Origin of the sequence: Sphingomonas sp. (genome assembly GCF_036731925.1) — a bacterium.
In the GTDB taxonomy this organism is placed as follows: domain Bacteria; phylum Pseudomonadota; class Alphaproteobacteria; order Sphingomonadales; family Sphingomonadaceae; genus Sphingomonas.
In genome coordinates this window covers 1-57,671 of record NZ_DAINDJ010000006.1, presented here as the reverse complement: position 1 = coordinate 57,671, position 57,671 = coordinate 1, and the positions used below count along the sequence as shown (strand labels likewise).

Below are 57,671 nucleotides of genomic sequence, written 5' to 3'. Positions count from 1 at the left end.
CGGCGCTGGTCGGCATCCAGCACCTTTCCGTCATCGCCACGCCCCCCGCCCGCCGCCAGCCGATCCGCACCGCCGTGGGCAGCTTCGACGAGCGGATGGTCCGTGCCGCGCTGCTGCGCGAGCGGAGCCGCGGCGGGCAGAGCTTCGTCGTCGTGCCGCGCATCGAGGACATGGCGCCCCTCGCTGAGAAGATCGCCAGGCTGGTGCCGGAACTCGCGCTGCTCCAGGCGCACGGCAAGATGCCGGCTGCGGAGATCGACGAGGCGATGGTACGCTTCGGCCGCGGCGACGGCGACGTGCTGCTGGCCACCAATATCATCGAGGCGGGATTGGACGTGCCGCGTGCCAACACCATGGTGCTCTACCGCGCCGATCGCTTTGGCCTGAGTCAGCTGCACCAGCTGCGCGGACGGGTGGGGCGCGGCAGCCGGCGGGGCCAGGTGCTGCTGCTCACCGAGCCGGACAAGCCCATCAGCCCCCGCACGCTGAAACGCCTCCGCACGCTGGAGGCGTTCGATCGACTTGGCGCGGGCTTCGCGATCAGCGCGCAGGACCTCGACATGCGCGGCGCCGGCGACCTGCTCGGCGAGGCGCAGGCCGGCCACATGAAGCTGATCGGCGTGGACCTCTACCAGCACCTACTGGAGGCAGCGCTGCGCACCGCGCGCGGCGAGACCGTGGAGCGCTGGGCGCCAGAACTCCATCTGGGGCTGCAGGGCGGCCTTCCTGAGACCTGGATCCCCGATGAGGAACTGCGCGTCGGCTTCTATGTCCGCCTGGCCCGCGCCGGCGACGGCGGGGCGATCGACGCGCTCGAGGCGGAGCTCGAGGATCGCTTCGGCGCGTTGCCTGAAGCGGCGGCGACGCTGCTCGCCGTCGCGCGGGTCCGTGCCCAGGCGCTGGCGCTGGGGATTGCCCGGATCGATGCCGGGCCGGCGGCGATCGCCTTCACCCCCCGCGCCGATTTCGCAGGCGATGGCGCGCGCGCGGGGCTCACCGCCAAGGGCGATCGCCTGCTGCTCGCGGAGCGGATCGAAGACCCGGCTGCCCGGCTGGCCCGGATCGAGGCTATATTGGAGGCGATGGCGAACGATTGACGGCGTTGTGCCGCGTGCCGATCCAGCATAGGCTGCTCCCCAGAAAACATGATGGAGAGGAATGGCGCGATGATTCTGCCGATCCTGCTGCTGATGCTCCAGACGACCCCGGCCTTTACTGCCGAGGAGGAGATCATCGTCGTTTCCCGCCAGTTGCGGATGATCAAGGTCGACCTGAAAACCGACAAGCGCAGCGACGGCATGGCCTTGCGCAACTGCCGGATCCTGCGCGGCTCGGGGCAGACGGATCTCGATGCGATCCCCTGCGGCGTCGCGCAGCAATGTGTCGAGGCCGGCGTGCCGACGCGGCGCGAGCTCAAGGCCTGCGTCGAGGACAGGTCGACCGACCGGATCAATGCGGTTCTCGCCGCGCGCCGTGCCGCCCGCGACGGCTGAGCGCCGTCAGCGCTGCTCGCCGAGCCCCGTCGCGGCCCAGGTGATGCCGCCCAGCAGGTGCTGGAGATAGCGGTCGTCGCGGTACATCTCCGCCTCATGGCCGAGCAGCGTGACGAACACCCTGCCCTTCTCATAGGTGTGGAACCATGCTTCGGGATGGTCCCTGCCCATCCGGTGCCCCACCTGCCCCGGCCAGATGCGGGTGGGATCGTAGCTCGATTCGTCGACGCCCAGCACGCGGTGGATGGCGATGTCGAACGGGTTGCTGGTGACGTAGAACTCGTCGCTCCACAACCAGCGATCGGGCAGGCCGAACGCCGCCGGAAAGCCCTTGTCGAGCACCGTGACGACACCGGTCTGGATCATCGGGTGGTTGACGAAGCTGCGTCCGACCAGCTTCTCATACCAGGGCCAGGCGCCGGCAGGCACGATCGCGGCGCGGTGCACCACCACCGCATTGCCGCCACCCTGCATGTAGCGCTCCAGCCCGGCACGCTGGCCGGGACTGAATTCGTCGGCAGGCGTGTTGAGGAGCAGGATGGCGGCGTAGCGCTTGAGGTCGCCGTCCAGCCGCGCGCCGTCCTTCTGCCAGTCGATCGCGAAGGCATGGAGCCGGCCAAGCCGCTCAAGACTGTCGCGCGCGACCGGGATGTACTCGTAATGATATTTGCTCGGCGCTGCGATCACCAGCACCGTGAACTGTGGATCGGCCCGGGCAAGCGCCGGGAGGAACAGCGCGGCCAGCGCCAGCAACACGCCGAGACCGCGTTTCACCGGACGCTCCGCTCGGCGCTCAGCCGCGACATCAGGATCGCCGCACGCTTGGCCTGGCGACGGATGCTGGGGAGGTCCACCGTCTCGCCCGGGGCATGATCGCCCGTGCTGTAGGGGCCCAGCCCGGCCAGGCTGTCGACATCGGCCGCCACAAAGGAGACGTCCCCTGCCCCGCGCTTCAGCGGATCGAGCGCCGGCATTTCCGCCAGCCCCAGGTCGCGGTTCACCCCATTGAGGGCCGCAAGCAGTGCGCGGTTGCCGTCGGTCGGCGCCATTGCCGGGTAGCCTTCCCCGAATTCGATTCTCGCGTTGGTCTCCGGCGCGTGCGCGGCGACGATCGCTTCCATCTTGGCCCGCACCCGTATGGTCTGCTCGGGGCTCAGCGTCCGGAAATCGCCGATCGCGATCGCCGTCTGGGGAATGATGTTGGTCTTGCCCGCAGCGACCGCATCCCCGCTCTCGGTGAGCGTCGCCCGTGCCCCGCCGGCGATGACGCCGGTATTGAAGGTGAGGTTGGGCTCGGGCAGTTCCTTACGGAACGCGGCGAGGATCCGCGCGAGCTCGTTGATGGCGCCGTCCCCCACACCGGGGCCAAAAATGCCCGAGCTGTGCCCGGTCTTGCCGGTGGCGGTGATCCGCCAGTCGATCGCCGAGCGCCGCGCGATCGAGCCCATGTCGCGCCCGCCATCGATCACCAGCCCCTCGAAGTCGAGCGCGACGTCGGCGCGTTTGCCGGCTGCAATCAAGTCGGCGCGGGCGATGCTGTGCGGGCTGCCCGACTTTTCCTCGTCGCCGGTGAGCACGATTTCGATATTGGCGTTCTTGAGCGTGCCCGCCGCTTGCATCGCCCGCAGCGCAGCGATGATGACGACCATGCCGCCCTTGTCGTCCCCCGCCCCCGGCCCTTCCGCAAGGTCGCTCTTGCGGACGAATTTCTGGAACGGCGAATTGGGCTCGAACACCGTGTCGAGATGACCGATCAGCAACAGCCGCTTCGTGCCCGGCCGGCCCTTGTGGACCGCAATCAGATGGCCGGCGCGCTGCACCGCGTCCATCGGCTTCCAGGTGACGATGAAGCCCAGCGGCTCCAGCTCGGTGCGCATCCTCGCGCCGACCCTGGTCACACCGGCAAGGTTCAGCGTCCCGCTGTTCTGGTTGACCAGCGTCTCCAGCAGCGCGACCGATCGATCATAGTCGGCATCGACGGTGCGCGTCATGGTCGTCTCGGCAGGCGTCAGGCGCTGCGCCAGCGCCGGCTCGGCCAGGGGTAAGGCGGCGGCCAGCAGCAGCGCGGCGGTGCGGCCAAGGCGAAGCGGATCGATCATCGGAGCCCCCGGAACGGAACGGATCGTGCCGGTTGACCACAGCGACGGCGGCCCGGCAAGCCGCTCATGCGGGCTGATGGCACACGGCTTCCACGTTCACTCCATCCGGCCCCAGCACGAACGCGCCATAGTAATGGGGATGATAGTGCGGGCGCAGGCCCGGCGCGCCATTGTCCGTGCCGCCGATGGCCAGCGCCGCGGCGTGAAAGGCGTCCACCTCCGCACGGCTTGCGGCGGTGAAGGCGATGTGCATCGGGCCGGCCGCCGCGCCCCCGGAACCCACCCAGAAAAACGGCTTGCCGTCGTGCCCGAAGCCGAGCCCTTGATAGCCGCCGGTCTGCTCCGCCGTGACTTCCGCCTCCAGCCCGATCCCGAGCGGCGCCAGCGCGGCCGCGTAAAAGCGCCGCGCGGCGTCCAGATCCGCGGTGGTGATGCCGATGTGATCAATCATGTCTCCCTCCCCTCTCCCCGACCATGCCGCGGCAAAGCCGGGGAGACAAGCAGGCCGCGCGCGTCAGGAAAGCTGCCGGGCAAGATCCGCGAGCAGGATCCGGGCGACCGGCTGGTCGCGTTCGTCCTCGATGTCGAGGCTGCCGCGCAGCGGCGCACGATCGGCACGGCGGCGCAGCAGGGCGCGGGCCAGGCCATGGCCGGCGATCAGCGCGGCGCGCAGGTCCGGCAGGTCGCGGCGCTCCATGCCATGGGGATGGTGATCCGGTGTGCAGAGGCGGAAGCGATACGCGGGCATGCAAGCATAATGCCCGTTGGATCAACTGGTTGCCGGAACTTGATGTAGTTTATCGTTGCTGCGGCGCGACCCTCGCCACTTCGACCGCATAGAGGTGCGCGGCGCCTTCGAAATTACCGCGGAACAGGATCCATTTGCCGTCCGGCGTGAAGATCATGTTGGGCTCGAGCCGGTAATCCTGCCGGCGCATGTCGACCAGCTTTTCCGCCGCCAGCGTGCCGGGCGCGATCAGCGTGTCGGCATTGTCGGCATGGATGCCCGCCACGTCGGCGATGGCGCTGGGGGTGAAGAGATAGAGATATTTCCCGTCCGGTGCATGGGCGACCATCTCGGGGTCGCCGCCGTCGCCCGAGAAGCGGGCGCCGTCCGGCGCGATGTTATAGTGCACCGACCAGAGGTTACGCTCGACATGCAGCCAGCGGCGCTTGCCGGTCGCAAGCTCGACTCCCGCGAGCCAGAACACCTGCCCGCGCGGCGTCTGCAGATCATACCAGACCCATTTCCCGTCGGGCGAGAAGAACTCGTGCCCGGCGATCTCCATGTTCATCGTGCGGGTGTGCAGCCGGTGCTTCCCCGTGCCGTCGGCCCGGATTGTCCATAGCCGGTCGACGCGGTGCCAGGGCCCTTCATGGCAATAGAGGATCTGCTGCGGATCAGTGGGCGAGAACTGGACATGGTTCAGCCAGTCGGTGGAGGCCGTCACCACCCGCCGGGCACCTGTGCGCAGGTCGAGGGTGAAGATCTCCATCGGCACCTGCGCGTCGAGGCGCCGGTTCATGTGCACCTCCTTCGCCTCGGCATAGGGCAGCGGTTTCCCGTCCGGCCCGTTGGCGCGATAGTCGTTCATGCCCGGCGTGTTCACCTCGCCCTCGGCCCGCGCGAGCGTCCCGTCGGGCCGCAGCGGCACGATCGGTTTGGCAACCTGCCCCAGCAGCAGCGTCTCGTCGGCATTGATCGATCCGATCCAGCCGCCCGGCACGGTCGCCACCCGCCGGACCTCCCCGCTATCGGCATCGACGGCAAACACGCCGAACGGACCGCCCGCATCATCGCGTCCGCGCTCGGCGAAATAGACGTTGCGGCTCCTGCGCCCGGTGAACAGCAGCACTGCGCCGGGCCGGGTGACGAGCGGCCGCACTTCCCACGTCTTGAGGTCGACGAGGGCGATGCCCTGCGGCGTCGTCACCGCCATCTTGTCCCCCTGCGGCAAGAAGCCGTTCTGGGTGAAATAATGGCTCACCGTGCCGGGCTCGCGGCTGATCCGGACGACGCGGTGACCGGTCGTCGAGTCGATCCAGCTCGCCGCGGGATCAGCGGCGGCAGCGCCCGCCAGCAACAGCGCGGCCAGAGCCGCTCCCAGCACTCGCACGCAGGTGCCCAGCCGTGCCATGATCGCTCTCCCAAGCCGCTTGATGTTGTTTCACATAGTATGATAGCAGTTCATATTATGGAGTAAAGTAGCCGGTGCCGCCATGGCGGACGCCGGAGTCCAGGAGAGAGCATGGCCCCCAGCGCGCCCACCCGCCCCGTCCGGTGGTACAACTATGCCGCTTATGGCTCGAACGACGTGCTCGGCGCGGGTTCGATGGCGGTGATCTCCGGCTGGGTGCTGATCTTCTACACCCAGTTCTGCGGGCTGGAGGCGTGGCAGGCGGCGCTGATCTTCACGGTTGCCCGCGTGCTGGACGCGATCGCCTCGCCGGTGATCGGGCACCTTTCGGATGCCATGGGGGACACGCCGCTTGGCCGCCGATTCGGCCGTCGCCGTTTCTTCATCCTGGCAGCAATTCCCCTCCTCCCCTCCTTCGCGATCATGTGGGTCGCGGGACAGGGCTTCTGGTATTATCTGGCCACCTACGTGCTGTTCGAGCTCGTCTATGCGATGGAGATCATCCCGTACGAGACGCTCGCGGCGGAGATGGCGCGCGACTATCGCACCAAGGCGAAGTTCGCGGGCGTGCGGATCCTCTTTGCCCAGGCGAGCGCGATCCTGGCGGGCTTCCTGCCGGGCATGCTGATCCAGGCGCTCGGCAAGGACAGCCCGCAGACTTTCCTCTACATGGGCATACTGTTCTCGGCGCTGTTCATGGTGACGGCCGGGCTGCTCTACCGCTTCAGCTGGGAGCGGCCGGCCGCGGAAGTGGCAGCACTTCGCCCGGAAGGCGCGCCGCGGCCGAGCGTGGGCGCCGCGATCCGCGGGCTCTACTCCAACCTCTTCTCCACCTTTCGCATCCGCGCTTTCCGGCTGCACCTCGGCATGTATCTGGGGGGCTATATCAGCCAGGACGTGTTCAATGCGGCCTTCACCTTCTTCGTCGTCTTCGCGCTGTTCGGCTCGATCGAGGCTGCGTCGACGCTGCTCGGCACGATGTACATCGTCCAGTTTGTCGCGGTGCTGCTGGCGATCAACCTGGCGCTGCGCAGTTCCCCTGCCCGCGCCTATCAGCTGGCGGCACTGAGCTTCGCCGCGGGCGTGCTGGTGCTGCTGACGCAATGGGGTGCAGGCGTGCGCGTGGGCAGCGCCTGGCTCTGGTTGCCGATCGCGCTGGCGGGCCTTGGCCGCGGCGCGCTCAACTATATCCCCTGGGCGACCTACAACTACATGGCCGATGTCGACGAGATCGTCACGGGCAGGCGCCGCGAGGGGGCGTTCGCCGGCGTCATGACCTTCGTGCGGAAGCTGACCCAGGCAGCGGCGGTGGCCGGCGTGGGCGCGATCATGAGCGCGGGCGGCTTTGCCAAGGGCGCGGCCGTGCAGAGCCCGCAGGCGATCCACACCATTGCGCTGGTGCTGGGCATCGGCACGGTGGGCGTGCTGATCGCCGGCATGCTGGTCTCCACCCGCTTCCGGCTCAACGCCGCGACGCACGACGTGCTGATGGCCGAGATCGACCGCTTCAAGCGCGGCGGGACCGCGCCCGGGTCGCCGCAGGCGCAGGCGGTGGTGGAGGATCTGTCGGGCTGGCGCTACGAACAGCTCTGGGGCCGGAACCCGGTCGCGAGGGGACGGGGCTAACGGGGGTGTGGATCCGCTGTCCTGCGCCAAGACCGCGGCAATTGGCTACCCGCAGCCACCTTTCACTCCCCACCCCCACCTTTTGGCGGCCGGATGGTGCCCCGATCCAGCGCGTCCGGGATTAGCGCAAGGTTCTGGATCGCCGCCAGCCCCCATTGCGATGCCGCGTTGGTGGAGATACCCGGCCATTCCACGCCGCCGCCCCGCAAGGGCCGGCGCGGATCGCTGCGATAGAGCCCTAGCCCCGCATCGCCGGACAGGAACTCCTGCGCCGCGCGCGCTGCCAGCGCCGGATCGCTGGTGGTATGCGCGGCAAAGGCAGTCAGGCGCGAGTGGGATTCGCGCAGGTTGCGCGGGCCGAAGGGCTCGCCCCATTTCGCCAGCCAGTCCGCCTTGGGTGCATTGTACCAGCGGCAATAGTCCAGCCATGCCGCCCGGTAGCGCGGCACGTCGAGCAGGCGCAGCAGCTCGGCGTTGATTTCGACTGCGCCGAACACGGCATTGAGATGCGAAAGCTGGATCTTGGCGCCGCGATCGAGGAACCGCCCGCTCGCCAGGTCGTAGGGTGCGCTGCCAGTCAGCCAGCCGCGCGGCAGGCGACCAATGCTGTCCATCCCGGCGACGATCCGGTCGCGCCATTTGCGATTGCCGGTGCGTTCCCATTCGGCGAGCCATGCCCCCGCCAGCACCGCCCAGGTGGTGCCGAAGGTCATCTCGATCACCCCGTCCGGCAAGGGCGTCCGCGCTGCCCCGGGCACCTTGCGGCCGATCTCTACCGTGCGCAGCGCCTCGTGCGAGGTGACGAGGTCGCGCATCAGGTCGCCGGTGCGTTCGTCTGCGGTCAGATAATGGAAGATCCGGCGATAATTGGCGTTGCTGACGCGCGGCTGCTTCGAACTGTCGCTCCAGTGCTGCACGCCGTGGCGCGTGCCCAGCCCGGCGAAGCGGCCGAGATGATAGACATCGACCTCGCTGGTATGCCGCGTCATCGCCTCCGCAAGGCGAAATGCCTTGGGATCGCGGCTGCGCAGCGCGGCGGTCCATAGCCAGAGGTCCGGGGACAACTCGCTGTTTGCCCAGGCAAAGCCGCCGATGTCGTAGCGCCACTGGTGCCGGTCGGCGTCGTAGCTGTGCATCACGTCGCCGTGATTCCAGAAGCCGTACCAGCTACGGCGATCGACTTCGCCTGCGTAGAAGTCGATCAGCCGGTCCAGCTGGTCTTCGATGGCGGTACGCATGGGTGTGGAGCGATCCGGCAATCCCCAGTCGCCGAATATCCCGACAGCGTGGAGCTGGGCAGGATCGGCCATCAGTCGCGGCGGTTCGGCCACGGTTCGGGCAAGCGATTGCAGGTGATCGGTCGTCGGTGTGGCGGGGAACGCCCAAAGCATCAGTTCGCTCGTACGTGCGATCCCGGTTGGCGAGTCCCAGCCCGGCTCATAATCCTCATAGGTGATATCGAGGCCCTGATTCTGCGCCGCATAGCCTTCCATGCCCATCACGCCGTGATAGCGGCGGAGGTCCATCGGCTGCGCGCGGGGCGACCACAGCCAGGCGCAAAGCCGTGCTGCTTTGCCGGCAGCGCCCTCTATCTCCAGCTCGGTCGGATGCCGCTGCCAGAACCAGCGCGCCGCGATGGCCGCCCCGCCCCATGGCGAACCGACATAGGCGAGGCCAGGCGCACGCTGCCCCTCCCCCGCGTCGATCCACGCCATGTCCGGCCCTGTACGCTTGGCGAGGGTGAAGCCGTTGGCAGACGCCTGGAGCAGGCGGAAGGCGTCCCAAGCCGGAATCCGCTCGAGCAGGTCGGCCACGGGGGCGCGCATCTGCTCGAGCGGCGGAACCGGCTGCCCCGCAACCTGTGCGCCGCGGAACGCGGCTCCCGGATCGCGACGGAGCCCGGTGAGTGGGCGCACGGCCTCCGCGAACATGGCATCGGACGCTGTGGCAAGGCGCACGTGGCGATCATGCAGCGCACCGCGCATCGGGACCGTCGCGGCGATGCCAATGCCGGAGACGAGGAGTTTCGCGGGATCGACGTCGTGTACGAAGCTGTGGACGATGCGCAGGCCCTGCGATCCGGCAAAACATTCGATGCGGACGGTGAACGGCAGGAGCAGGCGCTCCCCGTCGCTGTGGTGCCCCTGAACCCGGATGACCGCCCGAATGGGGCCGCTTTGCTCGATATCTGCACGCTCGATGACACCGGCAAGCGGTACGCGGCGTCCCTCCGGCGTCTCGACGCGGAGCTCTCCGGTGAGCTGGACGGCTTCTAGCAGCGGTGTGCCGTTCCCGGCGAGCGCGCGCAACAGTGTTGGTCCGCTCTTCGAGATCTGCCAGCAAAGGTCGCCGGTCCGCAGCAGGATGGCGTCTTGGGTTGTTTGCACCTGCACCGCTGCCGCCGGCGCGCGGGGTTTCCCAGGGGAAACTCGAAGGCGCGCTGGTGCTGGGTCTAGTGCCGGCAGCGCGTGGCCGGTCCATTTGCACGAGCCATCTGGCCAGTAGGCCAGCGGCCAGCTCTGGAGCGGAAGCGGGCTTCCGTCGACGTTGGTTGCTGTCAGAGGTGTTTCGCGGCGCAATCGTCCCTTCGGCCATGCGAGCCCCCAGCATGTTCCTTCGAGGTGGTTTGGCGGGGGCGTGCCGTCGATCCACGCTGCATCGGCGGATGGCGGACTTGCGGCTTCGGCTTTGGCGGTGAGCACCACGGGAAATGCTGCGCCTGCTTGTAGGAGGCGGCGTCGGCCTATCGGGTGATGCATAGTCTTGTTCTCCAGCGATGTCCGTCACGCAATCTGCTGCATGTGGGACGCGCCGTCACAATGTGGTTGATTGTGGCCGCTGAAGCAATTGTTTGTACGTAGTGTCTAAGGCCATCGCGTCGGTCGGGCGGCCGGCGCTTGGCTTACAGGTGCCGTGCGCGCACCAAAGCTGTGGTGTTTGCATGCGCCTCTCTCTCACTCTGAGAAAATGAAAAAATCTCGGAACGGTTAGAGGGTTTTTGAATCGTTAGAGAGTTAGCTGTTCGCGCCAGCCCAAGCGAATCGTGGAATGCCCGCGATTCGGGCCAATACTGCTGTTCCCGATGTGTCGAGGTGGTGTTCCTGAAGGATCGGTACTGGCGTTCCTGAAGGATCGACAGTGTGTTCCCTGAGGATCGAAAGCGGTTCCGGAAGTGTCGATGCACGCCGTAAGCGCGCCAGATTACGACACCGGCGCAGGCCAACGTCGACGCGTTTGAATCACTTGGCATGGAAACCCTAAGGAAGAGGTTCAAAGTGGCATTCTCTGCGGGCGCATTAGACAGGGTGCTGTGAGGGTGCCCGACACTTCGGGAACGGGACGTGTCAGCGCAGCTGATGCTTGTTGCGGGCGTGCCATTGCCGAACAAAGCCGAGAAAGGCGTTCTGGTAGTTTGCCGGCGTGCGCGCAGGATCCGCTTCCACCCAATCGCGGAACTGCCGGTGCAGCTCCTGATAGTCCCAGCCGGGGCATTCCTGGCGTAGCTGGTGGAGCGTTGCGTCGGTGATCATTCCGCTTGTTCCACGCGAGGCGAGGCTCGTCAGCGAACGGCGGATCAGGGCGCGTGCGCCGGGGACGATCGTGGCTTCGTCCTCGCGCTGCGGGGCCGGCAAAGCCTCGGCGGGGGGCTTTGCGGACTTGCGGGCGGCCGGTGGCGTCGTGACCGGATCAACCGGTCGTGCGCTCTCCCCTTCGGCCCTGCGGCGCATGCGCAGGTTGGGCTCTCGCTTGCCGGCAGGCGTTTCCAGCGAAAGCGTATAGCCAGGCAGCTCGTCGCGTTCGACGATCTTGGCGATTTCGAACTTGAAGCGCCGGTACTGGCCCTCGGCACCCGATTTCTCGAACAGGGTGGGCATCGAAATGGCGAACCCCGCCTCCCCTGCCCCGCCGGCGTGCTTGCGTGCGACCTTGTACAGCCAGCGCTCGCGGCCACCGGTCAGATTGAAATAGGCGCGGTCGATCGACAGCACGCCCCCGGTCATCAGCACGCCTTCATAGAACCAGCTCGATAGTTCGATCGTCATGCCGCGCGACCGTTCGGTCCGCTCGTCGACCAGCTGGGTCCAGCCATCGAGCCAGCTGAACGTCGCCTCGCGGCGGTTCTCGGCGCGGATGTTGGTCTTGATGGTGGTGGCGACCAGGCGGTCGAGCGACTGGCCGAGCAGTTCATAGGCGCGCCCAGTCGTCGGGCGGCCGATCGCCCGCAGCAGGTCGTACGGCATCAGGTGAAGCTTGCGCGGGATGTCGTTGCGGCCGCGCCTGGCCATGTCGGCCAGCACGCTGGCGCAGTAGATCAGGATGTCGGCGTCCCAGATCGTCGCCATCCCGTAGTCGGGGTTGGCTGAGACGTGCACCCACAGCTTGCCGTCGGGGCTGCGATAATCGATCGGCTTCACCCGCTTGGTCTTGGCGAGGCTGAAGAACGGCCGCTCCATCATCTCGCGCTGGTCGCGCAGCGGCATGTCCGCAAGATAAGGCAGGAACAGGTCAAACTGCTCCGGGATCGACTGGCGGTCGGCCTGGGTCATGGAACCTCGGAATGGGGAAGGGGGAAGGGGTGTTTCCCTGGGGAAACGAGGCGCGTGGCGCAATAGCGGGCGACGCGCCGCATGCAGTGCCGGGGACCGGGCAGCCCGGGTTTCCCGGGGAAGCGGGCGGCGCTGTCGCGGCGCGCGTTTCCCCGGGGAAACAGGGTCACCGCTGAAGCCCGCGGCCTTCGCGCTCGAGCTGGGCGAGCGCTTCGCGGAACGCGGTTACCAGATGCTCGTGCTCGGCACCGGAGCCGGCATGAAGCCGCACTGTCACCCCCTGGCGGTTGACCGACAGGATGCTGAGCGCGGTCCGTCCGCCCGGCATCGCCCAGGAGAATAGTTCCTCCGCCTCCTGCGGTCCGGCAGGCGAGGCAAGGAGGCGACGCAGCACGTCGGTAGCGGGGATTGCCGCCTGCCCCTTGACGCGACGGTCGCTCTGCTCGCGCCCCAGCACCCGCGCCTCTGCCAGAATTGCCTTGGCCGCGTTCTTGTCATCCAGCGCCTGCGCGAGCGGGTAGGCGGGTTTGAGCTGGACATCGGCGGGCGAGGCGAACGCGGCGATCACCGCGTCCGGAATGCCTGCCACCTTGATCATCTTGGACAACCAGCCCTTGGACAGCTTCAGGCGCTCCGCCATGCGGGTGAGGTGGTTGCCATAATGGCTGCGGAGCGCATCGGCATAGTTGCGGGCCCGCTCGAGATCCGACACGTCCTTGCGGGCGCGGTTCTCGAGGTCGGCGAGGCGGAAGGCTGCCTCGTCATCCAGCTGCGCGACCTGAGCCACGAACTGCATGTCGGGATAGCTGTTGGCGCGCAGCCACGAAATCGCGAAATGCCGGCGGGTGCCGGCGATCACTTCATAGTCGTGGTTCGGATCGCCCTCGATCCGGCGCACCACGGCAGGCACCTTCTGGCCATTCTCCGCGACGATCGAGTCGATCAGTTCCCGGACATTCTCCTCCGACAGGTCGGCATAGACGCGGGCGTTGCCCGGCCAGATGCGCACCCGCGCGGGATCGAGGAGCAGCTGGGTGACCTGGCGCACCTCGCCCGAAGCCACGCGGGCCAGCGCCGACTCGCGGCCGAGCAACGTGGTGCCGCGGGTGCGGGCCAGCCGCGCCGGCGTTTCCGGCTCGGCTGCGAGGGCCGAAGCAGGTGCAGCCGGAATGGCCGCTTCGTTGACCGCTTCGGCCGCGGCTTCCTCGGCGAGCAGGTCCGCAAGATAGTCTTTCTGGGTACGTGCCACGGTTCAGCCCTTCTGCCCGGGGGCGGCGCTCTCAGGCCGCTTCATTGACGACATCCTCTTCGCTGGCCGGTGCCACCCGGCCCCAGTTACGGCGCACCAGCGCCTCGACCTGGCCCAGCGCCTCGTCGAGATTGGCCTTGCAGCGCTTGTGGGTACGGGCGGTGCCGATCGGGCGATCGAGTTCGTAGATCGTCATCATCCGCATTGCCGCGTGGCTGATCTCGGCCGACTCCAGGATCGGCACCGGCAGCAGTGCCGGCCCGAACGCCTGCTCCATGATTTGGCGGACCATCGCGTGGCTGGGATCGTTGCCGTCGAACTTGGAGCAGATCAGCCGGACAAAGTCATATTGCACCTCGATGCCGGCCTCGGTCAGCTGATGGAGCACCTGGTCCATCATCGAGAGGAACTGGACGGTCGAGCAGAAATCCGGGGTCGTCGCGGCCAGCGGCACCAGCAGCGCGTTCGCGGCCTGCATCACCGCCAGGCTGATCGTGCCCAGTGCGGGCGGGGGATCGAGGATCACCACGTCATAGTCACGGGCAAGGTCGCTCAGTCCTGCCTTGAGCTTGCGGAAGCGCGTGGCGAGGATCGATCCGCCATCCGCACCCGCTGCCGCCAGTTCATATTCCACGTCGAACAGCTCGAGGTTGGACGGGATCAGGTCGACGTTCGGCCACGGCGTCTTTTTGACGGCATAGAGTAGATCGGCCTGGGTCGGATCGATCGAGAGATAGGGGTAGAGCGTCTCTTCGCGGGTGATGTTGAAATGCGGATTGAAGCCGAACAGCGTCGTGGTCGTCGCCTGGCTGTCACAATCCACCACCAGCACGCGGTACCCCTGCACGGCGAAATAGTGGGCGAGGTGGGTAGTAACGGTCGACTTGCCGACGCCGCCCTTGAAGTTCTGAACGGCAATGATGGCAGGCACGTCGAGCGGGGCGCGGGCAGGGGAGGCGCCCAGCACCTGCCGCATGTTGAGCAGCTCCTCGACGGTATAGCCAGGGCGCCGGCCATTTTCGCTCGGCGGCGGCGGCGGGAGCCGGCCATCATCCTCGGCCATGCGGATGCGGTTGGTGGAGCAACCCAGCAGCTGTGCCGCCTCGGCAATGCCGAAACGCACATGGAGCCCCTTGCGGCTTTCCGGTAGGAACGCCTTGCGGCGCAGTCGTTCGATCATGCGCTCGCCTGCGTCGGCTAGATCGCCGATCCGCTCAATGTCTGAATGCATTCGTGCCTCGCCCCGCGCGGTTGAATGAGTGTTGCGCAGCATATGCACGATTTCGTTCAAATCGACAAGCTTGCCCACTCACATGCGTAGCTGTGTTTGTGCCCTGTTGCTCAGACCTGCTATGAAGACTATATTCGGTCCGTTATCGGTCTGAGGTGATCATGCGCTATTCGGAACAGGTGAAGCCGGTGAGCTATCTGAAAGCCAATGCTGCGGACGTCTTGCGCAACCTGGCGGATGGCGGCGCGCCGCTTGTGATTACCCAGAACGGCGAGGCGCGCGCCGTGCTGCAGGATGTGGCGAGCTACCAGGCGACTCAGGAAACGCTGGCGCTGCTGAAGCTGCTTGCGCTCGGCGCCCGCGACATCGACGCCGGAAAGGTCAGCCCTGCGCGTGATGCGATTGCCCGCCTGCGGAAGGGCAGGGGCGACGCTGCCGCATGAGCAGCCGCCACATAGTCTATCTTACAGCCGGAGCGGAGGGGGATCTTGCCGACATCCACGGCTGGATCGCGGCGCAGCGTTCTCCCGAACAGGCCGATGCGTTTCTTGATCTGATGCTTTCGAAGGTGGATAGCCTGGAAGCGTTTCCGGAGCGCGGAAGCGTGCCCGGCGAACTGGATGCGATCGGCATTCGCGAATTCCGCCAGCTGGTCGCGCCGCCCTATCGGCTGATCTACCGCGTGGTCGTCGATCATGTGTTTGTGCTGCTGATCGCCGACGGCCGGCGCGATTTCCAGGCGCTGTTGGAGCGCCGTCTGCTTTCCGCTTGACCTTCCCTCAGCCGTGCGACCAGCCCCACTGGCCCGCAACGATGGCGGCCTGGGTGCGATTGCGGACATTGAGCTTGCGCATCACTGCGGTCATGTGGACCTTCACCGTGGCTTCCGCCATGCCGAGTTCATAGGCGATCTGCTTGTTGAGCAGGCCCGAATGGACGCAGCGCAGGACCTGCATCTGCGTGGGCGTGAGCCTGGGCGGCGTCACCGCCTCCACGCCGGTGCATTCGTCCTGCTGTGCTTGCGTTACCGCCTGCATGACCATCCTCCCTCACCGATCCGTTTTCCGAGGAGCTGCCTCCAGATTCGTTAACGTTAACTTAAACCCACTTGTAGGACAGGTTCAACCCCAATTCTGTAAATCCCCGCCGCGGAATTCGTTCCAGGTGGCAATTTGATGGATGCTCGGGTGAAACCTGTCTAATAGGTTGCCGCACTATACGGCCGAGACAAGGGGAGGGGGCATGGCAAATCCGGGTGCCCGGAGAGCGGGACAGTGAACCAGCCGCGGCTTTCTGACCATGCCTATGCGGCGATCGTCGAACTCATCAAGACGGAGGATCTGGAGGTAGGCGCGCGCCTGCCGTCCGAGGCGCGTCTTGCAGAGATGTGCGGGGTGTCACGCGCGATTGTGCGTGAGGCGCTGGTACGGCTGGGTTCGGATGGCATCACGGAAGTGCGCCGCGGTGCCGGTTCGTTCGTACGGGGGCGGCCTTCGGAACGACTCGTCGCTTTCATGCCGCTGGCGGAGCTGCCGACCACGCTGGGCAGCTATGAGGTGCGATTCGTCTTGGAGACCGAAGCCGCGCGGCTGGCGGCGGTGCGACGCACGCCCGAGCAGATGGCGGTGCTGGAGGCGGCGCTGGAGGACCTGCGCGCGGCATTGCTGTCCAGCGCACCCGCGCATGTCGAGGATCGCGAGCTGCATCGCGCGGTAGCGGACGCCACCGGCAATCTTGCGTTCCAGCAGGCGTTCGACGCGCTTTGGCCGGATGTCGAAAAAGTCATGCAGGCCGGCGTCGACATCTCGCGTTCGCGCTCGGCGGAGGTCGTAGCGGTGATGCTCCACGAACATGAACTTATTGTCGAATCGATCCGGGCGCAGGACCCCGAGCGTGCCGCCCTCGCCATGCGGTGGCATCTGGGGGAGGGGCGCCGCAGGCTCATGCCCTGAGCCCAGACGGCTCCAGATGCGCGAGCGCCCGGTCGCGCAGCACCTCCGGCGGGGCCTGGGCGGGGAGGGCGAGCACGCCCTCGGCCGGGAAGGGGCGTTCCAGAGTTGCCAACTGGCTGTCGAGCAGGCTCGGCGGCATGAAGTGCCCCGCGCGTGCAGACATGCGGGCAACGAGCTGGGCACGGTCCGCGTCGAGGAAGACGAACTGCACCTGTCCGGGAATGCCGGCGCGCAGCCGATCGCGATAGACCAGCCGAAGTGCCGAGCAGGCGGCGACGGCGACGCCGCAGGTATCAATTGAAGCGGTGGCCGCGGCGGCCATCCGGTCGAGCCAGGGCCAGCGATCCGCATCGGTCAGCGGCGTGCCGTTCCGCATCTTCATCACCGCTTCGGCCGAGTGGAAGGCGTCGCCCTCGAGGAACACGCAGCCGAGCGCCTCGGCGAGCAGCGACCCGAGCGTCGACTTGCCGCAACCGCTGACGCCCATCACGATCACGGCCTTGAGGGCGGCCGATCGTTCGGCAAGGCTGGGCATGGCAACGAGCTCCGATGGCGAGGACATCGTCGCTTCTGGAAGGCTGCAGCTACGCTGAAAACTACGACCTTGGTCGCAGATGCTCCCGTGCCATCAGCAGGTTAGCCCCTCCAATCAAGAACTAAGCTCAGCATGGGGATGGATATGCGCTGCACCTTGGCCGCTTTGCTTGCCGCGAGCTCGCTCGCAACGCCCGCGGCTGCGCAGCAGGCGTCGATCTTCCCCACGGCGCCGGACGAGCCGCGCGCGGTGACGGTGAAGGCCAGGGGAGACGGCAAGGCGGACGATACCGCGGCGCTGCAGAAAGCGCTGGATGATGCGCGCGACGCAACCCGGCACGGCATCGTCTTCCTGCCCTCCGGTCGCTACCGGATCAGCCGAACCCTGGTGGTGCCCGCGGGCGTGCGGGTCTACGGTGTGGGGAGCACTCGACCGGTAATCCTGCTCGGTGCGAACACGCCGGGGTTCCAGCAGGGCGTCTCCACGATAATCGTGTTCGGCGGGGACGATCAATATGCGGTCGGCAAGGTGCCCGTTCCGGTTCCGACCGTGGTGCCCCGCGACAAGGTGGTCCGCGATGCCAATTCGGGCACCTTCTATTCCTCGATGAGCAATGTCGACATCGAGATCGCGAACGGCAACCCGGCTGCGGCAGGTGTGCGCTTCCGCATGGCGCAGCATGCTTTCCTCAGCCACATGGAATTCCGCATCGGGGGCGGCTTCGCCGGCGTGTACCAGGCCGGCAACCTGATCGAGAAGGTGGCGTTCAAGGGCGGACGATATGGCATCGTCACCGAGAAGACGTCGCCAGCCTGGCAGTTCACGCTGATAGATTCCACCTTCGACGGGCAGCGCGAGGCGGCGATCCGCGAGCATGAGGTCGACCTGACCCTGGTGAATGTCGCCATTCGCGACACGCCGGTGGGTATCGAGATCGATCGCGGCTATTCCGATTCCCTGTACGGCAAGAACGTTCGGTTCGAGCGGGTCTCCAAGGCGGGCGTTGTGATCTCCAACGAGAACAACGTCTTCACCCAGGTCGGCTTCGACAATGCGGTGGCGGTGGACAGCCCGGTCTTCGCCCGTTTCCGCGAGAGCGGCAAGACGGTGTCGGGCAAGGGGAGGGCGTACCGCGTCGGCGCCTTTTCCTACGGCCTCAAGGTTCCCGAGAGCGGCGCGACCGGGGCCTATGACCTGCAGGCGGAGGTTCAGCCGCTTGCCGCCCTGCCGGCGCTTCTCCCTGCCGCGGTGCGGGCGCTGCCGCCGATGTCCGAATGGATCAACGTCCGCAAACTGGGCGTGAAGGGCGACGGCACCAGCGATGATACTGCCGCGCTTCAGAAGGCGATCGACGCCAACCGCGTGCTGTACCTGCCGATCGGCTTCTACAAGGTGACCGACAGGTTGAAGCTGCGGCCGGACAGTGTGCTGATCGGCCTGCACCCGGCGATCACGCAGCTGACCCTGCCGGACAACAACCCGGCGCATGCCGGGCTGGGCAGCGTACTGCCGATTCTGGAGACCCCGCAGGGCGGCGACAACATCCTGTCGGGTCTGGGCCTGTTCACCGGGCGCGTGAATCCCCGCGCCTCGGCGGTGTTGTGGCGATCGGGCGCGAACAGCCTAATGCACGACGTGAAGATCATGGGCGGCGGCGGCACGCCCACCGCCGACGGCAAGCCGCTGGGTACCCAGCAGGCGCGCAGCGGCGATCCGGTGGCCGATGGCCGCTGGGATGCGCAATATCCCAGCATCTGGGTGACCGACAATGGCGGTGGCACCTTCACCGACGTGTGGAGCCCGAACACCTTCGCGCAGGCCGGGTTCTATGTCACCAACACCAGCACGCCCGGCCATGTGTACGAGATGTCGGTGGAGCATCATGTCCGCAACGAGTTCGTGCTGGACAATGTGCAGAACTGGGAGTTCCTCGCGCCGCAGACCGAGCAGGAGGTGGGCGACGGCCCCGACGCGGTTTCGCTGGAGATCCGCAATTCGCGCAACCTGCTCTTCGCGAATTATCACGGGTACCGGGTCACCCGCAGCTACCACCCGGCGCTGAGTGCCGTTCGGCTGTTCAACGCCGCGGACATCCGCTTCCGCAACGTGCATGTGAATGCCGAGAGCGGCTATGCGGCGTGCGATGAGGAAGGCTGCGGGACCTTCCTTCGCGCCAGCAAATATCCCTTCGACAATGCGATCCAGGACGTGACCGGCAAGCGGCTGGTACGCGAGCGCGAATTTGCCCGGCTCGATATCGGCGCGGCTGAGCGGCAGGTTGCGGAGAAGCCGCCCGTGTCCAAGGTGCAGAAGCTGGAAGACGGCTTCTACTCGATCTCCGGGGCGACCGTGGACGCCAAGGGGCGGCTATATTTCATCGACCGCCGCTTCCAGCGGATCCAGCGCTGGACCGCGGAGAAGGGGCTCGAGATCATCCGCGATCATGCGCTCGATCCGGTCAATCTCGCCGTCGACGCTTCCGGCCATCTGCTGGTGCTATCCTCGCTTGGAGCCAAGGGCGCGGTCTATTCGATCGATCCCGATGGCCCGCGCGACCAGCTCACCCGCATCGAGCCGACGCCGATCGGTGCGGGCACCGCGGCACGCACGTTACTGCCGGTCAACTGGTGGGCGAACGGGGAATTCCGCGACCAGCTCGACCAGCAGACCTATCAGTTCACCACCATGGCGGAGCTTTTCGCGAAGGAAGCGGGCGAACCCAAGACGCAGGCCTATGTCTCGCCCGACGGCAGCGTTGCGCTGCCCGCTTTCCGCGTATGGCAGCAGGGGCCGACCGATCATGTCGGCTGGCGATGGTCGCACGCGCTCAACGCAAACGGCTTGATCGGCGGCAAGCAGGGCGAACGGCTGTTCGTCACCAACGGGTCGGAGAATGTCACCTACACCGGTACGGTAGGGGACGCCGGCACGCTCACCAACCTCAAGCCCTTCGCCAACCGCGGCGGCGAGAGCGTCGCCGTCGCACCCGACGGGCGGGTCTATGTCGCGAACGGCCAGGTGTTCGTCTACGACGCCGACGGCAGGGAGGCAGGCAGGATCGACATGCCCGAACGCCCGCTCCAGATCCTGTTCGGCGGCGCCGACAAGCGTACCCTGTTCCTCCTGACCCACCACGCGCTCTACGCCGTGCGGCCCTGAGCGCGGCGTCTACCACCTATGTCTTAGGTGTCGGGTGCCCCCCGCGGGATTAGCGTCCAGCAGCATCGCCATGGTTCGGACAACGGCCGGCAAATATTGGAGGGGTTGGAGGCATGAAGGCCATTTTCACATCGCAGCTGCGCCTGTGCGGGGCGAGCCTGATCGCGCTGGCGAGCATCGGCGCAGCCGGTGCGGCCCAGGCCCAGTCGACTGCGGATCCTGCGCCCGCCGCCGTGCCGCAGGCCAATACCAGCGTGCAGACGGAGCAAGCCGATCAGATCATCGTTACCGGCTCGCGCATCGTCGCCAGCGGCTTCACCGCCCCCACGCCCACCACGGTGATCGGCGCGGAGCAGATCGCCGCCAATGCGCAGCCCAACCTGTTCAACACCATCGCCCAGTTGCCGTCGCTTCAGGGATCGACCGGCGCTGCGACCGGGACCTTCAGCACCTCCAGCGGGCAGCAGGGGCTGAGCTCCTTCTCGCTGCGCGGCCTGCAGCCGATCCGCACGCTGACCCTGCTTGACGGCCAGCGCGTTGCCGCCGCCAACGTGACCGGCGTGCCCGACATCAGCCTGTTCCCGCAGCTGCTGGTGAAGCGCGTCGACGTGGTGAATGGGGGCGCTTCCGCCTCCTATGGGTCGGACGCGGTCGGCGGCGTGGTGAACTTCATCACCGACAGCCGCTTTACCGGCTTCAAGGCCAATATTCAGGGCGGCATCACCACCTATGGCGACAACAAGCAGATCCTGGCGCAGGGCGCCTGGGGCAAGTCGCTGTTCGACGACAAGCTGCACCTGATCGTCAGCGGCGAATATGCCCATGACGGCGGCGTCGGCCCGGGCGACTTCGGCACCGATCTCGCCCGCAGCCGCAGCTGGTACAAGGCGACCACGCTGCTCAACACCGGCGTGACGGCCGGCGGATCGCCGCAGTTCGTCTACAGCGACTATGCGCAGCCCTATCAATATGCCCGCTATGGCCTGATCAACAACGGCCCGCTCCAGGGCATCGCGTTCGACGCAAGCGGCAATCCGTACAATTTCCAGTACGGCTCAAACGGGCAGCCGCTGGGCAACGGCCGAGTGAGCAATTGCTACCCCGGCAACAGCTTCTGCGTCGGCGGCGACCTGACCGGTGCGCCAGGTTCGGGCGCATCGCTCGTCTCGAAGCTGCAGCGTGTAGTGGGATATACCCGCATCGGCTACGACTTCGCGCCCAACAACGAATTCTACGGCACGCTCAACATCGGCCAGGTCAAGACCAACAACCAGCCGAGCCCTGGCTATGGTCGCCCGAACCTGACCGTCCAATGCACCAACCCCTATCTGCCGCAGCTGGTACGCGATCGGTGCGCGACCGCTGGAATCACGTCGTTCAACTTCGGCACCAGCAACGGCGCCTTCCCGGATCCGCAGGTCTATACCGATCGCCGCCAGTATCGCGGCGTGCTGGGCGCCAAGGGCCGGCTCGATGTGGTCGGCGGCCAGTGGAATTACGACGCCTATTATGAGCACGGCGTGACCATCTCGGACATCAACGTCCGAGATATCGTGCTGCAGAACCGCTATGTCGCGGCGACCAACGCAATCGCCCTGAACGGCGCGATCGTCTGCGCCGATCCCGTGGCGCGGGCGGCAGGCTGCCAGCCGATCAACGTCTTCGGCGGCTTCGCGCCCTCGGCCTCGGCACTGGCCTATGTCACGCCCGCCAACGGACCGTTCCAGCATACCAAGCTGACCCAGGATGTCGCCAGCCTCAACATCTCGGGCAATGTCGTTGATCTATGGGCCGGGCCGCTGACCCTCGCCTTCGGCGGCGAGTATCGCCGGGAGTTCTACCGCGTGAACGCCGATCCCTATGGCGCCGGCGTGACATCGGTGAGCCCGAACAGCAGCGCCTATCCGGCGGACCCGCTGCTCAATGCGGCGCTGGGCAGCAACTGGGCGGCCGGCAATTACAAGAATGGCGGCGGCAAATATCATGTGTGGGAAGGCTATGTTGAGCTGAACCTGCCGGTGTTCGACAATGAGGGGCTGGGCAAGGCCAATCTGAACGGCGCTGCGCGCGTGACCAACTACAGCACCTCTGGCACCGTCTGGACCTGGAAGATCGGCGGTACCTGGGCAACGCCGCTCGACGGGGTGCGCCTGCGCGGCGTCGTCTCGCGCGACGTGCGTGCGCCGAACCTTTCCGAGCTGTTCGCCGCCCCCACCGTCACCACGCTGCCCAACTTCAACGATCCGTTCCGCAACGTCGCGGTGCAGGCGTTCCAGAACACGATCGGCAACGCCAACCTCAAGCCGGAGGCCGCGCGCAACGTCGAAGTCGGCATCGCGCTGGCCAATCCCAGCTGGCTGCCGGGGCTCAGCCTCTCGGTCGATTATTACAACATCAAGCTGAAGGGCGTCGTCTCCACCCTGTCTGCGGACCAGATCGTCCGCTTCTGCTTCGAAGGCAATCAGGCGTTCTGTGGCGGCTTCGTGCTTAACAGCCCCACCCAGGGCGGCAATTTCATCAACGTGCAGCCGTTCAATCTGGCAAGCTGGAAGACGAGCGGCTTCGATATCGAGGCGAGCTACCGCTGGCAGCGTCCTTTGGGCCTGCCGGGCAACTTCACGGTACGGGCGCTGGGCACGCATGTGAAGGAGTTCCTGGTTGCCGCCGGCATTGCCGGCGTCGCAACGGTGGACAATGCCGGCGCTAATACGGGGGCGACGCCTGATTGGAAGTGGCTGGCCACCCAGACGTACGACACCGACAAGTTCAGCCTGCTGGTACAGGAACGCTGGTTCTCCGACGGCGTGTTCGGCAATCAGTATGTCGTGTGCAGCACGGGCTGCCCCGTCTCGACCGGCAACAATCCGACGATCGACCGCAACTTCATGCCCGGCGCCTTCTATGTGGACGTCGGCGGCTCTTACAAGGTCACGCGCGGGCTGGAGGGCTATTTCAAGGTCGACAACCTGTTCAATGTCGACCCTGCACCGTCGCCCCAGACCAATACCGGTCTGGACGTGAATCCGGCGCTCTATGACACGATCGGCCGCACCTATCGCATCGGAGTCCGTCTCAACTTCTGAACCGTTCGTCCCCCGACGACTCCTGGTCCCGGCCGCAAGGTCGGGCCCTTTGTTTTCCTGGGGAAACCCGAAAGCCCGCAGGCGTTGAGGGCGGGTGCGCGACTGCCGCGCCCCGACCAACGGAGACGAGCATGACCGAAGCCACCCAGCAAGCGACCAAGACCGTGTCGAACGGAAAGACCGCGCTTACCGACGATATCCGCGCCCATTTCTCCGGCGACGCTCCGATCACCGAAAAGGCCAAGAGCTTCGCCAAGGCGCGGCCTTGGACCAGCGCCGCCTTTCTCGGCATCGCCGCGCTGGCGGTGCTGAACGGCGTCCGCGGCGTCCGCCCGTGATGCTGCGGCGGTGGGGGCACCCGGCACGAACCGGGCGCCTCCACCGTCCCTTCCTGCGGTGCGGATAACCGCGTACTGGCAATCCATCACCGCCGGGGTTATATACCGCTCGTTATGAAAACCGCTGCCTGTACCGTAGCCAAGGGTCGCCCCCGCGAGTTCGACGTCGAAGAGGCGTTGGCGGCGGCGCTCCGCATCTTCTGGACCAAAGGGTATGAAGGCGCGTCGCTGACCGATCTTACCGAGGCCATGGGGATTACCAGGCCCAGCCTCTATGCGGCGTTCGGCAACAAGGAAGCCTTGTTCTGCAAGGCGCTGGAACTCTACGAGCGCGAGAAGCTCTGCTATATCGGTCGGGCGCTGGAAGCCCCCACCGCGCGTGGCGTTGCGGAGGCATTGCTGCGTGGCGCACTGGAGCGGCAACGCGACTCCACCGACCCCAGGGGCTGCATGGGCGTGATCAATTCGGTGGCGTGCGGCGCCGAGGCCGAGTCGATTCGCGAGGAGGTGCTGAAGCGCGGCGAATCCGCCAAGCGCGCGATCGTCGCTCGCTTCGAGCGGGCAAAGGCCGAAGGCGACCTTCCCGACCATGCCGATCCGGAGGGCCTTACCGGCTATCTGATTGCGCTGCTCCAAGGCATTGCGCTGCAAGGTGGCGCAGGTGCGACCTGCGCCGACCTCGAGCGGCTGGTGCAGACCAGCCTGGCGATGTGGCCGGCGCGCTAGGCTGGTTCCATCACCGGAACGGCAGCGTCAGTCGTTGGGGACGGTGAGCACCACGCCTGTCTTGTCTTCCTGCCGCGAAATTGCGAGCGACACCTGCTTGCCGTCCTTCTCGCCGGAAATCAGCGCGCCCTCCGCCATCAGGAACGACTGGGGCACCTTCCAGCCCTCCTTCGCCAGCGCGGCCTTGTAGAAATCGGCAACCTTGGCGACCGGATCTGCGGTAGCCAGCGTCACCATCTTGGACTTGCGGCCTTCGGAGTCGGTTTCCATCACGCCGTCAACGGCGGCACCGGGATAGAGCGGCGCGTAGGCAGGCAGGACAACGGCGGCTGCCGCCTTGCCGGTTGCAGTCTTGATGCTGCCTTTTGCGTTGGAGATGGTTGCCGTGCCGGCGCTCTCATCGGACGTGTAGGTCGTGCCGCCGACGGTCGCAGACTTTTCGTTCGATCCGCAGGCGGTGAGCAGGGCTGCGGCAACAAGGACGGCACAACGCATCGGCAGATCTCCGGAAGCTACAAACTAGGGTGCGAACAGCGGGAACGCGCACACCACGATCGTCTAGCCGCGGGACCAGGGGTTGGCAAACGGCTGAACGGCGAGCCTTGCCCGATGAAAGAAATCGTTTCATGTCCGCGAAACGGCCTTGCGAAGAAAAATACCGGCCGGTATAAAAAGCCTGTTGACGCACCGCAGCGTGACTTATATACCAGTTGGTATAGAAAGTGGCCCGCCGCCTCGATGAGGTCGCGGGGGCAGACGGAGACGCGGACATGCGCCAGCTTGCACGCAAGAAACGGGGTGAGCCCTAGGCTCTAGCCTTCCATAAGAATTCCACCACGGCGTTCGCGAGTCTGCGGCCGCTGCGGCAATAAGCGCGCGACCTCGCTTGCGGGGGCGGTGCCACGTGGCGAGCGGACTCGTCGCGAGGCACTTCGCGCATCCACCACATACATGCCGGCGCCCGCGAACAAAGGGGTTTCGCGGGGAGGCGGAGCCTTGCTCGCTGCCGGTGCAACCGAGGGAGACGCATCATGGCATATCTCGATCTCACCGACATGGCCGGCAACGCAGTTGCGCTGCCAGCCTTCCTGGCCGGCCCGCGCGAGGAGACCAAGCTCAGCGCCCTTGAATGGCAGGTCGTCGCGATTGCCCAGCGCGATCGCATGTCCTCGCTGGAGGCGCCGAGCCGGCTGTCGATCGCGCTCGGCATGATCTTCGGTGGCGAGCGCGGCAATCCGCGGCTGGCCGATCCGAAACTCGAGGCGCTGCGCCGCATCGCCGTCATTTCCTGGCACCGCGGCTTCCGCGTGCCCCAGTCCGAAATCCAGCGCTTCCACGACGCCGGCTTTACGCCCGGCCAGCTCGAGACGCTGCTCACCAGCATCAGCCGCGGTCGCGCGGCGTTGAATCAGGGGAACCATCATGAACATGCACGCGCCCATTGAGGGCGAAGCGGTGGCCACGCGCGCGCCCAAGCGCCTGCGCACCTGGCAGAAGGCGGCACTCGTTATCGTGCCGGTGGGGGTGGTCGCCGCCGGCTTCGGCATGAGCGGACGCAACGCGCCGGCCGTCGCCGCTCCGGCTGCACCCGTCGTCACCGTCGCCACGCCGCTGTCGCGCGAAGTCAACGAGTGGGACGAATATGTCGGCCGCTTCGAGGCGAGCCGCACCGTGGAGGTGCGGCCGCGCGTGTCGGGTGCCGTCACCGCCATCCACTTTAAGGACGGTGCGGTGGTACAGCAGGGCCAGCTCCTCTTCACCATCGATCCGCGTCCGTTTGCTGCGGCGCTTGCCGAAGCCAGGGCAGGCGTAGCGAGCGCGCAGAGCGATCTTGCGCTGGCGCGTTCCGACCTTGACCGCGCCCAACGGCTGGTCAGCGTCGAGGCCGTGTCGAAGAGCGACGTAGAGCGCCTTCAGGCGCGCGTCCGCGCAGCCACTGCTGCTGTCGCTGCGGCGGAGGCCCGCGTCCGCGCGCGTGCGCTCGACGTGGAGTTCACCCAAGTGCGCGCGCCGATCTCCGGCCGCATCTCGGACCGCAAGGTCGACCCCGGCAATCTTGTTGCCGCGGGCGAAGGGCAGGGGGGCACGCTTCTCACCACGATCAATGCGCTCGATCCGATCTACTTCACCTTCGATGGCTCGGAAGCCCTGTTCCTCAAGGCCAAGCGCGCCGCGGGATCGTCGGCCAGCCCGGTCGAGATCCGGCTGCAGGACGAAGGCGATTATCGCTGGAAGGGCCAGATTGACTTCACCGATAACGGGCTCGACCCGAAGTCGGGCACGATCCGCGGTCGTGCAGTGCTGTCCAACAAGGACATGTTCCTGACGCCGGGCATGTTCGGCAACATGCGGCTCGCTGCGGGCGGCAAGGCGCAGGCACTGCTGGTGCCCGATGCCGCGATCCAGACCGACCAGGCGCGCAAGCTGGTGCTCACCGTCGGCGCCGACGGCACCGTGGTGCCGAAGCCGGTGGTGCTCGGCCCGGTGGTCGACGGCCTGCGCATCGTCCGCTCGGGCCTGACGCCCCAGGACAAGGTGGTGATCGCCGGCACCCAGTTCGCCCAGCCCGGCGGCAAGGTGCAGCCCCGCGCGAGCTCCATCGCACCGGCCGCCGCAACCGACTCGCCAATCGTATCCGCTCCGGTCACGGGCCAGGCCACCTTCGCCCATTGACCGAACTGCCGCCGGGCACCCCACCCTGAGCCCGGCGGCAGGTAGTTTCTCGTTTGCCCCGTCCGCGTGATTGCACGCGGGCGCGGGCACGCGCGTCCGCTCGCAAAAGGAGAAGGCCATGCGCCTCTCACGCTTCTTCATCACCCGCCCGATCTTCGCGGCGGTGATCGCGATCATCATCACGATCATGGGCAGCATCGCCTATTTCGCGCTGCCCATCTCGCAATATCCCGACATCGTGCCGCCCACCGTCACGGTGACGGCCAGCTATCCCGGCGCATCGGCCGAGACGGTGGCGGAAACCGTTGCCGCGCCGATTGAGCAGGAAATCAACGGCGTCGACGACATGCTGTACCAGTCGTCGCAATCGACCGGCGACGGTGCGGTGACGATCACCGTCACCTTCAAGTCCGGTACCAACCTCGATGCCGCGCAGGTGCTGGTGCAGAACCGCGTCGCGGTTGCGATCCCGCGTCTGCCCGAGGAAGTGCAGCGCCTCGGTGTCGTCACGCGCAAGACCAGCCCCGACTTCCTGATGGTCGTCAACCTGATCTCGCCCGACAACTCGATCGATCGCAGCTACATCTCCAACTACGCCCTCACCCAGGTGAAGGACCGCCTCGCGCGTCTGGAAGGCGTGGGCGACGTGCGCATGTTCGGTGCGCGCGACTATGCGATGCGCGTGTGGATCGATCCCGGCCGTGCCGCCGCGCTGAACCTCACCGCGGGCGACATCGTCCAGGCACTGCGCGGGCAGAACATCCAGGTTGCGGCAGGCTCGCTCGGCCAGCCGGGTTCCCAGCGCAGCGGCAACGCCTTCCAGCTCAATGTCGAGACGCAGGGCCGCCTGAAGACCCCGGCCGAGTTCGGCCGCGTCGTCATCCGCACGGACAATGAGGGCCGCCAGGTCCGTGTCAGCGACGTCGCACGCGTCGAGCTCGGCGCCGCCGACTATTCTTCCAACACCTATCTCTCGAACCAGCCGACCGTGATCCTGGCCGCCTTCCAGCGCCCGGGCTCCAATGCGCTCGCCGCCGCGGAGCGGATCAAGGCGGAGATGGACACGATCTCGAAGACCTTCCCCAAGGGCCTTGAATATCGCGTGATCTACAACCCCACCGAGTTCATCGCCCAGTCCATCGACGCAGTGTACCATACCCTCGGCGAGGCGGTGATCCTCGTCGTCCTCGTCGTGATCGTGTTCCTCCAGAAGTGGCGGGCGGCGATCATCCCAGTGGTGGCGATCCCCGTGTCGCTGATCGGCACCATGGCGGTGCTGCTGCCGATGGGCTATTCGCTCAACAACCTGTCGCTGTTCGGGCTGGTGCTCGCCATCGGCATCGTCGTCGACGACGCGATCGTCGTGGTCGAGAATGTCGAGCGCAACCTGGCGCAGGGAATGACTCCGCTCCAGGCGGCGCGGACCTCGATGGACGAAGTGTCGGGCGCGCTGGTCGCGATCGTGCTGGTGCTGTTCGCGGTGTTCCTGCCGACGCTGTTTTTGAATGGGCTTTCGGGCGCCTTCTACAAGCAGTTCGCTGTGACGATCTCGGTCGCCACTGCCATCTCGCTGCTCGTCTCGCTGACGCTGTCCCCGGCGCTTGCCGCGGTGCTGCTCAAGCACGAGGAACATGGCGAACGCCGCGGCGGCATCGGCCGCTTCTTCGGCCGCGCGGCCGACGGGTTCAACCGCGGCTTCGAGCGGATGAGCAACGGCTATGCCCGCCTCACCCACAAGCTGGTCACGCGGCCCAAGCGGATGATGGTGGCCTATCTTGGCCTGATCGCCGCCACGGTCGCGACCTTCTGGGTGACGCCAGTCGGCTTCATCCCGGCGCAGGACCAGGGCTATTTCCTCACCGTCATCCAGCTGCCGCCGGGCTCGTCGCTCGAGCGCACCGATGAAGTAATGCGCAAGGTCGTCGCGCGGATCCTGCCGATCCCCGGCGTGAAAGGCTCGGTGATGCTCGCAGGCTTCGACGGCCCGTCGCAGACGCTCGCCCCGAACAGCGCCGCGGCATACGTGCCCCTGCAGAGCTTCGAGGAGCGCAAGAAGCTCGGCGTCGACATCCAGGGCATCATGGCAGAGGCGCGCAAGCGCACCGCCGACATCAACGAGGCGATGCTGCTCGTGGTCCCGCCGCCGCTCATCCAGGGCATCGGTTCGGCCGGCGGCTATCGCCTGATGGTGGAGGACCGCGGCGAGCACGGCTATCAGGCGCTGGGCAACACCGCCTTCGGCCTGATCGGCCAGGCGAACAAGACGCCGGGGCTCGCCCAGGTCTACACCTTCTTCAACACCGCGACGCCACGCGTCTTCGCCGATATCGATCGCCGCAAGGCCGAGATGCTGGGCGTGCCGCCGGAGCGGGTGTTCGAGGCGCTCAACGTCTATCTCGGCTCGGCCTTCGTCAACGACTTCAACATGCTCGGCCGCACCTACCGCGTGACCGCGCAGGCCGACGCGCCTTTCCGGGCGACCGAGGCCGATATCGCCAACTTGAAGACGCGCTCGGATGCCGGCGGCATGGTGCCGATCGGATCGGTCGCGACCTTCGAGAACAAGACGGGCCCGTATCGCGTCACGCGCTACAACCTGTTCCCGGCGGTGGAAGTCGATGGCGATACCGCGCCGGGCTACAGCTCGGGTGCCTCACTGGACGCGATGGAGAAGCTCTCGGCCGAACTCCCGGCAGGCTATGCGGGTGAGTGGACCGGCATCGCCTATCAGCAGAAGATGGCGGGAAGCACGGCAGGCCTCGTGTTCGCGCTGGCGGTGCTGTTCGTCTTCCTGGTCCTGGCGGCGCAATATGAAAGCCTGACGCTGCCGCTGGCGATCATCCTGATCGTGCCGATGTGTCTGCTGGCGGCGATGGCGGGCGTGAACCTGCGCGGCATGGACAATAATGTGCTGACCCAGATCGGGCTGGTCGTGCTGATCGCGCTCGCCGCCAAGAACGCGATCCTCGTGGTCGAGTTCGCCCACCAGGCGGAAGTGCGCGACGGCCTGTCACCGGTGGAAGCCGCGGTGCGGGCGGCGCAGGACCGGTTGCGGCCGATCCTGATGACCAGCTTCGCCTTCATCCTCGGCGCGGTGCCGCTGCTGATCGCGAGCGGGGCAGGCGCCGAGCTCCGCCAGGCACTGGGTACGGCCGTGTTCTTCGGGATGATGGGCGTCACCGGCTTCGGCCTGCTGTTCACGCCGACCTTCTATGTGGTGTGCCGCGCGCTGGGCGTGCGGCTCGCCCGGCGGCGCGGGCAGGGCGGGGCGCACGCCCAGCTCCAGCCGGCCGAGTAAACTGAACCAACCGGCGGGCGCTTCCCATGCGCCCGCCGCAGGAGATTTCGCATGCAACGCATGGCTTCGATCATGGCCGCAGTTTCGGCACTGGCGCTTTCCGCCTGCGCCGCCGGCCCGAACTACAAGGCACCCGCCCGGCCGCAGAGCGCCGCGGGTGCGTTCCTCTCGACCAGCGCGGCGGTCTCGACCGCGCCGGTGCAGGAGGGCTGGTGGCGGCTCTATAACGACCCGGTGCTCGACCGGCTGGTGACGGAGGCGCTCGCCGCCAACACCGATGTGCGCGTCGCGGTTGCCCGCATCGAGCGCGCCCGCGCGACGTTGCGCGGCGCAACGGCGAACCGGCTGCCGCAGGGCACCGCAAGCGCCGGCGCCAATTACGGTCGCGTGCCCGCAGGGCAGCGCCCGATCGGCACCGCGCAGGAGGATTGGCAGGTCGATGCCGGCCTCAGCGTCTCCTATGAACTGGACCTGTTCGGTCGCGTCTCCCGCGGCGTCGAAGCCGCGCGCGGCGACGTCGCCGCTGCCGAAGCCGATGCCGAGGCGGTGCGCGTCGTTGTCGCCGCCGACACCGCGCGGGCCTATGCCGATGCCGTCTCCTCCGCCGAGCGGCTGGCCGTTGCGGAGCGCATCGTCGCCCTGCTCGACCAGTCGATCGACCTGACCCAGCGGCGCCGCAATGTCGGGCTGGCGACCCGGCTCGATGTCGCCCGCATCGCCGCCCTGCGTAACCAGCGGCAGGCCGATGTCCCGGCGCTCGCTGCCCAGCGCGACGCGGCGCTGTTCCGTCTTGCGATGCTGATCGGCAAGACCCCCGCCGAACTGCCCGCCGAGGCGCGCGAGCGCCACACCATGCTGCGGCTCGAGCAGCCCATCCCGGTCGGCGACGGGGCGGCGCTGCTTGCCCGCCGCCCGGACGTGCGCGCGGCAGAACGCCGTCTCGCCGCCTCCACCGCGCGCATCGGCGTGGCGACGGCGGACCTCTATCCGCGCATCTCGCTGGGGGCCTCGGGCGGGTCCACTGGCAATGACTTCGGCAACATCTTTGGGGCGAATCCCTTGCGCTGGCTTGTCGGCGGGCTGATCAACTGGTCGGTCAATCCGGCGCCGGCGCGTGCCCGCATCGCCGCGGCGGAAGCCGATAGCCGTGCCGCGCTCGCCACCTTCGACGGCACGGTGCTGACCGCGCTGCAGGAGACCGAAACCGCGCTCTCGGCCTATGGCCGCGCGCTCGAACGGCGCACCGCGCTGCAGGCGGCGCTGGGCGAGGCCGAGGCGGCGGTGCGGATTGCCCGTGCCCGCCAGACCGAAGGCGATATCAACTCGCTCGACCTGCTAGACGCCGAACGCACCTTTGCCGATGCCCAGGCGGCGCTGGCGACGGCGGATGCGAGCATCGCCGAGGCGCAGGTCAACCTGTTCCGCGCGCTCGGCGGCGGCTGGCAGCCGACGGCCTGACCACTCAGCTCCGCGCGCGTTCGATTGCCTCGAGCGATTTGCCTTCGTTGCGCGGGGCCCAGATCAGCCCGATCACCCCCGACGCGACGAGGAAGCCGGTGAGGATCCAGGCGAGTGTCGTAAAGTCGTGCGCGGCAAGGCTCGGCACCGCCAGGCTCCAGATGCCGAGCCCGATCCGCACGATCGCGAAGGTGAGCCCTTGCGCGGTCGCGCGGATCGCGGTCGGGAAGAGCTCCGCCGACCAGAGCTGGAAGAAGCTTTGCGCGCCAAAGCCGCCCGCCACGCCCATGATCACGATGTGCAGGACCACGATCTCGAGCCGGAAGCCGAAGATCGCCAGCAGTGCCATGCCGACCACGTGGAGGGCGGCAGAGATGCCGAAGAGGAGCCGCTGGTTCACGCGGTCCGACAGCGTGATGAAGATGCCGAGGATCGAGACCATGCCGATCAGGAAGTAGCTCGCCGGCAGGATCGTCGCCGTCCATTCGGGCAGATGGTTCTGCGCGATCAGGTAGGGGGTGAAGAAGCCGTTATAGCCAGCCCACAGGTTCCACAGCCCGTACATGCCCGCGAGAAAGGCGATCGCCCCGAGATGGCGGGGGGCGAACAGCGCCCGCCAGCCCAGGCTTGCGGCACCGGCGCGGCGGGCAGCCTGCACCTCTTCCCAGCGCTCCGATTCCTGCATCCGCGCACGCAGGAAGGTGAGGGCAAGCGCAAGGATGGCGAGATGGGCGAACAGCCAGCGGATGCCGGTGATTCCGTAGGGCCGCAGGAAATAGGCGGCGACCAGCACCGCGACCGGCCCCAGGTACCAGAGGAGCTGGGCCACCCCCGAATGCGCACCGCGCCGTCTGTCGGGCGCCTGCTCCGCGATGAGCGACCACGAGGCGGGGATGTCGGCCCCGACCGCGAGGCCGACCAGCACGAAGCCGAGCACGATCATCCAGGGTGCGCTGGCGAAGACCAGCCACGCCATCCCGAACGCGTAGAACAGCATGTCGTACTGGTAGATCTTCTTGCGACCGAACCGGTCGCATAGCACGCCGCCGAGCAGTGCGCCGACACCGGCCGAAATCGCATTGGCGCTGAAGGCGCCGATCAGGCCGATGAATCCATCGGAAAGTCCGAACTGCGTCTTCCACAGCGCGAGCGCCACCGATCCCGACACGATCGAGCCGGCATCGATGTAATTGGCCAGCCCTGCCAGGATCGCATTGCGCCACGAACCCTGGCCCCCGTGTGAAGCCATCGCATCCTACTCCTTGCTCGGGCCGGTGGGGTGGCGCCGGTGCCGTCGGCGGGTCAGATATAGGTGCGCAGCAACTCTCCCAGTGCGCAGATCGCCAGGCTCTGGCCATAGGGCATCGAGGTAAGGCGGATGTCCTTGTAGAATTGCAGGCTGTCGCCCATCGCGGTGCCGAAGCTCACCTGCTGCAGTTCGCCGGTCTCGTCGATATTGTCGAGCACGCCGCGCACAGCCTTCAGGCCCACCGCTTCATAGGCGCGGGGCAGATAGCCCTTTCGCACTGCCTTCAGGATGCCATAGGCGAAACCGGCGGTGGCCGACGCTTCGAGATAGCTGGTCGGGTCCATCACCAGCGTGTGCCACAGGCCGCTTTCGTCCTGCGTTTCCGCGAGCGTCTTCACCTGTGCCGCCAGCGTGTCGATGAGGAACGTGCGGAAGGCGTCGCCCGGCTGGAGATCGAGGATCTCGATGATCTCCGGGATCGCGATCGTCACCCAGCAATTGCCGCGTGCCCACAGCGCCTCGGCGAAGTTGTGCCGGCCGTGGAAGTCCCAGCCGTGGAACCACAGGCCGGTCTTCTTGTCGAACAGATATTTGATGTGGACGAGGAACTGGCGCTTGGCCTCCTCCACATAGTGCGGGCGGTCCAGCAGCAGGCCGATCTTGGCGAGCGGCAGCACGCTCATCATCAGCGTGTCGTCCCACATCTCGCCCGGATTCTCGTCATTGTAGACGATGTGTTGGAAGCCGCCCTCCTCGGTCTTGGGCAGCCCGTCCGGCGCCATCAGCCATTCGGCCCAGGTGTCCAGATAGGGGAGATAGCTGGGATCGGGCTCGTGCTCGTACAGCCAGGCGAGCGTGATGAACGGCGCCACGGTGTTGATGTTCTTGGTCGGCGTGCCCTCGGCAAAGCGATCGGCGAACCATTGCTTGATGATGCCCAGCGCCTTCCGGTCGCCGGTCTGCTCGAAATAGCGCCACATGCCGAACAGGCCGACGCCGTGGGTCCATTCCCACCCGGCCCAGCCCTTGGTGTCGATGATGCGACCATCTTCGAGGTGGAGCAGGAACTCGCCGGTCTCGTCCTTGATGTGGACGAGATTGTCCATCAGCAGGTCGATCTTCTGCGTGACGAGGCTGCGGGGGATGTCGTGCGAGGCGGCCAAGGTTCGTGTCTCCGTGGGTAAGGGGGCAGAGGCCGTGGCGCCGCGCGAATCGCGCGAACAGGCCGGGCCAGGTATGGGGGGTGCCGTCGGGATCGACGAGTGGCAGGCCGTGGCCGCCCTTCTCGAAGATCATCAGTTCGGACGGGATCTTCGCCGCCTGCAGCGCGGCGAACATGATGAGGCTGTTGGCAGGCTGCACCGCCGGATCGTCGGCAGCATGGGCGACGAGCGTGGGCGGCATGTCCGCCGGCAGGTCGCGCTCGGCGGAGAAGCGGTGGACCTGCTCCTCGGTCGGGCTGGTGCCGAGCAGCTCCTTGCGTGAGCCGCCATGCGCTTCGGGCGTGCGCATCGTGATGACGGGGAAGAACAGGCCGAGCGCCACGGGCCGCGCCGAAAGCTGGTCGGCGGTGTCGACCGGCGCGTAGGTGGCGAGGTCGGCGCGGCTGCCGAGGCGGGCGGTGAGATGGCCTCCAGCGGAAAAGCCCATGGCGCCGACCCGCGCCGGATCGATCTTCCACCGCGCAGCGCCCGCACGGATCAGCCGCATGGCGCGCTGCGCATCCTGAAGCGGCGCATCCGGCCCCGCCGCCCAGCCGTCGTGCGGCAGGCGATAGAGCAATTCGAACACGGTCGTGCCGCGCTCGGCGAAATGGCGGGCAATGCTCGAGCCCTGCCGGCCGAGCGCCACCCGCGCATAGCCGCCCCCCGGTATCATCAGCAGTGCCGATCCGTCGGGCCGTTCGGCAGGCACCACGTTCAGCATGGGCGTGGCGACATGCGGCCAGGCGATGTCGTCGGCATCGCCGGTGGGCGATCGCTTCACCCATGCATCGGCGGCGGTGACACCCTCGCCGCCGGGAGGGCGGCCGGGCCAGAGCGGCAGCCGCTCGATCGGGGCGGCGCGCGCGGGAAGGGCGGCGGCAGCCGTGGCAGCGGCGGAGGCGGCAAGCAGGGTGCGGCGCGTGATCATTGCAACTCCTCCGGCCGCTGTGGCGCGGCCACCATCGCAACGGGCAGGCCGCCGCGGACATTGCGCAGGGGAACCAGCTTCACCGCCTCCAGCATATTGCCGGGCGCGCCGTCCGAGGTGACGGCAAGCGCGATGCTGTTCGTGCCGCGGTGGTTGAGAATGCCCTCCGGCACCGGAAACACCCGCTGCGGGCCGACATGGGCGATGAACTGCCCCATGTTCCAGCCATTGACGAACAGAAGCACCCGGTAGCGCGCGCCGGGCGAGCGCGGTCTGGTGGTGTCGCCGAACGCCACGCCGATCGTGGCGTCCTGGCCCTTGGGCACGTCGAGCGTGAAGCGGGTGCGGTACCAGGTCGTGCCGGGTGCGGCTGCGGTGGTGGCCTTCCAGCCGCGATCGTCGAAGCCGGGCAGATGCCAGCCCATCCGTTCGCCATATTGGCCGCCATTGTTCGCGACGCCGCGGATCGGATCGGCAATGTCCTCGCCGCCCTTGCGGCCCTGGATCTTCCAGGTCACGGGCACCGCAAAGCTTGGGCCGCCGCCAGGCTCGACCGAGGCGAAGACGATGCCACGCGCTTCCTTGTGGAAATCGTCGGCGTCGAGATCCCAGTTATGGCCGTTGTTGCGGACCATCACGGAAAGGACATGAGCGCCCGGCGTGCGGGCAGCGGCGGGAAGGTCGAACTCGGCGACGCCGGTGGTGATCGGGCGGGGGAGACCACTCGGCAGCTCGTGCTGGCCGACCAGCTGACCGTCGCAGAACAGCTGGAGCATGCCCGATCCGCCCGCGCCATAGTGGATGCGGATGCGCTCGGCCGCCGCGCTGCCCTCGAACCGGCCGCGATACCAGACGTCGCCGTCGTGGAAGCCATAGGCGTCCATCAGCATGTTGGGCACACCGTCGGGCCGGGCGGTGATGCTGGCATAGGCGCGATTGTCGACCGCCTGCCAGTCACGGTCGTCGAAGTCGGGCGCAGCCTCGGGCGTGCCGGGGGCAGAGACCCAGCGCAGCGACGGCAGTGCGACCGGCGCAGGCCCGGGCAGGGGGCTGGTGGCCACGAGGCTGCCGGAGGCGGTGCGGATCGTCTGGACCGCCGCGCCGTTCCAGCGCAGGCTGCGGACGGCGGCGGGCGCCCAGACCTCCAGCGGCGTCGGTGCTTCGGTGTCGCCGGTGAGCACGAGGCTTCTACCCTTAGGCGTCGCATGGCGCACCAGCGCGGGGCCGCGGACGAGCGAGTCGCCGATCCGCCAGAAGCGGGCGCCCTCGGCTTCCTCTGCGAGCAGAAGCGTGAGCGGCGGGCGACCGCCGCCGCTGATGCGCAGCCGGGTAAGGCCCTGATGGGTGTAGGCCAGCTTGAGGTCGCCGTGTGCCGCATCGAAGCTGGATGTGGCGGCGCCTTCCAGCACCTCCACCGTGGGCGCCGAGGCGTAGCGCAGCACCGCCTCGCCCGGCTCGCCGGCGCGGCCGTAGAGCAGCAGCAGATCGCGGCCATCCTGGCGGAGTGCCGCCTGCAGTTCCGAGCTTGCATACACCAGCCGCTGCCCGCCCAGCGTCACGCCGGCGACGAGCCATTTCGCGTCAAAGCCGTTCAGCTGCATCGGCCAGCTGTATCGCCCGTCGGGCAGGTCGGCGGTGATGGTGAAGCGGTCCTCGGTCTGGCCGTTGGAGGGCTTGTGGGTAACGAGCAGGAAGCGCGCGTCGGTCTCCGGGCGCTTGTTGTGATAGACCTGGATGCGTTCCGACGAGACGGAGACCGGCCCGGCCGGCACCATGCCCGCGAGGTCGGGCATGCTCTGGATCAGCCCGGCGAGCTGCTTCAGCTCCTCCGCCTTGGGGCGGACGGCGCGCGTCTCGGCGATGGCCGAGCCGTAATCATAGCTGGTGAATACCACCGGCGCGGGCAGCCAGCCCCAGCTGGTGCCGCCGAACCCCATGTAGAAGCTCTGGATCGCGATGCCGTTGGCCAGGTTGGTGCCGTAGAACACCCGCTGGAACCGCTTGCCGCGCTGGATCGCATTACATTCGTAGCCGCCGTTCGAACCCCAGTAATCGAACCAGCCGCCGCCGAATTCCGCAAGGAACCCCGGCGTGTTCGGCGAAGCGGAGGCACCGCCCTTTGCCCCGCCCGGGCCGTAAAAGCCCCAATCCGGCGCCGCCGAGCCGCGCGTCGGCTTGCCGGCCACCGTGCAGGTGCCGCCGGGATAGCCGTCGAACGCATAGAGGTCCGCCGGTCCCTCGACCGTTTTCTCGACGGCGCTGCCCGCCGGCACCCAATAGCCGTTGCGGCCCTGATCGTTGTGGAACAGCGGCACGGTGATGCCGTCCGCGCGCGCCTTGGCGGCGAGATGGTCCATGTAGCGGCGCTGCGCGGGCGTGGTCAGCGCCAGCTCGTTCTCGATCTGGTGGAGGATCACGCTGCCCTTGTGGCCCTTGCCGTCGCCGTTGATCTGGTGGCGGGCGATGATCGCATGGACGTGGGTCAGCCACTCGTCGGCGGCGGCCATATAGTCGGGGTCGTCGGTGCGCGCGCGCGACCGCTGGTTGACCAGCCAGCCCGGGAAGCCGCCGCGGGTCAGCTCGGCATTCACATAGGGCCCGGCGCGGGTGATGACGTAGAGGCCTTCCTCCTCCGCCATGGTCAGCAGCCGGTCGATGTCGCGGATGCCGGAAAAGTCGTAGACGCCACGCTTCGGGCTGTGAAAGCCCCAGTCGAAGTAGAAGGCCACGGTGTTGAAGCCGCTCGCCTTCATCTTCTGCAGCACGTCGCGCCAGAGATCGGGCGAAGGCAGGCGGAAGGCGTGCATCTCGCTCGACCAGATCACCGTGCGCTTGCCGTCGATCATCAGCGAGCGCGCGTCGAACGATACGCGGCCGAACGTCTTCACCGGCGCGGCGAGATTGGCGGTGGGCTTCGCCTCCTGCGCCGCGGCAGGAAGCGCGGCGAGCAGCGTGGTGGCAAAAAGCGCGGGGCGGATCATGGCAGGTAGAACACCGGGCGGAGCGGCCATTCAAGCGGCTTGTTGTCCGGTGCGACTTCCATCAGCGGCGCCATGTGATCCCACCAGCGGCGCATCACCGGATGAGCCGGCAGCTGATCGTTGGTTGCGTCCTCGGTGAGCTTCAGCACCGCGAACAGCGCCCCGGTCGCCTCGTCGAGGAAGATCGAATAGTCGTGGATGCCGGCATCGTGGAGCAGCGCGGCCAACTCGGGCCAGATCGCGTCGTGACGCGCCTTGTATTCCTCGGCCATGCCGGGCTTGAGCTGCATTCGAAACGCATGAACCCGCATACCCTCTCCGCTCCACTATGTGGAATTGCTATGCACGATATGGTAGCGATGCGGCGCGTCCACGTCAAACCCGATCCGCGCGTCGCCGGCATCGTCGAGCAGGATCGGCGGGCGCGGATCGGCGCCCGAGCGGCGGAGCGAAAGATCCGTCGCAGCCAGGCCGCGCACATGCCGAGCCCACAGGCCCCAGGCGGGGGTAGGGCCGAACATGCTCGGCTCAGGATACGCATCGGCGAGTTCGGGTGGCGCGGCGGGGAAGGCGCCCTCCAGTCGGCCGTCGAAGCGCAGGTCGATGTCGGAGAGGCGCACGCCCTCGATCGGGTGGTCCGGCAATCCGGCGAGGATCGCCGCGAAGCGCGGGTCTATGCCCGTTGCTGCCACACCATGAACGGCGATGTCGCGGATCGCACCGATGCCCGTGCCCTCGGGTCCGCGCAGCCTCGCGCCCAGGCGGAGGAAGAGCGGTGCGGTGGTCACTTCGTCCATCGTCAGATTTTCGGCGCGGATTGCCTCGATCACGCCGCCGTCGACGCTCTCGATCGCCAGCCCCCGGCTGCGGGCGAACCGGCAGTTGCGAATATGGATGCGGCGGAAGTCGCCATTGCTCTCGGTACCCAGCTTGATCCGGCCGGTGACACGGTCGCGATCGGGGGAGCGCTGCTGGGTGCGGCCATGGCTGCCGTCGAGTAGCGTGCCAAGATCATAGCCGGAGACGCTGCAGTCCTCGATCGTCACGTCCTCACAGGTCGTACGGCCGAGCGCGAGGCTCGTCTTGAGCACGATCGCATCGTCATTGGGGGTGTTGACCCGGCAGCGGGAGACGGTCGCGCGGCGGACGCCGTCAAGGTCGATGCCGTCGCGGTTGCTGTCGATGGTGAGCCCGGTGCAGCGCAGGTCCTCCACCTCACTTGCCAGGATCGCGAAATGGCCGGCGCGGAAGATCGTCAGATCCGCGATGGTGACGCGGCGGCAGCGGGCGAGAGCGATCGCCTTGTTGCCCTGTCCGCGCATCGCGGCGGCATCCTGCTCGAGGCGAGCGACGTCAGCGGGCGCCATGGTCGCCATCGACAGCGGCCGTTCGCCGCGCTGCGCGCTCCACGGCGTGCCGGGGCCGTTGCGGGTGAGGCCCTGGCCGTCGATCCGGCCCTGGCCGACAATCGCGATGTCTTCGGCATCCTCCGCCCAGATCAGGCTGTTGTGCCAGTGGCTGTGGCCGAAATCCTGGTAGAGCTGGGGGCCGCGATCCTCGGGCAGGTCATAGCCGCCGTCCGGGCCTGGCATGGCGGCGAGCAGCGTTGCACCCGTCTCGATGGCCAGGGTGACGCGACTGGGAAGCTGCAGCGAAAAGCTGCGATAGATGCCCGGCGGCAACAACACGATGCCGCCGCCGGCCCTGTGCGCGGCGGCGAGCGCAGCGGCGATGACGGGCCCATCGAGCGCGATGCCGTCTCCGCGCGCACCCTGCGCGCGAACGTCGAGGACAAGGCCGGTGCGCATCAGCTTCCTGTGGGACGTTCGCTGCTGGCGGCGAGGCTTGGTGCGAGCGCGAGGCTGTCAATCGCCGGCGGATGTACGGGATCGAAGCTGCGTGCGTCGGGGTAGAGGTGCGCGCCGAGTTCCGGCACCGCAGTGGTCAACCCCGCCGCAACCGCGCGCGCAAGCAGCCAGGCGCCCGGGTTGTTGTGGTGCGTCTTGTCCCGCCCGCCGTCGTTGAACAGCCTGGCCGCCTCGGCCGGGCCATAGGTCTCGTAGAGCGCGATGGTCGCTTCCTGGAGGTCGACAAGCGGCACGCCTTCCGTCTGCGCCACCTTGCGCATCGCCGCGGCATAGTCGGCGAGCGTGTGGCGGATGCGGCCCGCGTCGAAGTTGCGTCGCTCGGGCGAGGTTACCAGCACCGGCTTGCCGCCGCGCCGCCGGACTTCGGCGATATAGGTGCGCAGCCAGGCCGGGTAGGTGATTGCCGGGTCCGCATAGGTCTGCGGCCACTCGGATTTCTGGTCGTTATGGCCGAACTGGATCAGCACCCAGTCGCCAGGCTTCACCTGCGCCAGCAGCTTGTCGAAGCGGAGTTCGGTGACGAAGGACTTCAGCGTCTCGCCCGATTCCGCGTGGTTGGCGACGGCGATGTCGGGCTGGAACAGCGCCGGCAGCATCTGGCCCCAGCTGGCGGCGGGCTCGGCGCGCTGATCCGTGACGGTGGAATCGCCCGCCAGAAAGACGGTGGGCACGGTCACTGGTTCGATGGTGACGCGTTGGACGCGTGGCTCGCCGAGGAATTCCAGCGTGAGCTTGTCGTCCCAGGTGAAGCTGCCCGCCTCGCGCGCCTTGAGCCGGACCGCGGTGCCGCCCGGCGCATTCGTGGGCGGCGCGGACAGCGCGGCGTTGCGCACGTTCACGACAAAGCTGGCGGTGACGAACTGCCCGGGCGCCGTAGTGATGGCACGCAGCATCAGCCGACGCGATTCCGCCTTCACCGTGGTGCGCGACGGTGCCTTTGCGTCGCCCAGCCGCACCGTAACCCGATAATTGCCCTCCGGCACCGCGACGGAGAACAGCCGCTCGCGCGCCTGCCCGCCTGGCTCATAGCCATGGCCGCCCGGCTGATAGGGCGTGCCCTCGGCCACCGCGACGCTGCCTGGCTGGGGCGGTGCACCCGGCGCAAGATCGAAGGTCTGGGGTCCCGTCACGGCAGCAAGTATCGCCAGCGTCCACATCGCGTCCAGCTACCTGCGCGTTGCGAGATCGAAGGACAGGTGCGGCGGCTGGTTGTACGCCGTGTTCTGCCAGGCCACCCCCAGCCGATAGACCGGATCGTGGAGCAGTGTGGGAAGGCGGATCGCCGTCGGCCAGGGCGTCGCATAGATGCGCAGCTCGCGGCTGTCGGTACTCGGCAGCACCAGCTCTTCGCGCCAGTCGCCCAGAATGTCGGCGGAGAGCGCAGGATTGCGCTTGGTGCCGTTGTTCGAGGTAGTGCCCGGCGGATCGAGCAGCAGCTTCTCGCTGCTCGTCGTCCAGTCCCATTTGGTGATCCGGGTGCCGTCGAGCAGCTCGGCAAGCGCATCGCCGTCCCAATAGATGCTGAAATTGGCCGCGCGCGGGTGGCCGCCGGGGATCACCTTGCCGCGCGCGTCGTACAGATCGGGCGAATTGCTCGCCCACGCTTCTGCGCCCGGGAAGCGCGGATCGATATCGACGGCGATGCCGCGGCCGGTGTCCTTGTCCGCGGGGGTCGACCAGAGCAGCGCACCGGTGCGCGCGTCGAGCATCGCCGCGCCCCGATTGCCGCTGCGGCGCATTTCCTCGTGCACCCCGAACTTCTCGAGACCCGGGCGGGTGGGGTCCAGATCGCCGACATGCATGGTATCGCCATGACCCAAGCCGGAGGACCACAGGCCCTTGCCATTGTCGTCGATCGCCATCGATCCGTAGATCACCTCGTCGCGACCGTCGCCATCGACGTCGGCGACCGAGAGCTGGTGATTGCCGTTATCCCCGTATTTTTCGTTGCCCGGCGTCGCGCTGTCGAACAGCCAGCGCTGCGTCAGCTTGCCGTCGCGCCAATCCCAGGCGGCGACGGTCGAGCGGGCATAATAGCCACGGCCGAACACCAGGCTCGGCCGGTGCCCATCGAGATAGGCGACGCCGGCGAGATAGCGTTCGGAGCGATTGCCATAGCCGTCGCCCCACAGTGCCTTGAGGCCCGCTTCGGTATCCGCGCCGCGCGGCGGGGCATAGGGCGCGGTGGCGAGCGCGCGGCCGGTTGGGCCGTCGAACACGGTAAGGTATTCCGGCCCGTCGAGGATGCGGCCCTTGAGGTTGGCCATCTTGCGGCCGTCGCTGGTAACGGTGGAGCCGGTGCGATCGGGCACCTCCACCGCCGCGTCGCCGTGCCGCCAGTCCTTCGACGGATCACCGATGGCCTTGCCGGTGCCGTCGATCGTGCCGTCGGCGGTCTTCATCGCGATCTCGGCGCGGCCGTCGCCGTCCAGGTCGAACACCATGAACTGGGTGTAGTGCGCGCCCGAGCGAATGTTGCGACCGAGGTCGATCCGCCAGAGCTTCCTGCCGTCCAGCGTGTAGGCGTCGATCAGCGTCTCGCCGGTATAGCCCGCGAACGCGTTGTCCTTGGCGATGCTGGGATACCATTTGACGATCAATTCCAGCCGACCATCGCCGTCGAGATCGCCGACCGAGACGTCGTTGGCGCTGTAGCTGTAGGTCTCGCCGTCCGGCGTGGTACGGTCGGCCGGCTTGTCGAGCGGTACCGCGAGATAGCCCTGCGCCCAGACGGGAACCGGCGTTCCGGCGCCCCCGCCGTCCACCGCCAGCGCGTAGCGCGCAGCGGGCGTACCGGCCTTGTCGTGAAAACTGGTGGGCTGGTCGGGCGCGATGCGCGCAATCTCCTTGCCGTCGCGGTAGAGGGTGAAGCGCACGGTCTTCGGGTCGGTGCCGAGCAGCCGCCACGCGACCTGTATCCCGCCGCCTTCCGCGGGCACCGCGACCAGCGCACGATCGAGCCGTTCGACCTGCCGTCCGTTCAGGCTGTCGGTGGTCTGCGCCGCAAGAGGGGTGGCGAGGGCGGCGGCGAGCAGGGCGACACGCATCACGGCAACTCCTGAAATACGCAAAAGACGGGCCGCCGGAGATGAAGCGGCGGCCCGAGGGGAGGTTGGGTCAGAACTGGAAATTGACGCCGAAGTTGAAGGTGCGCCCGATCCGCGTCTGGAACAGCGTGTCGCGGCGAATGCTGTCGATGTAGAGGTTGTTGCGCTCGTCGGTCAGGTTCTGCGCCTCGACGATCAGCTTGATGTGATCGTTGACGTTGAACGAGGCCGACGCGTCGACGAAGGTGTTCGGCGAATTGCCCTGCAGGTCGCTGCCGGGCGAGGCCGGGATCGCCCGGATGTAACGATCGCGGTAGCTCGCCGTCGCGCGGATGCTGAACTTCGAGTCCTCGTAGAAGATCGTGCCGCTCGCCGTGTTCTTCGACAGGCCGACAAGATCCGCAGTGGTGGTGACGGTGGGGACACCGTTCACGCTCGCCAGGATGTAGCGGATCTTCGAGGTGACGTGGGTGTAATTGCCCAGCACGCCGATATTCTTCAGGAAACCCGGCAGGAAGCGCATCTGCACCTGCGCGTTGACCTCGACGCCGTTGAGCTTGCCGCCCGGCGTGTTGAGCGGCTGGCCCACGGTGAAGATTTCGGTGGGCGCGGTGTTGGTGTTGTCGAGCAGCGCTACCGGCAGGCCCAGCTGGTTGAACGGAATATCGCTCGTCACCCGCTGGATGTAGGTTTTGATGTTCTTGTGGAAATACGCGACCGAGAGCAGCGATCCGGGCTGGAAATACCATTCCAGCGCAGCATCGAACGTGTCCGCCCGGATGGGATCGAGATAGGGATTGTTGATGTTGCCGACGCGGGTTGTGGCGGTAACGCCGCTGGTGGGCGCAAGCTGGCCGAGCTCGGGCCGGGACATCACCTTCGCGGCGGCAAGGCGCAGCAGCACGTTGCGCGCCGGCTCGATCACGACATTGGCCGAGGGCAGCCAGTCGTCATAATCCCGCAGCACCTGGCCATATTGACCGCGTAGGTTGGTGGGGGTCTGGCCCGCTGCGGCGATGCTGACGGTGCCGGCGGCCAGCATGTCCGTCTTCACATAGCGTACGCCGACATCGCCGCGCACCTTGAACGGCAGCGCCATGTCGGTGTCGAAAGTCGCCATCGCATAGGCGCTCTTCACCGATTCCCGGATGCGCGAGGCAACCGCGCCGCATTCGGTGCGGCAGAACTTGATGGCATCATAGTTGAACGCCTGCGCCCATTTATCGGGATCGATTGCCGCCCAGCTCTTCGGCGCGCCGCTGCCGAACAGCTGGTCCAGCCCGCTGATCTGGCGGGTCAGGCCGGCCAGCGTGGTGCCCGCCGGCAGCGCCTGCACGATCGTCTGCGACGTGTAGGGCGAGGACGTCCAGGCGCTGAAGTCGCTGCTGCGATACTGTCCGCCGACGCGCAGCTTGAGCGCTTCGCTGACGCTGTAGTCGACGTTCAGTTCGCCGGTGAAATTGTCCGTCTGGTTCTTGGACGGCTTGCCCTGGAAGCTGAAGCCACCGAGCACCGTACCGTCGGAGCGGGCGGGCGCATAGTTGAAGCTGGCCGGGTTCGAAACGTCGAAGCCGAAGCCGATCAGCGGGGTGCTGCGGCCGTTGCGGAAGTCGATCGAGAAATTGGGCGTGTCGATCGCGTCCATGAAGGTCTGGAAGCGCTTTGGATTCCACCAGGCCGACTGGTTCTTGCCGACCAGCATCTCGACCTGCAGCTTGTCGTTGAAGCGGTGGCGCAGATGGGTGTTTACCTGCAGGAAGTCCGACGTCCAGTGATCGACCAGCCCTTCGGAGCGCACGTCGACGCCGTCGAACAGGCCATAAAGCAGCGAGCCGTTCGAGGAGAACTGCGCATCGCGCACCGAGACCATTGGCTGGCCGTTGTTGGTGATCGAGCGCCCGAAGGAGATCCCCGCGATATAGTTGTCGCGGCGCGTCACCTCGAAGCGGGAATAGATCGCATCAACGCCGATATCGGTATCGCCGTCCGGGCGGAACTGGAGCGACAGCGTCCCTCCCATCCGCTCTGTGTTCTGCTCCGAGTTCAGATAGCGGGGCAGCCGCGGCAGGAAGGCGCCGCTGCCCGGCACGTTCGGCAGGTCGGCGCGGCGCAGATTGGCGATGGTGTTGTACGCGGCCAGCGTGCCCGTGCGCGGATTGCCGGTGCTGCACAGCGCGCTGGTTGCGCCCTTGATGCCGATGGCGGGGCTCACCGGGGTATAGCCGACGGGGGTGCAGAAGGGCTGAACGGGCGCCGGGCCGCTGCCGTCGGGATCATAGCCGTTGGTGTTGGCCGAAAGAATGTCGACCGCCGAATAGCCGACCTCGCGGATATGGCGCTTCTGATACGCAAAGCTGGCGAGCACGCCGAAGCGGCCGTCGGCGAACTTCTTGCCGACCAGCAGCGATCCGCGCGGATCGACCTTCTTGCTCAACTCATTGTACACGCCGCGCAGCGTCGCGGTGAGGGTGAAGTCTTTCTTGAGATCGAGCGGCTTGGGCGCGCTGAGGTCCACGGTCGCGCCGAGCGAGCCTTCCTCGACATCGGCAGAGGTGGTCTTGCGCACCGCCAGCGCCGAGAAAATTTCCGTCGGGAAGACGTTGAAGTCGAAGCTGCGGCCCGAATTGCCCGCGCCGTAGATGTCGGACGAACCTGTCTGCGCGCTGCCCTCCATGCCGTTGATGCGGACCCGGGTGAAAGCGGCGCCAAGACCGCGAACCGAAATGTTGCGCCCTTCGCCGCCATCGCCGCGCGACAGCGCCACGCCGGGCACGCGCTGCATCGATTCGGCGAGGTTGCTGTCCGGGAACTTGCCGATGTCCTCCGCAACGATCGAGTCCACCGCGGCGGTTTCGTTGCGCTTGAGGCTCAGCGCGCTGTCGAGCGAGGCGCGGAACCCGCGAACCACGATCTCTTCCTCTTCCGGCGGCGGCGTATTCTGGCCCGGAGCCGTCTGGGCGAGGGCGGGAACGGCGGAAACCATGGCGATCGCCAGGGCGAGACCGGAGGCACCCCGACGAACGGCGGCACCCTGCGAACCCGAATCATAGGACATCATACTCTCCCTGTCCTTGTTGCCGCTGCCGAATGCCGGCGCGGTTGGTCTCAATCTATGTTGAGTCGTCCCATTATGTATTACGCATTTCCACGATGTAGCCAAGAGGGCGTCTGATCAGCCCGGTTTGGTGGCCGGAAAAACAGGTTGATCCGCGTTGAACCTCCCTTGGACCTGCCGCGCTGACGGCGCGTGACAGGTGCGAGGCAGGGATGCTCCTGCCGGGCCGGACGAGGCGTGCGCGTCCCGCTCGCCCAGACAGGGCGGGGGCCGGGCACCGATGTTCATCGCCGCGGCGCACGATCCCGCCAGGCGGTTACCCTGGCGGTGTCGTTCGGCTTTCAGCGGCAGGCGGTGCTGCCAAGCGGGGTGGTGCGGGTGAGGTCGGGGCGCTCCGCCAGCACCTTCTCGGCGATCGGCAGCTTCAGGGTCTTCAGCTCCTGTGCGATCAGGTCGGCCATCGCGCGGGCGCCCAGCTCGCTGAAGTGCGTGTCGTCGTCGACGCCCTTGGGGAAGCCCGGCGCCTTGTCCTCCGCCTTGAGGTGGAGGTAGAGTTTGCGGGCCCCCTCCGGTCCGAGCCGCTGGACCAGCTCGGCCGAGCGCGCTTCGAGATCGAGCAGCGGCGTACTGGTGCTGGAGACGAGCGCGCGCATTACTTCGCTATACGCGGCGAAGTCGGCCTTCACGCGCGTGCCGTCGAAGCTGCGACGGACGGGCGGGGTGACCAGCACCGGGACCAGCCCGTGGCCGCGCGCTTCCCAGATCATCCGCAGCAGATTGTCGCGGTAGAGGGTGGCGGCGGGCGCGTAGCGTTCCGGCTTGGTCGTGCTCGAGTCATTATGGCCGAACTGGATCAGCACCACGTCGCCGGGCTTCGCCTCTGCAAGCAATGTGTCCCAGCGGCCCTCCGCAATGAACGACTTGGTGCTGCGTCCCCCGATCGCGCGGTTGACGACAACGGCATCGGCACCGAGGCCGCACGGCAGCATCTGCCCCCATCCGGTCTGCGGGTAGCGATCGGCGGCATAGGCCTGCGCGGTCGAATCGCTGGCGATGAACAGCCGGGTCTGCGCAGCGGCAGGCGCGGCGAGGGCGGCGAGACACGCCGCCGCGGCGAGCAGTGCCCCCCTCATTGCAGGTTCACGAACGCGCCGCCATCGACCAGCAGCGCCGCGCCGGTGACGTAGGCCGCCATGTCGGAGGCGAGGAAGACGATCGGGCCGGCAAGATCCTCGGGCTGGCCGAGGCGGCCGAGCGGCACCCGGCCCTCCATGTACTTCCGCTTCTCCTCGTCGGCGAGGTCGTCCTTGTTGATTTCGGTGAGGATCGTGCCCGGCAGCACCGAGTTGCAGCGGATACCGTGCCGCCCCAGCGCGATCGCGGCGGACTGCATCAGCGAGTGCAGCCCTGCCTTGGTGGGGGTGTAATGCGTCTGATACTCGCCGCCGACCAGCGCCGAGATCGAGGACACCGCCACGATCGCGCCGCCATGCCCTTGCGCGACCATCTGCCTGGCCGCCGCCTGGCACATGAAATAGCCGCCGAGCAGGTTGACCTGCATCGTCCGCTGGACGGTCTCAACCGGCATGTCCAGAAAGGCGTGGAAGGGGCAGATGCCGGCGTTCGACACCATCACGTCGACCTTGCCGAACGCAGCGACGGCGCGGGCAATGAAATCCTCGGCCGTCGCGGGATCGGCGACATCGCCCTTCACCGCCAGCCCGCGGCGACCCTTCGCCTCGATCGCGGCGACCACGGCCGCGGCATCATCGTCGCGGCTGTGATAGTTGATCGCGACATCGGCGCCGGCCTCTGCCGCGCCGATCGCCGCCGCCCGGCCGATGCCGGTCGACCCGCCGGTGACGAGCACCGTCTTCCCCTCCAACAGCTTCACGACACGCTCTCCTTTTATCGTCGGTTCTTGCGGGCCGGGCGCATGTCCGCGCTCCAGCCGAGATCGGTGCTGATCGCCTGGGCGGTGCCGCGCACCTGCGCGCTCAGGCTCGCCATGCGATCGTCGTCCATATACTGCGCCGCGCTCGACACGCTGATCGCCGCGACGATCCGGCCGGAGACGTCGCGCACCGGCGCCGCCACGCAGCGGATCAGGTCCTCATTCTCCTCCAGGTCGAAGGCGTGGCCGGCCTGCGCATAATCGCGCATCCGTTCGAACCAGAGGCCGTGATCGGTATGCTGCTGGCCGCGGCTCTGGTCGGCGGCGTAGAGCCGCTCCCATTCCCCCTCGGGTGCGTCGATCAGCAGCGCCTTGCCGAGTCCCGTCGAGGTGAGCGGCTGGCGATCGCCGATGCGGCTGGAGATCTCCACGCGGCGGCGGCCGGGGATCTTGTCCAGATACAGCGCCAGGTCGCCGTCCATCCGGCCGAGATGCACCGTATCCTCGCTCTCCGCCGCGAGTGCCTCCATTCGCGGACGGGCTATCTGGACGATATCCGCCTGGCTCTGGGCAAGGAAGCCGAGCTGGATCAGCTTCGGCCCCAGTTGATAGCCGTCGCGCGGCAGATAGCTGAGGAAGCCCCGGTCGATCAGCGCATTGGCGAGCCGGTGGGTGGTCGAGCGGGTGAGCGCCATGCGGGCCGACAATTCGGCGAGCTTCACCGGCCCGTCGATTACCTTGTCGAGCATGTCGAGCCCGCGCAGCAGCGTCTGGCTGCCCTGGATCTTGGCGCCCCCGCCGGCAGGTGCAGCGCCGTCCGCGCTTTCAGCATTTGACGTGGATCGTTCCATCAATTAACATCCTATCCCATAAAGTGAGAAAGTAAAGCATTCAGGAGGATGCCGGGCAGCCGATCGCGGTTGCGACCACCCGAACCTCTTGGGCGTGGGATGTACCACATATTGGCACGCGCCGCGCCCGAATTTCATATTGTCGGAACCCGTCCGTCCATCTGGGATGGACGTCAGAAGGGAAGCGTCGAGCCGTGGTAGCCGGACTTTCGAAGATCAAGCAGGTGCGCGCCTATACCGTTCGCGGAGGCGGCGCCGATTATCACGACCAGGGCGAAGGCCATTGGATCGACGACCACATCGCCACGCCGATGAGCCGCTATCCGGAATATCGCCAGTCGCGGCAGAGCTTCGGCATCAACGTGCTCGGCACGCTGATCGTCGAGATCGAGGCCGAGGACGGCACGATCGGCTTTGCGGTGACGACCGGTGGCGAGCCCGCCTGCTACATCGTCGAGAAGCACCTCGCCCGCTTCCTCGAGGGCCGCAGCCCGACCGAATACGAGAAGATCTGGGACCAGATGTACTTCTCGACGCAGTATTATGGCCGCAAGGGGCTGGTGGTGAACGCCATCTCCGGCGTCGACCTGGCGCTGTGGGACCTGCTGGGCAAGCTGCGGGGCGAGCCGGTCTATCAGATGCTCGGCGGCGCGGTGCGTGACGAACTGCAATTCTACGCGACCGGCGCCCGGCCGGACATCGCCAAGGAGCTGGGCTTCATCGGCGGCAAGCTGCCGCTCCACCACGGCCCCGCCGAGGGCATCGAAGGGCTGAAGAAGAACATCGCCGAGCTGGCTGAGATGCGGTCGCGCGTCGGACCGGACTTCTGGCTGATGTGGGATTGCTGGATGGCGCTCGACGTCGATTATGCGACCCGCCTCGCCATCGCCGCGCACGAGCATGGCCTGAAGTGGATCGAGGAGGCGATCAGCCCCGACGATTATTGGGGCTATGCCGAGCTCAAGCGCAACGTGCCCAAGGGCATGCTGGTCACCACCGGCGAGCATGAAGCGACCCGCTGGGGCTTCCGCATGCTGCTGGAAATGGATTGCTGCGACATCATCCAGCCCGATGTGGGCTGGTGCGGCGGCGTCACCGAACTGCTCAAGATCTCGGCGCTGGCGGACGCTCGCGGCAAGCTGGTCGTGCCGCACGGCTCGTCGGTGTACAGCTACCACTTCGTCATCACGCGCCACAACTCGCCCTTCGCCGAGTTCCTGATGATGCATCCGGGCCCGACCGAGGTCGTGCCGATGTTCCACCCGCAATTGCTGGGCGAGCCCGTGCCGCAGAACGGCAGGCTTCGCGCGAGCGCGCTCGACCAGCCCGGTTTCGGCGTCGAGCTCAATCGCGAGCTCACCATGCACCGCCCCTATACGCACTGAGAGAGACACCCATGAAATTCTGCCGCTTTGGAGAGCGGGGCCAGGAGCGCCCCGGCCTGATCGACGCCGACGGTCGTATCCGCGACCTGTCCGGCCATGTCGCCGAGCTGACGATCGATGCGATCGCCGGACTGGGCGCGATCGACCCCGCCGGACTCCCGCTGGTCGAGGAGGGCGTGCGCCTGGGCGTGCCGCTGAAGGGAATCGGCAAGATCGTTGCGATCGGCCTCAACTATGAGGATCATGCGATCGAATCGAACCTGCCGATCCCGACCGAGCCGGTGATGTTCATGAAGGCGCTTTCGAGCCTGACCGGCCCGAACGACGAGGTGATGCTGCCGCGCGGCTCCACCCATGGCGACTGGGAAGTCGAGCTTGCCGTGGTGATCGGCAAGACCGCGCGCTATGTAGAGAAGGCCGACGCGCTTGCCCATGTCGCCGGCTATGCGGTTGCGAACGACGTGTCGGAGCGCTTCAACCAGAAGCAGCGCGGCAGCCAGTGGAGCAAGGGCAAGGGGCACGACAGCTTTTGCCCGCTCGGCCCCTGGCTGGTGACGGCCGACGAGATCGCCGACCCGCAGGACCTCGACATGTTCCTCGACGTCAACGGGGAGCGGATGCAGACCGGCAACACCCGAACGATGATCTTCAACGTTGCCGAGATCATCGCGTATGTCAGCGAGTACATCACGCTCTATCCGGGCGACGTGCTGATCACCGGCACGCCGCCGGGCGTGGGCGAAGGCAAGAAGCCGGAAGCAATCTTCCTCAAGCCTGGCGACACGATGCGGCTGGGCATCGCCGGGCTTGGCGAGCAGCAGCAGCAGGTCGTCGCCTGGCGTCACCTTGGCGACACGGTGCTCGGATGAGCGCCTTCGCAGGACGTTTCGCCGGGCGTACGGCGGTGATCACCGGCGGCGCCTCCGGTCTGGGACTGGCGGTCGCGCGTCGGTTGGTTGCAGAGGGCGGCAAGGTCGCGCTGTGGGACCTCAACCCCGATCAGCTGACCGTGGCATCGGCGGATCTTGGCGGTGCGCATGTCGAGCAGCTCGACGTATCCGATGCCGAGGCGGTCGCCCGTGCGGCGGAGGCTACGGCGGCGGCGCTGGGCAGGATCGACATCCTCGTCTGCTCGGCAGGCATCACCGGCGCAACCGTGCCGGTTCAGGAGTTCCCGCTGGAGAGCTGGCGCCGGGTCATCGACATCAACCTGAACGGCCTGTTCTATTGCTGCCGGGCCGTGGTCCCGCACATGCTGGCGAACGGCTATGGCCGGATCGTCAACGTCGCCTCGGTCGCGGGCAAGGAAGGCAATCCCAATGCCTCGGCCTATTCGGCCTCCAAGGCGGGGGTGATCGGCTTCACCAAGTCGCTCGGTAAGGAACTGGCAGGCAAGGGCGTGATCGCCAATGCGCTGACGCCGGCGACTTTCGAAAGCCCGATCCTTGCCCAGCTGCCGCCGAGCCAGGTGGAGTATATGCGCTCCAAGATCCCGATGGGCCGGCTTGGCGATGCCGAGGAAAGCGCGGCGATGATCTGCTTCATGGCAAGCGAGGAATGCAGTTTCACCACGGCGTCGACCTTCGACACGTCGGGCGGCCGAACGACCTATTAAATACCGCGCGCGCGTGCGCGCGCGAGGAAGGAGCAAGGATATGGCGCGCGATCTGCCCTTCGTGGATGCGCATGTGCATCTCTGGGACCTCGATCGCATCGCCTATCCGTGGCTGACGCCGCCCTTCTCCGACGATGGCCCCAATGGCAGCGTTGCGCAGATCGCGCGGACCTATCTGCTCGACGACTATCTCGCGGATGCGGCCGGCTGGGACGTGCGGGGCGTCGTGCATGTCGACGCAGGTGCCGCGCCCGAGGCGGCGCTCGCCGAGACCGAATGGCTGCAGGCAATGGCCGACGCGCGGGGATTGCCCAATGCGATCATCGCCTTCGCGGCGCTGGACGATCCGCAGGTCGACGCGCTGCTCGCCGCCCATGCCCGGCATCCTGCGGTCCGCGGCATCCGCCACATCGTCAACTGGCATCCCGACCCGCGGCGCAGCTACACGCCGCGCGACGTGACGCGGGACGAAGCCTGGGCGCGCGGCTTCGGGCTGCTCGGCAAGCACGGCCTCAGCTTCGATCTGCAGGCCTATCCGGGGCAGTTTCCAGGCCTGGCCCGGTTGATCGCGCAGCATCCCGAGACCCAGGTGATCCTCAACCATGCCGGCATGGCGGTGCCGGGCGAGTGGAACGATTGGCGCGCCGGCATGCGGGCGTTAGCCGCGCTGCCGCATGTCGCGGTCAAGATCTCCGGCATGGGTTTTACGCACCGCCCCTGTGCACGCGCCGACATCCAGCCCTATGTGCTGCAGACGATCGACCTGTTCGGCGCGGACCGCGTGATGTTCGCGAGCGACTTCCCGACCGACAAGCTCTTTGGCAGCTTCGCTGCGCATCTCGACGCCTATGATTCCTGCACCGCCGGCTTCAGCGATGCCGAGCGCGCCGCCATGTTCGCGGGCAACGCGAACCGGCTGTACCGACTGGGACTGGACCTGACCTAGCCCGGACATCAGGCGCGGCAACATCCGCGCAACCATGCATATGCGATTGACTCGCATTATCCTCGCTTGCATAGCGGCCGCCTTGTCAAAGGGGGGCGCATGGCCAGGATCAGTCTGTTTCTTTCGAGTGTGGCGTTCGCGGCAATCGCGGTGCCGGTGCAGGCGCAGCAAGCGGGGGCGACTGCCGATAACGGTGCCGACGAAATCATCGTGACTGGCGAGAAATCGGCCCGTACGCTGCAGGATACGCCCACCAGTATTGCCGTCACGACCGCCGAGCGCATCCAGCGGGAAGCGCTGATATCGATTCAGGACGTGTACAACCGGACAGCCAACCTGTCCGAAACCTATGGCGCGACCGGGTTCACCATTCGCGGGATCAGCAACACCGGCGTCGGCGCAGGCGGGCAGGCCGATGCGGCCAGCGTGTATGTCGACGGGGCGCCGATCCCGAAATGGGCGCTCTATGGTGGCCCGACCGACCTCTGGGACGTCCAGCAGGTGGAAGTGCTGCGCGGGCCCCAGTCCACGATCCAGGGGCTCAATGCCCTGGCCGGCGGGGTGGTCATCACGACCAGGGATCCGTCCAACGCCGCATGGGGCGGTGATGCGCGCGTGCTGTGGACGGACCAGAACGACCGCACCTTCTCGGCGGCGCTCGGCGGGCCGATCGTGCAGGACGAACTCGGCATCCGCCTTTCTGCGGAGCGACGCGCCGACCGCGGCATCATCGCCAACCTCACCCGTGGCGGCCATGACGATGCGATGCAGTCGCTCAACCTGCGCGGCAAGCTGAAGTGGACGCCGCACGCGGTTCCGGGGCTGGAGGCGGTCGCCAGCTATAACCGCGTCCGGCGCGAGGGCGGCTACCTGTACGAATATTCCCGGACCGACCGACCCGATTTCTACAACCATCGGGTCGCCACCGGGGACCAGCCGAGCCGCGGCGCCATCGCCAGCGATATCGCGGTGATCGAGCTGCGCTACCCGCTCGCGCGCAGCCTCAAGCTGTCGAGCGTCAGCTCCTGGAACCGGTCCAGGGTGCGCTCCCAGGTCGATACCGACGGTACCGCGCAGGACATCCAGGCGGTCGACAACCGCTACCTCTACCGGACGCTGACGCAGGAGCTGCGGCTCAACTACGAAGGCGAGCGGCTGCGCGGAGTGCTCGGCGCCTGGTATTACCGCCGCAGCGGCCAGCTCGACCAGAACAGCCGCGTCAACATCGAGACGCCCACCGCCACTATTTCCGGCCTGCTGCGCGCCAACGGTGCCACCGCCGCGCAGGCGCAGATGATCTCCACGGCCTATGCGGGCCAGCTGCCGGTGATCCCCGTGATCTACTATGCTGCCCAGCCCGAGCAGGTCGAGACGATGGCGCTGTTCGGCGACGCCCGCTTCAAGCTCACGGACCGGCTCGCGCTGATCGGCGGATTCCGTGTGGATCATGAGCGCAATCGCTATACGGCGCAGACCGTCGCCACCTTCAACGGCACGCTGCCGAACGTGAACGCGCTGGGCGCACCCTATGCTTCCATCGTCGGGCTGATCAACCAGGGGGTGCTGGGGCTGGTGGCCAACGCGTCTTCGCCGCTCGCGTCCAACAGCCGGACCTTCAATGCTTTCCTGCCCAAGATGGGGGTCAGCATGGAATGGACGCCGGACCTGACCACCGCCTTCACGGTGCAGCGCGCCTATCGCTCCGGCGGATCGAGCCAGAATCCGGCGCGCGCGCAGCTGGTCGCCTATGATCCCGAATATAGCTGGAACTATGAAGGCTCGCTGCGCTCGAAATGGCTCGACGGCAAGCTGACGGTGAATGCCAACGTCTTCTACATGAAGTGGCGGCAACAGCAGGTCACGGCCTATTTCGGGCTGAATACCTATGACTACAACACGGTCAACGCGGCCGGCTCGCACCTCTACGGCTTCGAGGTGGAGGCCAATGCGCGGGTGGGCCGGGCCATCGACCTTTATGCCTCTGTCGGCCATGTCCGGACGAAGTTCGACCAGTTCCGGCTGCCGACCGGTGCCACCAGCAAGCTGGACCTAAGCGACACGCAATTCCCCTATGCGCCGCGCTGGACCCTGGCCGGGGGCGCCAATGTGCGCTTCGGGGGCGGCTTCACCGGCAATGTGAACGCCAATTACCGCACCTCGGTGTTCACGGGGGTTGGGCAGGACCAGGCGCAGTTCAAGGTTGCGGCCCGTACCGTGGTGAACGGGCGGCTGGGCTATGATGCCGGCAGCTGGCAGCTGTTCGCCTTCGCGCGCAATCTCCTCAACGAGAAGTACCGGCAATATGATTATGCCCAGGTGCATCTGGCGATCCTGGGTGAGCCGCAGACCTTTGGTGTCGGCGCGGGGCTGCACTGGTGATCGCCGCCGCCAGCTGCCTGCTGATCCTGGCGGGCGCGGCCGCGGCGTGGCTGCTCCGCCGCTCGTGGCGTCGGCGGGAGGGTCCCGCGCCGGCGCTGGTCGGCACGGGATGGGCAGTGCTCTTCGCGGGCGTTCTAATAACGGGGTGGGGCATCGGCCCGGTCAAGGGCGTTGCGCTGTCACTGGCGATGGAGGCGATCGGTGCGCTGCTCGTCGTCTTCCAGGGCAGGGTTCGGCGCAAGGCAGCACGCGCGCGGGCCGGGGAGACGGCACCTGAGCCGCTGGACGAACCCGGTCGGTTGTGGCGCGGCATCCTGCGCACCTTGCTGGCGGGGCCGCTCGGCATGACGGCGGCAATGGCGCTGGCGTTCTGCGTCACCGTATTCCTGCCCGGCGATCCGAGGACCCGCATTGTCGTCGGCGGCATGTTGCTGCCGGTGCTGTGGGGCCTGGCGATGACCTGGACGCTTGCCGATCGACGCCTGCTGCGCGCCACCGCCGTGCTGCTGGGCACGAGCCTGCTGGGCTTCGGCCTGGCCTTTGTCGGCGGATCAATCCTGGGAGGGGCGGCGTGAGCAATACGCGCAAGAAGCAATGGCGTTGGCCGATTTCCGCCGAGACGGTACGAGCGGTGCTCAGCAGCCATTCGCTACTGGGGCTGGCTTTCGCCGCAATCATCTATCTGGTGTGCCTGACCGGCACGATCGCCGTGTTCGCGCCCGACCTGCAACGGCTCGAGCTGCCGCGCACGGCGGTTGCCACGCAGCTTGCTCCCGAGGCGGCGGCGCGAGCGCTTGGCGCGGCGGCGAAGCAGGTTCCGGGCGACGCATCGCTCAATCTCACCCTGCCGAGCCCGGCCCGGCAGGGCGCGAGCCTGGTCGCGTACAGGGGGCGGTTCGAGCGAAACTGGGCAGTGGCCGAGGATGGCAGCCTCTCACCGCTGGAGGCTGTCTGGACCGAGTTTCTCCTCTATCTCCACATCTGCCTGCACCTGCCGCGGAGCTGGGGCGGCTTTCTCGTCGGCCTTACCGGCGTGGCGCTGCTCTCCTCGCTGGTCTCGGGTATCCTCGCCCATCCGCGGGTGGTGCGCGATGCCTTCCACCTCCGCCTCGGCGGTTCGCGGCGCCTGCAGGAAGCGGACCTGCACAACCGGCTCGGCATCTGGGCGCTGCCTTTCCATTTCACCCTCGCGCTGACCGGGGCCCTGCTGGGCCTGAGCACCTTGATCGTGGCGGTGCTGTCCCTGCTTCTGTATCGGGGCGACACTGCCCGGGTCTATGCCCTGTTCCTCGATCCGCCGCCGCCGGTCGACGCGCGCGCGGCGCCGCTGCCCGATATCGCCGCCCTTGTCAGGCGGGCGCAGGCGCAGATGGCGGGCGCGGCCGTCGAAAGCATCGTGGTCGAGCGGCCGGGTCGCGCCGACATGCGTGTCTCCGTGCACGGCCGCCAGCCGCGCCTCCTCGTTGCGCAGGAGGAGGTCCAGTTCGACGCGCGGGGGCGGGCGCTCCATGTCGAGCACGCCGCGGACCTTGCGCTCGGCACCCGCATGCTGGGGGGAATCGGCCAGCTGCATTTCGGCTGGTTCGGCGGTTTCCCCGTGCGGCTGGCGTACGGCCTGCTCGGCCTGGCACTGTGTGTGGTGACCTCGAGCGGCGTGACGATCTGGCTCGCCCGCCGCCGTGACCGCGGGCGCCCGGCGCCGGGCTGGGAGCGGGTCTGGGCAGCGGTCTGCTGGGGGCAGCCGGTGATCCTGGCGGTGACGTCGATCCTCGCCTTCTTCATGCCAACGGTGCCCCTGACGCCGCTATGGCTGCTGTTGACCATTCTCGCGGTCGCGGGTGGCGCGGTGTGGCATCGCGCGTCGAGTGCAGTGCATGCCGGCGCATGGCGATGGACGCTGCTCGCCTCCTGCGGCGTCGCTGCCATTCTGTATGGTGGCCGCCTCCTGCTCTAGGGCCGGTCCAGTCAGCGGGCGCTGCGTCTCACATCGCGGCGTAGCGCCTCAGCCTGTCCCTGATATTCAGCGTCGCCCCCTGCAGCGTAGCCGGAGCTGAGGTCCTCCCTGCGGGGGGCACGGGGCGCTGCCGCACCGGTGCGGCCGCCAGCCGGCCTTCTGCTCTGCGCGACGTCGGCAATACTGCGGTGATGCCTATTCTTCGAAGAGCTGCATAGATCAACCCCGTATCTACGGGAGGGTCAACAATCCCTGCCAGAGTGTGCACCGTTTGCAATACACCCGGGGATATCAATATACAAAACGTTTGCCCAACATCTTTCATTCGTTGGTGAAGGTAAGTTGATGTGCGTTAAGTTGCCATCTTGTATACCAAAGGCGTGAAGTCATCGAAAAACACGTCATCCGAGTAATCAACGGTGTCGGAGCGTCCTACAAATAGCATCAAGGGGATGGATGTTTCAGACCTAGGTATAACTACCTGGTCTGCAGGCAATATTCGAGGTGCGAATGTCGACGACCGTTTGTGCACCCTCGTGTGTGACCGTGAGGGACAGTGTGTCCTTCCAGAATACTTTGCTCGCCAGTCTTGAGACGGGTGATGCGATCGAGCTCGATCTTTCCGCCGTCGAGGAGGCGGATCTCAGTCTGCCGCAGTTGCTGACGGCGTTGCGCGTGTCGGCCGCGGAGGCGGGCCGGGTGGTTCGCC

The 57,671-nt window shown here is 67.1% G+C and carries 45 protein-coding genes and 1 pseudogene (1 of these 46 running past the window's edge); 22 read left to right on the top strand and 24 right to left on the bottom strand.

Features of this window, described 5'->3' with window-relative positions; genetic code table 11:
• Window positions 1–1,097 carry the 3' portion of a helicase-related protein gene (locus tag V7E00_RS19935; RefSeq protein WP_333574347.1) on the top strand. Its footprint begins 2,107 nt before the window's first position, so only the last 1,097 of its 3,204 coding nucleotides appear in the window; its start codon lies off the left edge, out of view; the stop codon is at window positions 1,095–1,097.
• A 69-nt stretch (window positions 1,098–1,166) separates the two neighbouring features.
• Complete coding sequence (locus tag V7E00_RS19930; RefSeq protein ID WP_333574346.1) at window positions 1,167–1,493, top strand: hypothetical protein; 327 nt, start codon at window positions 1,167–1,169, stop codon at window positions 1,491–1,493.
• A 6-nt stretch (window positions 1,494–1,499) separates the two neighbouring features.
• On the opposite strand, the gene V7E00_RS19925 is transcribed toward V7E00_RS19930, so the two are convergent.
• The 5 genes from V7E00_RS19925 to V7E00_RS19905 all read right to left on the bottom strand — a co-directional run bounded on the left by V7E00_RS19925 (window position 1,500) and on the right by V7E00_RS19905 (window position 5,730).
• Window positions 1,500–2,267, bottom strand: a complete 768-nt coding sequence (locus tag V7E00_RS19925) for a ThuA domain-containing protein (RefSeq protein WP_333574345.1) — start codon at window positions 2,265–2,267, stop codon at window positions 1,500–1,502.
• On the bottom strand, window positions 2,264–3,592 hold the full coding sequence (locus tag V7E00_RS19920; protein ID WP_333574344.1) for a M20/M25/M40 family metallo-hydrolase: 1,329 nt from the start codon (window positions 3,590–3,592) through the stop codon (window positions 2,264–2,266). The genes V7E00_RS19925 and V7E00_RS19920 overlap by 4 nt, the downstream gene beginning before the upstream one ends.
• 64 nt (window positions 3,593–3,656) lie before the next feature.
• Entirely contained in the window at window positions 3,657–4,043 is a 387-nt protein-coding gene (locus V7E00_RS19915) for a VOC family protein (RefSeq protein WP_333574343.1), read from the bottom strand.
• A gap of 63 nt (window positions 4,044–4,106) precedes the next feature.
• A complete protein-coding gene (locus V7E00_RS19910; RefSeq protein WP_333574342.1) occupies window positions 4,107–4,340 on the bottom strand; it encodes a DUF6894 family protein in 234 nt (77 codons plus the stop codon).
• Window positions 4,341–4,389: 49 nt separating this feature from the next.
• Window positions 4,390–5,730 (bottom strand): oligogalacturonate lyase family protein, encoded by a 1,341-nt coding sequence (locus V7E00_RS19905; protein ID WP_333574341.1) that lies wholly within the window; start codon window positions 5,728–5,730, stop codon window positions 4,390–4,392.
• A gap of 111 nt (window positions 5,731–5,841) precedes the next feature.
• On the opposite strand from V7E00_RS19905, the gene V7E00_RS19900 reads away from it, so the two are divergent.
• Complete coding sequence (locus V7E00_RS19900; protein ID WP_333574340.1) at window positions 5,842–7,356, top strand: MFS transporter; 1,515 nt, start codon at window positions 5,842–5,844, stop codon at window positions 7,354–7,356.
• 62 nt (window positions 7,357–7,418) lie between these two features.
• Here V7E00_RS19900 and V7E00_RS19895 read toward each other — a convergent pair whose 3' ends face one another.
• From V7E00_RS19895 to V7E00_RS19880, 4 genes are all read right to left on the bottom strand, one after another.
• A complete protein-coding gene (locus tag V7E00_RS19895; RefSeq protein WP_333574339.1) occupies window positions 7,419–10,115 on the bottom strand; it encodes an exo-rhamnogalacturonan lyase family protein in 2,697 nt (898 codons plus the stop codon).
• Between the two features lie 585 nt (window positions 10,116–10,700).
• Window positions 10,701–11,903 (bottom strand): replication initiator protein A, encoded by a 1,203-nt coding sequence (locus V7E00_RS19890; RefSeq protein ID WP_333574338.1) that lies wholly within the window; start codon window positions 11,901–11,903, stop codon window positions 10,701–10,703.
• Between the two features lie 166 nt (window positions 11,904–12,069).
• Window positions 12,070–13,152 (bottom strand): ParB/RepB/Spo0J family partition protein, encoded by a 1,083-nt coding sequence (locus tag V7E00_RS19885; protein ID WP_333574337.1) that lies wholly within the window; start codon window positions 13,150–13,152, stop codon window positions 12,070–12,072.
• A 31-nt stretch (window positions 13,153–13,183) separates the two neighbouring features.
• Window positions 13,184–14,383: an AAA family ATPase gene (locus V7E00_RS19880; RefSeq protein WP_333574336.1), complete on the bottom strand. Its 1,200-nt coding sequence runs from the start codon at window positions 14,381–14,383 to the stop codon at window positions 13,184–13,186.
• 161 nt (window positions 14,384–14,544) lie between these two features.
• Between V7E00_RS19880 and V7E00_RS19875 the strand changes: the two genes are divergently transcribed.
• Window positions 14,545–14,826 carry a type II toxin-antitoxin system Phd/YefM family antitoxin gene (locus V7E00_RS19875; RefSeq protein WP_333574356.1) on the top strand — a complete coding sequence of 94 codons (282 nt, stop codon included), beginning with the start codon at window positions 14,545–14,547 and terminating at the stop codon, window positions 14,824–14,826.
• Window positions 14,823–15,155, top strand: a complete 333-nt coding sequence (locus V7E00_RS19870) for a type II toxin-antitoxin system RelE/ParE family toxin (protein WP_333574335.1) — start codon at window positions 14,823–14,825, stop codon at window positions 15,153–15,155. The genes V7E00_RS19875 and V7E00_RS19870 overlap by 4 nt, the downstream gene beginning before the upstream one ends.
• A 7-nt stretch (window positions 15,156–15,162) precedes the next feature.
• Here the strand turns inward: V7E00_RS19870 and V7E00_RS19865 are convergent, their stop codons facing one another.
• A complete protein-coding gene (locus tag V7E00_RS19865) occupies window positions 15,163–15,420 on the bottom strand; it encodes a helix-turn-helix domain-containing protein (protein ID WP_333574334.1) in 258 nt (85 codons plus the stop codon).
• Between the two features lie 237 nt (window positions 15,421–15,657).
• Here V7E00_RS19865 and V7E00_RS19860 point away from each other — a divergent pair, with 237 nt between their 5' ends.
• Complete coding sequence (locus V7E00_RS19860; RefSeq protein WP_333574333.1) at window positions 15,658–16,335, top strand: FadR/GntR family transcriptional regulator; 678 nt, start codon at window positions 15,658–15,660, stop codon at window positions 16,333–16,335.
• On the opposite strand, the gene V7E00_RS19855 is transcribed toward V7E00_RS19860, so the two are convergent.
• Window positions 16,325–16,870, bottom strand: a complete 546-nt coding sequence (locus V7E00_RS19855; protein WP_333574332.1) for a gluconokinase — start codon at window positions 16,868–16,870, stop codon at window positions 16,325–16,327. The genes V7E00_RS19860 and V7E00_RS19855 overlap by 11 nt on opposite strands.
• A gap of 138 nt (window positions 16,871–17,008) precedes the next feature.
• On the opposite strand from V7E00_RS19855, the gene V7E00_RS19850 reads away from it, so the two are divergent.
• From V7E00_RS19850 to V7E00_RS19835, 4 genes are all read left to right on the top strand, one after another.
• A complete protein-coding gene (locus V7E00_RS19850; RefSeq protein WP_333574355.1) occupies window positions 17,009–20,029 on the top strand; it encodes a glycosyl hydrolase family 28-related protein in 3,021 nt (1,006 codons plus the stop codon).
• Between the two features lie 113 nt (window positions 20,030–20,142).
• A complete protein-coding gene (locus V7E00_RS19845) occupies window positions 20,143–23,112 on the top strand; it encodes a TonB-dependent receptor plug domain-containing protein (protein ID WP_333574331.1) in 2,970 nt (989 codons plus the stop codon).
• A gap of 131 nt (window positions 23,113–23,243) precedes the next feature.
• Window positions 23,244–23,450, top strand: coding sequence for a hypothetical protein (locus V7E00_RS19840; protein ID WP_333574330.1), 207 nt, complete (start codon window positions 23,244–23,246; stop codon window positions 23,448–23,450).
• A gap of 114 nt (window positions 23,451–23,564) precedes the next feature.
• Window positions 23,565–24,176 carry a TetR/AcrR family transcriptional regulator gene (locus V7E00_RS19835; RefSeq protein ID WP_333574329.1) on the top strand — a complete coding sequence of 204 codons (612 nt, stop codon included), beginning with the start codon at window positions 23,565–23,567 and terminating at the stop codon, window positions 24,174–24,176.
• Between the two features lie 27 nt (window positions 24,177–24,203).
• Here the strand turns inward: V7E00_RS19835 and V7E00_RS19830 are convergent, their stop codons facing one another.
• Window positions 24,204–24,671 (bottom strand): hypothetical protein, encoded by a 468-nt coding sequence (locus V7E00_RS19830; protein ID WP_333574328.1) that lies wholly within the window; start codon window positions 24,669–24,671, stop codon window positions 24,204–24,206.
• A 536-nt stretch (window positions 24,672–25,207) separates the two neighbouring features.
• Here V7E00_RS19830 and V7E00_RS19825 point away from each other — a divergent pair.
• The 4 genes from V7E00_RS19825 to V7E00_RS19810 all read left to right on the top strand — a co-directional run bounded on the left by V7E00_RS19825 (window position 25,208) and on the right by V7E00_RS19810 (window position 31,605).
• On the top strand, window positions 25,208–25,621 hold the full coding sequence (locus V7E00_RS19825; protein WP_333574327.1) for a hypothetical protein: 414 nt from the start codon (window positions 25,208–25,210) through the stop codon (window positions 25,619–25,621).
• Complete coding sequence (locus V7E00_RS19820) at window positions 25,599–26,849, top strand: efflux RND transporter periplasmic adaptor subunit (protein WP_333574326.1); 1,251 nt, start codon at window positions 25,599–25,601, stop codon at window positions 26,847–26,849. Before V7E00_RS19825 ends, V7E00_RS19820 begins: the two co-directional genes overlap by 23 nt.
• A 118-nt stretch (window positions 26,850–26,967) precedes the next feature.
• The gene (locus V7E00_RS19815) at window positions 26,968–30,147 is read left to right on the top strand and encodes an efflux RND transporter permease subunit (protein WP_333574325.1); all 3,180 of its coding nucleotides are present in this window, start codon (window positions 26,968–26,970) and stop codon (window positions 30,145–30,147) included.
• A 51-nt stretch (window positions 30,148–30,198) separates the two neighbouring features.
• Entirely contained in the window at window positions 30,199–31,605 is a 1,407-nt protein-coding gene (locus V7E00_RS19810) for an efflux transporter outer membrane subunit (RefSeq protein WP_333574324.1), read from the top strand.
• A gap of 4 nt (window positions 31,606–31,609) precedes the next feature.
• Here V7E00_RS19810 and V7E00_RS19805 read toward each other — a convergent pair whose 3' ends face one another.
• From V7E00_RS19805 to V7E00_RS19750, 12 genes and pseudogenes are all read right to left on the bottom strand, one after another.
• Complete coding sequence (locus V7E00_RS19805; protein WP_333574323.1) at window positions 31,610–32,854, bottom strand: MFS transporter; 1,245 nt, start codon at window positions 32,852–32,854, stop codon at window positions 31,610–31,612.
• Between the two features lie 53 nt (window positions 32,855–32,907).
• Window positions 32,908–33,960: a beta-galactosidase BglB gene (gene bglB / locus V7E00_RS19800; protein ID WP_333574322.1), complete on the bottom strand. Its 1,053-nt coding sequence runs from the start codon at window positions 33,958–33,960 to the stop codon at window positions 32,908–32,910.
• Window positions 33,961–34,180: 220 nt separating this feature from the next.
• Window positions 34,181–34,732, bottom strand: a pseudogene (locus V7E00_RS19795) (alpha/beta hydrolase); the annotation flags it as partial.
• Window positions 34,733–34,983: 251 nt separating this feature from the next.
• Window positions 34,984–37,968, bottom strand: a complete 2,985-nt coding sequence (locus V7E00_RS19790; protein ID WP_333574321.1) for a glycoside hydrolase family 35 protein — start codon at window positions 37,966–37,968, stop codon at window positions 34,984–34,986.
• Window positions 37,965–38,279 carry an L-rhamnose mutarotase gene (rhaM, locus tag V7E00_RS19785; protein ID WP_333574320.1) on the bottom strand — a complete coding sequence of 105 codons (315 nt, stop codon included), beginning with the start codon at window positions 38,277–38,279 and terminating at the stop codon, window positions 37,965–37,967. The genes V7E00_RS19790 and rhaM overlap by 4 nt, the downstream gene beginning before the upstream one ends.
• 15 nt (window positions 38,280–38,294) lie before the next feature.
• The gene (locus V7E00_RS19780; protein ID WP_333574319.1) at window positions 38,295–39,776 is read right to left on the bottom strand and encodes a rhamnogalacturonidase; all 1,482 of its coding nucleotides are present in this window, start codon (window positions 39,774–39,776) and stop codon (window positions 38,295–38,297) included.
• Entirely contained in the window at window positions 39,776–40,993 is a 1,218-nt protein-coding gene (locus V7E00_RS19775) for a rhamnogalacturonan acetylesterase (RefSeq protein ID WP_333574318.1), read from the bottom strand. Before V7E00_RS19775 ends, V7E00_RS19780 begins: the two co-directional genes overlap by 1 nt.
• Window positions 40,994–41,002: 9 nt before the next feature.
• Complete coding sequence (locus tag V7E00_RS19770; protein ID WP_333574354.1) at window positions 41,003–42,883, bottom strand: rhamnogalacturonan lyase; 1,881 nt, start codon at window positions 42,881–42,883, stop codon at window positions 41,003–41,005.
• Window positions 42,884–42,953: 70 nt separating this feature from the next.
• Complete coding sequence (locus tag V7E00_RS19765; RefSeq protein ID WP_333574317.1) at window positions 42,954–45,941, bottom strand: TonB-dependent receptor; 2,988 nt, start codon at window positions 45,939–45,941, stop codon at window positions 42,954–42,956.
• A 338-nt stretch (window positions 45,942–46,279) separates the two neighbouring features.
• Window positions 46,280–47,071, bottom strand: coding sequence for a rhamnogalacturonan acetylesterase (locus tag V7E00_RS19760; RefSeq protein ID WP_333574316.1), 792 nt, complete (start codon window positions 47,069–47,071; stop codon window positions 46,280–46,282).
• Complete coding sequence (locus V7E00_RS19755; RefSeq protein ID WP_333574315.1) at window positions 47,068–47,832, bottom strand: SDR family NAD(P)-dependent oxidoreductase; 765 nt, start codon at window positions 47,830–47,832, stop codon at window positions 47,068–47,070. Before V7E00_RS19755 ends, V7E00_RS19760 begins: the two co-directional genes overlap by 4 nt.
• 14 nt (window positions 47,833–47,846) lie before the next feature.
• A complete protein-coding gene (locus V7E00_RS19750; RefSeq protein ID WP_333574314.1) occupies window positions 47,847–48,683 on the bottom strand; it encodes an IclR family transcriptional regulator in 837 nt (278 codons plus the stop codon).
• Between the two features lie 194 nt (window positions 48,684–48,877).
• On the opposite strand from V7E00_RS19750, the gene rhmD reads away from it, so the two are divergent.
• The 8 genes from rhmD to V7E00_RS19710 form a co-directional block, all read left to right on the top strand.
• Window positions 48,878–50,068 carry an L-rhamnonate dehydratase gene (rhmD, locus tag V7E00_RS19745; protein ID WP_333574313.1) on the top strand — a complete coding sequence of 397 codons (1,191 nt, stop codon included), beginning with the start codon at window positions 48,878–48,880 and terminating at the stop codon, window positions 50,066–50,068.
• Window positions 50,069–50,079: 11 nt separating this feature from the next.
• A complete protein-coding gene (locus V7E00_RS19740; protein WP_333574312.1) occupies window positions 50,080–50,937 on the top strand; it encodes a fumarylacetoacetate hydrolase family protein in 858 nt (285 codons plus the stop codon).
• Window positions 50,934–51,683, top strand: a complete 750-nt coding sequence (locus tag V7E00_RS19735; RefSeq protein WP_333574311.1) for an SDR family NAD(P)-dependent oxidoreductase — start codon at window positions 50,934–50,936, stop codon at window positions 51,681–51,683. Before V7E00_RS19740 ends, V7E00_RS19735 begins: the two co-directional genes overlap by 4 nt.
• A gap of 40 nt (window positions 51,684–51,723) precedes the next feature.
• Window positions 51,724–52,629, top strand: coding sequence for an amidohydrolase family protein (locus tag V7E00_RS19730; protein ID WP_333574310.1), 906 nt, complete (start codon window positions 51,724–51,726; stop codon window positions 52,627–52,629).
• A gap of 99 nt (window positions 52,630–52,728) precedes the next feature.
• Entirely contained in the window at window positions 52,729–55,008 is a 2,280-nt protein-coding gene (locus V7E00_RS19725) for a TonB-dependent receptor (RefSeq protein ID WP_333574309.1), read from the top strand.
• Window positions 55,005–55,583, top strand: a complete 579-nt coding sequence (locus tag V7E00_RS19720; RefSeq protein WP_333574308.1) for a hypothetical protein — start codon at window positions 55,005–55,007, stop codon at window positions 55,581–55,583. Before V7E00_RS19725 ends, V7E00_RS19720 begins: the two co-directional genes overlap by 4 nt.
• Window positions 55,580–56,962: a PepSY-associated TM helix domain-containing protein gene (locus V7E00_RS19715; RefSeq protein WP_333574307.1), complete on the top strand. Its 1,383-nt coding sequence runs from the start codon at window positions 55,580–55,582 to the stop codon at window positions 56,960–56,962. The genes V7E00_RS19720 and V7E00_RS19715 overlap by 4 nt, the downstream gene beginning before the upstream one ends.
• Before the next feature lie 510 nt (window positions 56,963–57,472).
• Window positions 57,473–57,671, top strand: a 199-nt coding sequence (locus tag V7E00_RS19710; protein WP_333574306.1) for an STAS domain-containing protein, incomplete at its 3' end; no start/stop codon positions are given.

Excerpts from the sequence above, each read along its gene's own strand:
- V7E00_RS19760 (WP_333574316.1), bottom strand. The coding sequence starts at position 47,071 with ATGAGGGGGGCACTGCTCGCCGCGGCGGCGTGTCTCGCCGCCCTCGCC.
- V7E00_RS19865 (WP_333574334.1), bottom strand. The coding sequence starts at position 15,420 with ATGCAGGCGGTAACGCAAGCACAGCAGGACGAATGCACCGGCGTGGAG.
- V7E00_RS19915 (WP_333574343.1), bottom strand. The coding sequence starts at position 4,043 with ATGATTGATCACATCGGCATCACCACCGCGGATCTGGACGCCGCGCGG.
- rhaM (WP_333574320.1), bottom strand. The coding sequence starts at position 38,279 with ATGCGGGTTCATGCGTTTCGAATGCAGCTCAAGCCCGGCATGGCCGAG.
- V7E00_RS19900 (WP_333574340.1), top strand. The coding sequence starts at position 5,842 with ATGGCCCCCAGCGCGCCCACCCGCCCCGTCCGGTGGTACAACTATGCC.
- bglB (WP_333574322.1), bottom strand. The coding sequence starts at position 33,960 with ATGGACAATCTCGTCCACATCAAGGACGAGACCGGCGAGTTCCTGCTC.
- V7E00_RS19735 (WP_333574311.1), top strand. The coding sequence starts at position 50,934 with ATGAGCGCCTTCGCAGGACGTTTCGCCGGGCGTACGGCGGTGATCACC.
- V7E00_RS19805 (WP_333574323.1), bottom strand. The coding sequence starts at position 32,854 with ATGGCTTCACACGGGGGCCAGGGTTCGTGGCGCAATGCGATCCTGGCA.
- V7E00_RS19880 (WP_333574336.1), bottom strand. The coding sequence starts at position 14,383 with ATGCATTCAGACATTGAGCGGATCGGCGATCTAGCCGACGCAGGCGAG.
- V7E00_RS19910 (WP_333574342.1), bottom strand. The coding sequence starts at position 4,340 with ATGCCCGCGTATCGCTTCCGCCTCTGCACACCGGATCACCATCCCCAT.
- V7E00_RS19810 (WP_333574324.1), top strand. The coding sequence starts at position 30,199 with ATGCAACGCATGGCTTCGATCATGGCCGCAGTTTCGGCACTGGCGCTT.
- V7E00_RS19835 (WP_333574329.1), top strand. The coding sequence starts at position 23,565 with ATGAAAACCGCTGCCTGTACCGTAGCCAAGGGTCGCCCCCGCGAGTTC.
- V7E00_RS19850 (WP_333574355.1), top strand. The coding sequence starts at position 17,009 with ATGGATATGCGCTGCACCTTGGCCGCTTTGCTTGCCGCGAGCTCGCTC.
- V7E00_RS19770 (WP_333574354.1), bottom strand. The coding sequence starts at position 42,883 with ATGCGTGTCGCCCTGCTCGCCGCCGCCCTCGCCACCCCTCTTGCGGCG.
- V7E00_RS19820 (WP_333574326.1), top strand. The coding sequence starts at position 25,599 with ATGAACATGCACGCGCCCATTGAGGGCGAAGCGGTGGCCACGCGCGCG.
- V7E00_RS19780 (WP_333574319.1), bottom strand. The coding sequence starts at position 39,776 with ATGCGCACCGGCCTTGTCCTCGACGTTCGCGCGCAGGGTGCGCGCGGA.
- V7E00_RS19775 (WP_333574318.1), bottom strand. The coding sequence starts at position 40,993 with ATGTGGACGCTGGCGATACTTGCTGCCGTGACGGGACCCCAGACCTTC.
- V7E00_RS19920 (WP_333574344.1), bottom strand. The coding sequence starts at position 3,592 with ATGATCGATCCGCTTCGCCTTGGCCGCACCGCCGCGCTGCTGCTGGCC.
- V7E00_RS19930 (WP_333574346.1), top strand. The coding sequence starts at position 1,167 with ATGATTCTGCCGATCCTGCTGCTGATGCTCCAGACGACCCCGGCCTTT.
- V7E00_RS19790 (WP_333574321.1), bottom strand. The coding sequence starts at position 37,968 with ATGATCCGCCCCGCGCTTTTTGCCACCACGCTGCTCGCCGCGCTTCCT.
- V7E00_RS19905 (WP_333574341.1), bottom strand. The coding sequence starts at position 5,730 with ATGGCACGGCTGGGCACCTGCGTGCGAGTGCTGGGAGCGGCTCTGGCC.
- V7E00_RS19895 (WP_333574339.1), bottom strand. The coding sequence starts at position 10,115 with ATGCATCACCCGATAGGCCGACGCCGCCTCCTACAAGCAGGCGCAGCA.
- V7E00_RS19725 (WP_333574309.1), top strand. The coding sequence starts at position 52,729 with ATGGCCAGGATCAGTCTGTTTCTTTCGAGTGTGGCGTTCGCGGCAATC.
- V7E00_RS19890 (WP_333574338.1), bottom strand. The coding sequence starts at position 11,903 with ATGACCCAGGCCGACCGCCAGTCGATCCCGGAGCAGTTTGACCTGTTC.
- V7E00_RS19840 (WP_333574330.1), top strand. The coding sequence starts at position 23,244 with ATGACCGAAGCCACCCAGCAAGCGACCAAGACCGTGTCGAACGGAAAG.
- V7E00_RS19870 (WP_333574335.1), top strand. The coding sequence starts at position 14,823 with ATGAGCAGCCGCCACATAGTCTATCTTACAGCCGGAGCGGAGGGGGAT.
- V7E00_RS19815 (WP_333574325.1), top strand. The coding sequence starts at position 26,968 with ATGCGCCTCTCACGCTTCTTCATCACCCGCCCGATCTTCGCGGCGGTG.
- V7E00_RS19855 (WP_333574332.1), bottom strand. The coding sequence starts at position 16,870 with ATGCCCAGCCTTGCCGAACGATCGGCCGCCCTCAAGGCCGTGATCGTG.
- V7E00_RS19765 (WP_333574317.1), bottom strand. The coding sequence starts at position 45,941 with ATGATGTCCTATGATTCGGGTTCGCAGGGTGCCGCCGTTCGTCGGGGT.
- V7E00_RS19740 (WP_333574312.1), top strand. The coding sequence starts at position 50,080 with ATGAAATTCTGCCGCTTTGGAGAGCGGGGCCAGGAGCGCCCCGGCCTG.
- V7E00_RS19825 (WP_333574327.1), top strand. The coding sequence starts at position 25,208 with ATGGCATATCTCGATCTCACCGACATGGCCGGCAACGCAGTTGCGCTG.
- V7E00_RS19750 (WP_333574314.1), bottom strand. The coding sequence starts at position 48,683 with ATGGAACGATCCACGTCAAATGCTGAAAGCGCGGACGGCGCTGCACCT.
- V7E00_RS19730 (WP_333574310.1), top strand. The coding sequence starts at position 51,724 with ATGGCGCGCGATCTGCCCTTCGTGGATGCGCATGTGCATCTCTGGGAC.
- V7E00_RS19875 (WP_333574356.1), top strand. The coding sequence starts at position 14,545 with ATGCGCTATTCGGAACAGGTGAAGCCGGTGAGCTATCTGAAAGCCAAT.
- V7E00_RS19830 (WP_333574328.1), bottom strand. The coding sequence starts at position 24,671 with ATGCGTTGTGCCGTCCTTGTTGCCGCAGCCCTGCTCACCGCCTGCGGA.
- V7E00_RS19845 (WP_333574331.1), top strand. The coding sequence starts at position 20,143 with ATGAAGGCCATTTTCACATCGCAGCTGCGCCTGTGCGGGGCGAGCCTG.